This is a genomic window from Paenibacillus sp. FSL A5-0031, assembly GCF_001956295.1.
Classification (GTDB): Bacteria; Bacillota; Bacilli; order Paenibacillales; family Paenibacillaceae; genus Pristimantibacillus.
This window is the reverse complement of sequence record NZ_MRTD01000005.1, coordinates 346,028-403,698: the sequence shown is the minus strand read 5'-3', so window position 1 is coordinate 403,698 and position 57,671 is coordinate 346,028. Positions and strand designations below refer to the sequence as shown.

Annotated in this window: 43 protein-coding genes and 1 pseudogene (2 of these 44 running past the window's edge); 6 read left to right on the top strand and 38 right to left on the bottom strand. The window is 47.4% G+C overall.

The window, feature by feature from the left end; genetic code table 11:
* Positions 1 to 721: the 3' portion of a metallophosphoesterase family protein gene (locus tag BK120_RS12055; RefSeq protein ID WP_076267724.1), read on the top strand. The gene continues 248 nt to the left of window position 1, outside the view; only the last 721 of its 969 coding nucleotides appear in the window; the start codon falls outside the window, past its left edge; it ends in the stop codon at positions 719 to 721.
* 306 nt (positions 722 to 1,027) lie between these two features.
* Here BK120_RS12055 and BK120_RS12050 read toward each other — a convergent pair whose 3' ends face one another.
* From BK120_RS12050 to BK120_RS12025, 7 genes are all read right to left on the bottom strand, one after another.
* Positions 1,028 to 1,525, bottom strand: a complete 498-nt coding sequence (locus tag BK120_RS12050) for a DUF1854 domain-containing protein (protein ID WP_076267723.1) — start codon at positions 1,523 to 1,525, stop codon at positions 1,028 to 1,030.
* 1 nt (position 1,526) lies between these two features.
* Complete coding sequence (locus BK120_RS12045; protein ID WP_083681896.1) at positions 1,527 to 3,761, bottom strand: ABC transporter ATP-binding protein; 2,235 nt, start codon at positions 3,759 to 3,761, stop codon at positions 1,527 to 1,529.
* 37 nt (positions 3,762 to 3,798) lie between these two features.
* Positions 3,799 to 4,242: a S24/S26 family peptidase gene (locus tag BK120_RS12040; protein ID WP_076267722.1), complete on the bottom strand. Its 444-nt coding sequence runs from the start codon at positions 4,240 to 4,242 to the stop codon at positions 3,799 to 3,801.
* Positions 4,235 to 4,513: a PqqD family protein gene (locus tag BK120_RS12035; RefSeq protein ID WP_076267721.1), complete on the bottom strand. Its 279-nt coding sequence runs from the start codon at positions 4,511 to 4,513 to the stop codon at positions 4,235 to 4,237. Before BK120_RS12035 ends, BK120_RS12040 begins: the two co-directional genes overlap by 8 nt.
* Positions 4,510 to 5,304 (bottom strand): hypothetical protein, encoded by a 795-nt coding sequence (locus BK120_RS12030; protein ID WP_076267720.1) that lies wholly within the window; start codon positions 5,302 to 5,304, stop codon positions 4,510 to 4,512. The genes BK120_RS12035 and BK120_RS12030 overlap by 4 nt, the downstream gene beginning before the upstream one ends.
* A 101-nt stretch (positions 5,305 to 5,405) precedes the next feature.
* A complete protein-coding gene (locus tag BK120_RS35250) occupies positions 5,406 to 5,552 on the bottom strand; it encodes a hypothetical protein (protein ID WP_179089784.1) in 147 nt (48 codons plus the stop codon).
* 136 nt (positions 5,553 to 5,688) lie between these two features.
* Positions 5,689 to 6,846 carry a nucleotidyltransferase domain-containing protein gene (locus BK120_RS12025; RefSeq protein ID WP_076267719.1) on the bottom strand — a complete coding sequence of 386 codons (1,158 nt, stop codon included), beginning with the start codon at positions 6,844 to 6,846 and terminating at the stop codon, positions 5,689 to 5,691.
* 1,186 nt (positions 6,847 to 8,032) lie between these two features.
* Between BK120_RS12025 and BK120_RS12020 the strand changes: the two are divergent.
* A pseudogene (locus tag BK120_RS12020) lies at positions 8,033 to 8,588 on the top strand (SpoVR family protein); the annotation flags it as partial.
* Between the two features lie 88 nt (positions 8,589 to 8,676).
* Here the strand turns inward: BK120_RS12020 and rbsK are convergent.
* The 9 genes from rbsK to BK120_RS11975 all read right to left on the bottom strand — a co-directional run bounded on the left by rbsK (position 8,677) and on the right by BK120_RS11975 (position 19,358).
* On the bottom strand, positions 8,677 to 9,645 hold the full coding sequence (gene rbsK, locus BK120_RS12015; RefSeq protein ID WP_256710863.1) for a ribokinase: 969 nt from the start codon (positions 9,643 to 9,645) through the stop codon (positions 8,677 to 8,679).
* Positions 9,645 to 10,568, bottom strand: coding sequence for a nucleoside hydrolase (locus BK120_RS12010; RefSeq protein ID WP_076267717.1), 924 nt, complete (start codon positions 10,566 to 10,568; stop codon positions 9,645 to 9,647). Before BK120_RS12010 ends, rbsK begins: the two co-directional genes overlap by 1 nt.
* Before the next feature lie 36 nt (positions 10,569 to 10,604).
* Entirely contained in the window at positions 10,605 to 11,156 is a 552-nt protein-coding gene (locus BK120_RS12005; RefSeq protein WP_076267716.1) for a hypothetical protein, read from the bottom strand.
* Positions 11,157 to 11,168: 12 nt separating this feature from the next.
* A complete protein-coding gene (locus tag BK120_RS12000) occupies positions 11,169 to 12,185 on the bottom strand; it encodes a glycoside hydrolase family protein (RefSeq protein ID WP_076267715.1) in 1,017 nt (338 codons plus the stop codon).
* A gap of 26 nt (positions 12,186 to 12,211) precedes the next feature.
* Positions 12,212 to 13,084, bottom strand: a complete 873-nt coding sequence (locus BK120_RS11995; protein ID WP_076267714.1) for a carbohydrate ABC transporter permease — start codon at positions 13,082 to 13,084, stop codon at positions 12,212 to 12,214.
* Between the two features lie 11 nt (positions 13,085 to 13,095).
* Positions 13,096 to 14,055 (bottom strand): ABC transporter permease, encoded by a 960-nt coding sequence (locus tag BK120_RS11990; RefSeq protein ID WP_076267713.1) that lies wholly within the window; start codon positions 14,053 to 14,055, stop codon positions 13,096 to 13,098.
* A gap of 78 nt (positions 14,056 to 14,133) precedes the next feature.
* A complete protein-coding gene (locus BK120_RS11985) occupies positions 14,134 to 15,792 on the bottom strand; it encodes a type 2 periplasmic-binding domain-containing protein (RefSeq protein ID WP_076267712.1) in 1,659 nt (552 codons plus the stop codon).
* Positions 15,793 to 15,907: 115 nt separating this feature from the next.
* The gene (locus tag BK120_RS11980) at positions 15,908 to 17,578 is read right to left on the bottom strand and encodes a response regulator transcription factor (RefSeq protein WP_076267711.1); all 1,671 of its coding nucleotides are present in this window, start codon (positions 17,576 to 17,578) and stop codon (positions 15,908 to 15,910) included.
* 19 nt (positions 17,579 to 17,597) lie between these two features.
* Complete coding sequence (locus BK120_RS11975) at positions 17,598 to 19,358, bottom strand: sensor histidine kinase (RefSeq protein ID WP_144376738.1); 1,761 nt, start codon at positions 19,356 to 19,358, stop codon at positions 17,598 to 17,600.
* Between the two features lie 219 nt (positions 19,359 to 19,577).
* On the opposite strand from BK120_RS11975, the gene BK120_RS11970 reads away from it, so the two are divergent.
* Together BK120_RS11970 and BK120_RS34555 are read left to right on the top strand one after the other, a co-directional pair.
* Positions 19,578 to 20,993: a glycoside hydrolase family protein gene (locus tag BK120_RS11970; protein WP_076267709.1), complete on the top strand. Its 1,416-nt coding sequence runs from the start codon at positions 19,578 to 19,580 to the stop codon at positions 20,991 to 20,993.
* A gap of 84 nt (positions 20,994 to 21,077) precedes the next feature.
* Positions 21,078 to 21,296 carry a winged helix-turn-helix transcriptional regulator gene (locus BK120_RS34555; RefSeq protein ID WP_083681891.1) on the top strand — a complete coding sequence of 73 codons (219 nt, stop codon included), beginning with the start codon at positions 21,078 to 21,080 and terminating at the stop codon, positions 21,294 to 21,296.
* A gap of 247 nt (positions 21,297 to 21,543) precedes the next feature.
* Here BK120_RS34555 and BK120_RS11965 read toward each other — a convergent pair whose 3' ends face one another.
* The 16 genes from BK120_RS11965 to BK120_RS11890 form a co-directional block, all read right to left on the bottom strand.
* Complete coding sequence (locus BK120_RS11965) at positions 21,544 to 22,512, bottom strand: glycoside hydrolase family protein (RefSeq protein WP_256710862.1); 969 nt, start codon at positions 22,510 to 22,512, stop codon at positions 21,544 to 21,546.
* Positions 22,513 to 22,719: 207 nt separating this feature from the next.
* The gene (locus tag BK120_RS11960) at positions 22,720 to 25,014 is read right to left on the bottom strand and encodes a chondroitinase-B domain-containing protein (protein WP_144376737.1); all 2,295 of its coding nucleotides are present in this window, start codon (positions 25,012 to 25,014) and stop codon (positions 22,720 to 22,722) included.
* 138 nt (positions 25,015 to 25,152) lie between these two features.
* Positions 25,153 to 26,283, bottom strand: coding sequence for a glycoside hydrolase family 88 protein (locus tag BK120_RS11955; protein ID WP_076267708.1), 1,131 nt, complete (start codon positions 26,281 to 26,283; stop codon positions 25,153 to 25,155).
* Between the two features lie 21 nt (positions 26,284 to 26,304).
* The gene (locus tag BK120_RS11950; protein WP_076267707.1) at positions 26,305 to 27,180 is read right to left on the bottom strand and encodes a carbohydrate ABC transporter permease; all 876 of its coding nucleotides are present in this window, start codon (positions 27,178 to 27,180) and stop codon (positions 26,305 to 26,307) included.
* Positions 27,181 to 27,192: 12 nt separating this feature from the next.
* The gene (locus tag BK120_RS11945) at positions 27,193 to 28,146 is read right to left on the bottom strand and encodes an ABC transporter permease (RefSeq protein WP_076267706.1); all 954 of its coding nucleotides are present in this window, start codon (positions 28,144 to 28,146) and stop codon (positions 27,193 to 27,195) included.
* 102 nt (positions 28,147 to 28,248) lie between these two features.
* Positions 28,249 to 29,919 carry a type 2 periplasmic-binding domain-containing protein gene (locus tag BK120_RS11940; protein ID WP_256710861.1) on the bottom strand — a complete coding sequence of 557 codons (1,671 nt, stop codon included), beginning with the start codon at positions 29,917 to 29,919 and terminating at the stop codon, positions 28,249 to 28,251.
* A gap of 172 nt (positions 29,920 to 30,091) precedes the next feature.
* Entirely contained in the window at positions 30,092 to 32,446 is a 2,355-nt protein-coding gene (locus tag BK120_RS11935) for an AraC family transcriptional regulator (protein WP_083681887.1), read from the bottom strand.
* Positions 32,447 to 32,467: 21 nt separating this feature from the next.
* Positions 32,468 to 33,649 carry a polysaccharide lyase 6 family protein gene (locus BK120_RS11930; protein ID WP_076267705.1) on the bottom strand — a complete coding sequence of 394 codons (1,182 nt, stop codon included), beginning with the start codon at positions 33,647 to 33,649 and terminating at the stop codon, positions 32,468 to 32,470.
* A 281-nt stretch (positions 33,650 to 33,930) separates the two neighbouring features.
* Positions 33,931 to 34,641, bottom strand: a complete 711-nt coding sequence (locus tag BK120_RS11925; RefSeq protein ID WP_076267704.1) for a metallophosphoesterase family protein — start codon at positions 34,639 to 34,641, stop codon at positions 33,931 to 33,933.
* A 484-nt stretch (positions 34,642 to 35,125) separates the two neighbouring features.
* Positions 35,126 to 37,522: a glycoside hydrolase family 95 protein gene (locus BK120_RS11920; RefSeq protein WP_076267703.1), complete on the bottom strand. Its 2,397-nt coding sequence runs from the start codon at positions 37,520 to 37,522 to the stop codon at positions 35,126 to 35,128.
* Positions 37,519 to 38,304, bottom strand: a complete 786-nt coding sequence (locus BK120_RS11915) for a response regulator transcription factor (RefSeq protein WP_076267702.1) — start codon at positions 38,302 to 38,304, stop codon at positions 37,519 to 37,521. The genes BK120_RS11920 and BK120_RS11915 overlap by 4 nt, the downstream gene beginning before the upstream one ends.
* Positions 38,298 to 40,088 carry a sensor histidine kinase gene (locus BK120_RS11910; RefSeq protein WP_076267701.1) on the bottom strand — a complete coding sequence of 597 codons (1,791 nt, stop codon included), beginning with the start codon at positions 40,086 to 40,088 and terminating at the stop codon, positions 38,298 to 38,300. Before BK120_RS11910 ends, BK120_RS11915 begins: the two co-directional genes overlap by 7 nt.
* A 129-nt stretch (positions 40,089 to 40,217) precedes the next feature.
* Positions 40,218 to 41,798 carry an extracellular solute-binding protein gene (locus BK120_RS11905; protein ID WP_076267700.1) on the bottom strand — a complete coding sequence of 527 codons (1,581 nt, stop codon included), beginning with the start codon at positions 41,796 to 41,798 and terminating at the stop codon, positions 40,218 to 40,220.
* Between the two features lie 92 nt (positions 41,799 to 41,890).
* Entirely contained in the window at positions 41,891 to 42,772 is an 882-nt protein-coding gene (locus tag BK120_RS11900; RefSeq protein ID WP_076267699.1) for a carbohydrate ABC transporter permease, read from the bottom strand.
* Between the two features lie 34 nt (positions 42,773 to 42,806).
* On the bottom strand, positions 42,807 to 43,793 hold the full coding sequence (locus BK120_RS11895) for an ABC transporter permease (RefSeq protein ID WP_076267698.1): 987 nt from the start codon (positions 43,791 to 43,793) through the stop codon (positions 42,807 to 42,809).
* 313 nt (positions 43,794 to 44,106) lie between these two features.
* Positions 44,107 to 46,476 carry a beta-galactosidase gene (locus BK120_RS11890; protein WP_076267697.1) on the bottom strand — a complete coding sequence of 790 codons (2,370 nt, stop codon included), beginning with the start codon at positions 46,474 to 46,476 and terminating at the stop codon, positions 44,107 to 44,109.
* 379 nt (positions 46,477 to 46,855) lie between these two features.
* On the opposite strand from BK120_RS11890, the gene BK120_RS11885 reads away from it, so the two are divergent.
* Positions 46,856 to 47,161 (top strand): hypothetical protein, encoded by a 306-nt coding sequence (locus BK120_RS11885; protein WP_076267696.1) that lies wholly within the window; start codon positions 46,856 to 46,858, stop codon positions 47,159 to 47,161.
* A 140-nt stretch (positions 47,162 to 47,301) separates the two neighbouring features.
* Here the strand turns inward: BK120_RS11885 and BK120_RS11880 are convergent, their stop codons facing one another.
* The 6 genes from BK120_RS11880 to BK120_RS11855 all read right to left on the bottom strand — a co-directional run bounded on the left by BK120_RS11880 (position 47,302) and on the right by BK120_RS11855 (position 55,466).
* Positions 47,302 to 48,495 (bottom strand): Gfo/Idh/MocA family protein, encoded by a 1,194-nt coding sequence (locus BK120_RS11880; protein WP_076267695.1) that lies wholly within the window; start codon positions 48,493 to 48,495, stop codon positions 47,302 to 47,304.
* Positions 48,485 to 50,305 carry a right-handed parallel beta-helix repeat-containing protein gene (locus tag BK120_RS11875; RefSeq protein ID WP_076267694.1) on the bottom strand — a complete coding sequence of 607 codons (1,821 nt, stop codon included), beginning with the start codon at positions 50,303 to 50,305 and terminating at the stop codon, positions 48,485 to 48,487. Before BK120_RS11875 ends, BK120_RS11880 begins: the two co-directional genes overlap by 11 nt.
* A gap of 131 nt (positions 50,306 to 50,436) precedes the next feature.
* A complete protein-coding gene (locus tag BK120_RS11870) occupies positions 50,437 to 51,852 on the bottom strand; it encodes an endo-alpha-N-acetylgalactosaminidase family protein (protein ID WP_083681884.1) in 1,416 nt (471 codons plus the stop codon).
* 75 nt (positions 51,853 to 51,927) lie between these two features.
* A complete protein-coding gene (locus tag BK120_RS11865; RefSeq protein WP_076267693.1) occupies positions 51,928 to 53,559 on the bottom strand; it encodes an extracellular solute-binding protein in 1,632 nt (543 codons plus the stop codon).
* A 60-nt stretch (positions 53,560 to 53,619) separates the two neighbouring features.
* A complete protein-coding gene (locus BK120_RS11860) occupies positions 53,620 to 54,507 on the bottom strand; it encodes a carbohydrate ABC transporter permease (protein WP_083681883.1) in 888 nt (295 codons plus the stop codon).
* Positions 54,508 to 54,521: 14 nt separating this feature from the next.
* Positions 54,522 to 55,466, bottom strand: coding sequence for an ABC transporter permease (locus BK120_RS11855; RefSeq protein ID WP_256710860.1), 945 nt, complete (start codon positions 55,464 to 55,466; stop codon positions 54,522 to 54,524).
* A 391-nt stretch (positions 55,467 to 55,857) separates the two neighbouring features.
* Between BK120_RS11855 and BK120_RS11850 the strand changes: the two genes are divergently transcribed.
* Positions 55,858 to 57,671, top strand: partial view of a helix-turn-helix domain-containing protein gene (locus tag BK120_RS11850; RefSeq protein ID WP_076267692.1) — the 5' portion only. 358 nt of this gene lie beyond the right edge of the window; 1,814 of the gene's 2,172 nt are visible here — the first part of the coding sequence; the start codon lies at positions 55,858 to 55,860; its stop codon lies beyond the right edge, outside the window.

Genomic DNA, 57,671 nt, shown 5'->3' with positions numbered 1-57,671 from the left:
TGCTGTGTTCGGCAACCACGATACGGAAGGAACCGTCACGCGGGAGCAGCTTCATGCGCTGCAGCTAACCTACCCGCATAATTATGCTAAGCCTGACCCACCTGGCGTTCATGGCTCCGGTAATTATGTCCTTACTGTAGAAGGTAAAGAGCGCGAAACGGCCGCAGCCCTTTATTTTCTGGATTCAGGCAGCTACTCTCCGCTGGAATATAGCAGAATGGGCTATTATGATTGGATTCGCCGTGATCAGATTGATTGGTACACACGCGAGTCCTATCGCCTTACCGGAAGCAATGGCGGAACGCCACTGCCCTCCCTCGCCTTTTTTCACATACCGCTTCCTGAATATAACGATGTATGGGACTTCGGTGTCTGCTACGGAGAGCGTAATGCTCCCTTCTGCTGCGCGCCTTGGGTGAATTCCGGCTTCTTCGCAGCTATGATCGAGATGGGCGATGTCATGGGCACCTTCGCTGGCCATGACCACGGCCACGATTTCTGGGGCGATTGGCATGGCATCCGTCTTTGCTATGGCCGCACGACCCGAAACGCATACCTGGATCGGCCCTTTTTAACAGGAGCGAGGGTCATTTCCTTGAAAGAAGGAGAACGAAGCTTCGATACTTGGCTGCACTTAGAGGATGGAACGGTGCTGTCAGAGCAGCCTAAGCATGAGCCTGAGGGACGTACACCGGAGAATGTTGCTATTTACTTAACATAAGCAGCACCGATTCGAAAAGAAGCTACTTTATGTATTTATAATCATTAACGATAGTTGCAATTCATATAAAGAATGGCCGATTCAACTGTTCAAACCAATCGCTGCAGGAATTCCAAAGAAATACCTTCAGCATCCGACTGAACCCCACTCTTGCTCTGACAACTACGACCAATTCTCAAATCTAAAAGTATGTTTTTCATATTTATTGTTATTTGATAAGGTAGTTAACAAAAAAATCAGTGTTTTCATAAGCGGATGACCCTTTGTATTCCAAACGAATACCTCCTGACTTTTACAAACCGTTAATCAGATCAGCTTCTTCCAATATTCACGGCTTCGGGCATCCATCAGCTCCGGATCGGACAGCTCGAAGCGGCGTCCTTCATTGTCCGTTACCATCCAGCGGCTTTCCGTTACGGGTTGGATATTTTCATGAAGGTTATCCATGACCAATGCTGCCGGGCCATAATTCGTATCGACCTGCAAATACCACTCGCTGCCTCTTTTTCTAACGGTCAGGATTTGTGTAATGACAGGAATCATATAACTTCGGTCAAGCTCTTCTTGTACCGCCTGAAAGCTATCTTCCGCGAGAAGCTTCACATCCTGTATCATTGCAATTTCACGCCCTTCCGCCGAGCGAACCGAGATGAACCTGTCGGGCAGTGTATATGGAAAACTGCGAATAAGTGTTACGCGGGCAAAACCTTTACCTTCCTGCTCCAAATGCAAAATACCGTCAGAAGATCGGAACAAACGGATTTGACTCGGCTCAGAGCGGCTTAAAAAGAATAACGGGTTCATCTTATCCGACCTCCGATGGTATTTTCGCTGTTTGTTTTTGCGATTCGACCAAACGATAATAATGCATTTGTTTCGCGTAAAGCTCTTCATGCGTCCCCATTTCAATAATGCGGCCTTGGTCGAGGACTACAAGCCTGTCTGCATGACGTAAAGTGGATAAGCGATGGGCAATCGCGATGGTGGTTCTTCCCCGGATTAAGCGGCTTAACGCTTCTTGAATGAGCCGTTCCGTCTCCGTATCAACAGATGCCGTCGCTTCATCTAAGATCAAAATCTCCGGATCAAGCAGCAGCGCTCTCGCAATTGCGATACGCTGTTTCTCCCCGCCAGATAAGCGGTGTCCGCGTTCCCCGACGCGCGTATCGTAGCCTTCCGGCAGACGACAAATAAAATCATGGGCATTCGCGGCATGGGCAGCTGCGATAATGGTCTCCGGCGGACTATCCGGACGGCCGTAGGCTATGTTCTCAGCAATCGTACCATCGAACAAAAACGTTTCCTGAAGCACGACGCCAATATGCTTCCGGAGACTCTCCTGCCGGATATCTCTCAAGTCGTGCCCGTCAAGCGCAACGCTTCCGGCATTCGGGTCATAAAATCGACAAATCATGTTTATGAGAGTCGTTTTCCCTGCACCGGAGCGGCCAACCAGCCCGATCATTTCACCGGGACGTATGGTGAGGTTAATATCTTTTAGCACCGGTCGTTTTACTTCATACCCGTATCGTACACCATGAAAGCGGATCTCGCCAGAAACGGAAGAAAGCTCCACCGCATCCCGTTTATCAGGGACATCAACCTTGGCATCGATGATTTCGAGAATCCGTTCGGCCGAGCCAAGCGAGCGGTTAAGCCAGCTTAATAGCTGCCCGGAGGCTTGAACAGGCCCGAAGAACATGAGCAAATAGGTCGTAAAGGCGGTCAATGTTCCAATAGACATGGTGCCGGACATGACCGAACGTCCTCCCAAATACCAAACAGCGATGCCGAACACAGCCGTCAGTACCGTAAAAATCGGAGATACGCCAAGCCAAAGATTGCCTAAGGAAATCGTGCGATTGATCCATTGATTATTCACCTTGTCAAAACGGTTTTTCTCGGCATTTTCCTGCGCAAAGGCTTTAATGACTCGAATGCCTTGTAGCGCTTCGCCAATCACATTGTTGACATGCAAAGCGGATTGCCATTGCGAATACCAAAGTGAGCTCAGCCTCTTCCACAGCCAATAGAATCCGGCAAACAAGAATGGAGTCGGGATCAGAATCATCGCTGCCAGCTGCCAATTCAGATGGAATAGCATAAACAAGATGCCTACGGCCAGCAGCATCTGCGTGATTAGATACACCATGCCGTTCGTCAAAAACTCTTTTAATTCATCGGTATCATCCTGGATGCGGCCGATAAATTGAGAGACCTGGCGGTGATCGAAGAAGCGCATCGAAAGCTTCATCAAAGCGCCGAACATATCCCGGCGGATCTCCCCTACCAGTTTCCCGCCTATTCGAACGCCAAGGTAGCTTCGAATGACTTGCATCGCCGCAGATAACACCTGTACAAGGGCCAAACCGCTTGCCAAGGCAAAAAGCATATTCAAGCTTCCAGACGGTTTGGCCACTTCATCCACAATCATTTTGATCAAATAGGGTGGGATCACTTCAATAAATACGGATAAAACAAGCAGCAGCGCACTTACCAGCATGGGGCTTCGGTACGGGGTACAATAAGCCGCCAACCTGCGCAGCATGGACCATTTGCTGCTGCAATTTAAACACTTGCTTGTTCCGGGAGAGACGGTTTTGTCGCATTTTGAGCATCTATACGTTTCCGTACTTTCTTCTAGAGCTGGGAGGGTAAGACCTCCAGTTTCGTCCCCTTCCGCCAACCAGTTCCTTATCGCGGGAATAGCCTGTCGGAAAGGCTCGATGTACGGAAGTGAGAATCTCGCAGCTTCTATCTCGCCATCACCGGTTATAATAAAAAACGATGCTCCGCCGAAAGCCTCGCGAACGGATACATCGATCATGTTATTCTTATGGAAGGTCATGATGGTTTTCCCTTGCCCGTCCACCATTTCCATGGTTAAAGTCTTGAAAAAAACCTCGTAATGCCTAAATCGTCGTAGGGTGAAATCCACATCCGCCCTTAAACGGAGCCATGGATTCTCCGTATCCTGTTGTTCGACTGCGACGCCGTTAACAAGTTTACCAGCTTCCCGCTTCGCATTCTCCGTTTTCAATTTAAAATACTCCTTTGTCAATGCCACTCTCCGGCAGTTACATAGAACGCTCGTTTTTTACTGCGCACCATCGAATCACTTTGTGCCATTTAGGTACACGCAAAGCCAGTACAGCAAGCAGCATGGATCTCCAATGATTCGCAGCTTGAAAATGGTTGTTACGGCGAACGCCGGACCATCGTCCCAGAATGCTTGTGAACGGTACGGGATCATCCGGCTCATAGCATGTATCTCCCTTGAAGATAAATAATTCCTTTGAGCCGTCCTGCTTTACGGCGTACAGCCGGTGTCCGATCAACGCACCTTGGTCCGTAACAAATAAACATATATCGCCAAGTTTCAATTCTTCCCGTTGCATGGACAAGAAAGTGCTTACGTTTCCTTCCTTGATCAAGGGATACATGCTGATACCCGCAGAGGGCAGCTCGATCTTTCCGGTTCGCTGGATTACTGCTGACATAACTTGCGTCAAATCATGCATTTATTAGCAGTCCGGCCTCAATCAGCATTTCAACAAACGCCTGAACGTCATCGAGGACAACTTCCATCTCAACGCCGTATTCGGTATGTACTTTTTTGGCCAGCTCCGCGACAGTTGGAAATTCGGGAAGAATCGACCAAATATAACCTCCAAGCTCGTTCACTTTCGTGATGGCGTGGGTGTCGATGTTCAGCAGCAGCCACTCGCCATCCAGCTCAGCCGTCTCGATATTTTCCCGTCTCAGCAGTGTTTGGTCTGCCAGTATCGTCATGATATCACTCCCCAAAAGGTATCGTTTTTCTGAAAATATAGTTCATAAGCCGGTACGCCTTCTACCGCCTGCTTGCAAAGCGCAATCATCTTTGCCGTTTCCTGCTTGTTATGCTCCCAATAAAAAACCTTATCCAGAAGTGAAATCAGCGCGTCGCCTTTGCGGATACCTACCCGCCTTACATCCTGCGATTGGATCAGAAAATGAATGCCTGCCAAGGGACTGCTTGGTAGCTCGCATGCTTCTTCCATTTCACTCCGAAATGGGGAATCGTGGATTGTAATCGAACCATCCGGCTCAAACAATAGGAGCGTAGCCTCATCGGAAAGAATAGGACGGGGAACGGAAAGATCAGCTACCGTCGACTTGCCTGCTCCTGATGGCCCGGCGAACATCCAAGCGCGGTCATCCTCCACCACGCATGACGAATGGATGAGCAGCCCTGCACGCCGATGGATCAGCCAGGCGCTGTAGAGATTGATTAAGGCGTGCTTGAGTGCAAGGTCATCGTGAACATAAATTTTTGCCTGGCTGTAATCAGGTGTTGTCACCAGCTTATAGTCCGCACGGATATAGACATATTCGCCGCCGTTCTCTTGAATCTCGACAGGACCGTCGTCGAAAGGTTTCCCGTAAAAGTCATAGACCTCCACCTGAATGTCAGGCGCTTCAAGATTTCTGCTTGCTTCAAAGGAACGAAAACGCGCGGTCAATTCATCATATAAAAAGGTAGTTTGAATTTGAAAATCGATCGAACTCCTGCCGACCTGTGTATGCAATGTGTACGTCATTATGCACCGCCCGTTCTTCAGAAGTTATACCTGAGAATAAAAAGGGAGCAAACTCGATCGTTAGCTCCGCTTCTCAGATAAAATCTATCATTGCTTTCTAGTTAACCTCCGATAAAATGCCTGCAAAACATAGGTTTAAAATTACGTTTTTGGCACCATTCGTAGCCACCGACTTTATCGCTTGGTCTTGCTGTTCCAAATTCGACAGTATGCTGCGTAAGTACTTTAGGAGCTTCATATTTTTTCATTTCGTTCACCTCCTTTCAAGGAATTTATGTCATATTATAGTTATAGTCAATGATATTTATGAAATTTAGTAAAATAATACTACGATAAAATGTATTAATACCTGCTTTTTGTATATATAAAACGAGAATATTTGATTTAATTCTTCTTTTGTTTGGCACGAATGGTTCGAATCCAAAAATGTAGTCTTCTCTTATAGATTTTGGCATAGATTTTGCCCATCGGCGCATTCGAATCCGGGACATCTGATCTATTGGCATACTTTAATAGGTCCAAGGCATAATCTCTTGGCGGCAGCAGTAAATAACGCAGATGCGCCCACTGTTGTTTAACCGAATCATAGGCGACGAAGGCAGAAAACAGATGGAAGCCATAAAATCGCCAGTTTCTGATCCCGAATTGGGCATTTCGCATCAGTTCGATATTCCAAAGCGGCCAGCGTCTCCGTACGTTTAGCGGTTTGATTTCATCCAGCTCGGGAAACAAGTCATAGACAATTGTCAGCGCAATTAGTACTTTGGCATAGTTCCCATCGCTCTTTGCCTGTGCAAAGAGCTGGCCGTAGTCTATTTCTGCGCTGCAGCATCTCAGGACGTGCAAAATATCGATAACATACTTCAGTGATAACATATTATGGTTATAGCCATGAAGGCATAGGTAGTAAAAGGTGTCCTTGGCCGAAAGCTCCTTCACCAATTGATAGGGAGAAATCGGTTCTGCATCCATCCAAAAGCAGCTCATATCCGTATCCGAGACATGTTCGCGCAAAATATTCCAATGCAGCTCCACCCCGAGCAGCGGGAAATCCTCATTCGCATAAAATTTATTCAACAGCATATGGAAATGATCCGCATCGTCTTCTATATACCGGATAAACTCATAGCGCTCCAATAGGGCAACCGCCTTATCCAAATCTTCTGGACGCACAAGTAGATCGATATCGGATGTTCCCCTGCCCGAAAAATGTCCAAAAAACCGTTCAGACAACCGAATGCCTTTCAGCACGATCACTTGAATTCCTGAACGCTCAAACGCATCAAGAAGCTTGTACATCTCGGAGCGGATCAGCATGTTTTGAAACAAAACAGCATCCACTCCCGATTTAAGCCTGCTTCGGTGCTCGGAAGGCACGGCTTCTAATAAGCCGCTGCTCTTCAATAAATAATAAACTTGGGGAGCGACTTGGAAAATATCGATATCGTCAATTGCTGCTTTAGCCGTCTCCTCGGAATCAAATAACGGATGTTGGTTTTGGTAGATTCGGCTTATAAGCGTTACCGCTTTCGAGTGTTTCATGAGCCGCTCCCTTCACTTTCGTTAATAAACTAGTTTCGGATTTATAATGTCGTTTGTGGGGGTATGCGTATGAAGCCAATTGAGAAATTTTTCTAATCTTCGAAGATAAATCGGTTATCCGGTGCAAAGATAAAGCGCCTGTCTTCAACGCGCAGTAATAGCATTTCACCACCTATAAAACGAAAAGACCATCCAAAAAAGGCAATCAGCCTTTCTAGACAGTCTTCTAATTCCGATCACCTGTTTTTTGCTCTATACGCCACGTAGTTCCATTATCTTTAGACAAAAGGATAAAAGATAAATCATAATGGCTTCCCTCCCATATTTCACGAACATAAATTATTTTTTTAACTCTTCTGAATTAATCTCATCTTCTACTTCTGATATTCGATACCATAGAAATCATTATCTTTTTTGTTACGATATTTCTCATTATTTAGTTGGTTTTGGTATATTTCTAGGGAATTCGTCAAGTCACTACTAAAGAGTTGTATATATCGCTCTGCAATCTGCCTAATTTAAGACGAGCCTATACTATAAATCCAAAAGCGTTTGAAGGAGACTGTTAAGTCACTCTATAAATTTTATATGGCAAAAAAAAGAACAAGCGCGAAATCCCTGCTTATTCAGTATTTTTGTCAAGATAATGCTTCTGTTAGATGTAGTTCTGCTGTATCTTAAAGAGACTATTTCCAACAATTTCTTTAAGAAGTTAAGCTAAGAGGATTAATATTATCTTCTTTCGCTTAAATATTTGTCTCCATTTCATAGAATAAAGATAGAAGAGCCTTTATGTATCAAGGTTTTTTCTGCCATCTGACTGTTCCTTTATTAACTTCTCAATTACGTTATAACCCTAGTTAATAGGATGATACGCCCAACTCATGTTCACTCCGAATTACATATCCATTTGATGTAAGAAAGATAAATAAAAAAAACAAAAAGGCTCAAGCATTATACATGCTTGAGCCTTTCATCATCAATCATCAATCCCTCTTATAAAAAGCCACTTTCTTAAACTCAGCATAATCCTATTATCATTGTTAAAGTTCGATTCTTGTTCAGATGACCATGATCAAATTCTCGTTAGGGGTGAATACCATCACTTATTAATGGTTATATTTTTTCATATTTATTGTTATTTGATAAAACCTTCAACAAAATGAAGCTCTAATACGACTTCGGCTTGAGTAAAATTTAACTCCAATCCCTGCTACGCTTTCCTGCTTGAAGGCAATTCTTTAATTCAAAATAAGCTCATCGTCGCCCATGTGCTCGCTCACTGCGATTTTTTCAAAAACAATGCTCGCTTTGGCGATACCAATCGCAATATGGTCGAGAGCATGTCCGCGACAGCCGACCGCATTCATCAATATGAAATGGATCATGGCACAGAGGCGGTCGAGAAGTTTATTGATGCCATTCTTGCTATTCAAGAGCATGTCGATCCGACGCTCATTAAGCCCTATCAATTGGATAAGAAACGTTATATCGAAATGGTGCAAAAGGACAGCGAGCGCTCGGAGTGGAAAATCCCTACCTCCTCTTACGATGACCTGTGGAATCTGGACCCGGATCGGACGGCTGCCGCCGCATCAGCCGCTCAATCGCAGGCCGCTGACGCAAAGCGGTTCCCGCCTCGCCCAGAAAAAGTTGTCATCTGGTTCATAGAAGAATACTCCCCGACCCTACAGGATTGGCAGCGTGATATTCTGTCTATGCTTCGTGATGAGTTGCTCTTTCAGGAAATGCACCTTAACCGTTAGTAATATTAAACGCATAGCTAGGGGCGGAGAATCAGGAACTGCCTGACTCCCCGCCCCTATAGACTTACAACAATGAAGTGATGCTGCTCTCCCCTTCATCCACTGCGCTTTCGATCTCGGACATGGTCGGCATGCCTGCTTGAGCGCCGAATCGCCTTACCGAAATCGATGCTGCTTTTACCGCTAGGCGAAGAGACTTTACAGTATCCCACCCAGAAGCCAAGCCAAAGCCAAATGCCGCATTCAAGCAGTCTCCCGCTCCAGTTGTGTCTACCACCTCGACGAGCGGAGCCTGCACGGTATGCAATTGCCCATTTAGCATAATAGCAGCCCCCTGCTTGCCTCGCGTCAAAACAACCTTTTGGGCAAACGTCTTCTCCCAGGCCGCTAATGCTGCGATCCAGACATTCTCCCCAGCTGCTTCCGCATACTCCGCCAGCTGAGCAAATTCCGTTTCATTCGGTGTAATATAATCGGCCAGCTGCAATATAGCGGTTGGCAGCTGCTGCGCAGGCGCCGGATTGAGAACCGTCGCCACTCCTGCTTCCCGCGCCAATTGCAGCGCCTCCTTCACAGCATCGAGCGGAATCTCCAGCTGTACTAAAAGCAGGTCCGCCTGTTCAATCACAGACCAGTACTGCCTCACCCGTTCCGCGGTCAGCTCGGCATTTGCCCCAGGCACAATAATGATCGAGTTATCGTCTAACGTCCGGGTAATCGCGGCGATTCCAGTCGCCTTATCGTCCAGTATGGCAATGGCATCGGTGTTTACGCCGCTTTGCCTCATTTCACTAAGAATACGCTGCCCGAAAACATCATTACCGACAGCTCCAACCATCTGCACATCCGCTCCGAGTCTAGCGCAGCCAACCGCCTGATTAGCTCCTTTTCCCCCGGCAACATAATGGATGGAGCTTCCGGGTATCGTCTCTCCTATTCGAGGCATTCGCTCTGCGCTCACGACCAGATCCATATTCAGGCTGCCGACAATGACGATACGCGGCGCCCTTCTCAGGCTTATCTGCTCCATCATTAACGGGCACTTTCCTGAATTTTACAGAACAGATCCCGGAATACGTCATCCCTCCGGATAAAATGGACGCAGCGGATAAAGTGGCGGTTCGTATCCACGCTCCAGCGGAAATCATCGGATAAGCGCGGGCTGTGAACCAGTGTGCTCCAACACCATTCGGGGTTGTTCAGCCAAGCGATGACCGCGATATCCCAAATGACTCTCGAATAGCCAAAATGATCGGAGGAGCAATTCTCGTACGTCTCATACAGATAGTCGCCGATCTCACCTTGCCCCTTCACGTAATCCCGAAGCTCGGAGAGCGAGGTTTGCAGATGCGTGGCTACGCCAAGACACGGCATTAAGATGAGCGGCACACCGCAATCGAACATCAGACGCGAGGCATGAATGTCCTGCTGCAGATTAAATTCTCTTGTATCGGGCCAGTGCAGCGCATTGCCCCCAAGCCATACGACGACAATGCGTTCGATAATGGCCGGCTCTAGGAGCAGGGCCGCCGCGACATTCGTAATCGCTGCAATGCCGACCACGTACAGCGGATCGGAAGGATCGCTCGCCATCGCCCGCTTCACCAAATCCCATGCCGCTTCGCTGTCGACAGGCACATCGGCAGCGGGCTGAAAGGAGGTCGCGCCGCGAAACACCGGTACATCCTCTCTTCCCAATATGCGCCTGATTTTCAGAATCTCTTGATAGCTCTTCTCCATGCCATCGGCTGGACCGGTAGACAGCTCATTAAAAAATGGCGCAGCATAAAAGGCTTCCACGATCATATTGTCAGCGGACAGCAGCCCATACGTAACGGCGAATTGATCATCTATTTCATTAAAGGTGTCCGTATCCAGCACCATTCTTATTTGTCTACCGGGATGCGCCAGGCGCTTAACCATCTCTTCGGGCGAAATTACCGGAAATGTTGTCATGTAGAATCCTCCTAAATCTCATCATTATTCTGCTATTTATCCGTAAGCAACTTCATCATACCAAGGCAGCTCCCTCGATAATGCCGCCCTCCGATAAAATGCCTCGGCCTGTTTCTCATCCAAACCGTTCATCAGCGCCAAAGCAAACGCTCCGGCCAGTGCCTCCGCATGCTCATGCTCACCAAACGTAATGACCCGATTAGCCGCCATATTTTCATTGCTCTCCGGTACGATAAGAATGTCCGCTTGCGAACTGACTATAGCATATTTATTCAGGTCAGGCCTCATGTATACGAGCACAGTTGTCGCGCCGGCTTCCTTGGCATAGCTTAGCGCCTTTATCAGTAACGGCTCCGGCAGGTTTGTTTCCATAAACAACGAATCTCTTGGCATCAGCCGGTGATATAAGCGCTGCAGCCTGCGTTCCGTTATCGGGCCTTGCTCCCATGCCTCGCAAAGAAACACATGATTATGCGCAAGCTCGCTTACCAGCTCCTGGTCAGCGATGCCGATATAATTGACATCCGCCTTCATTCTTGCCGCAGCTATCGCGATTCCCGGCGATTGAAGCACATAGGTTCTAGACATGGCCGTTCCTCCTCATGACTGTTCCTCTACTTGAATCTCCGTATAATAGATTCTATACGTCCATAAAAAGCCTTGATCCATGAGTTCGGAGACAGTGACTGCCGCTTGAGGCTTTCTGCCCTGCGGCTGCCAGCCGAATGCGTCTTTGATTAAACCTGCATTATGATTGCGAGGAAAACCCGTATCTCCTTGATCAATGTTGTACAGAACCTGCCAGCCGCCTTCATTCCGCTCAAAGCTTTGTCTGGAAATTACACAAACCTGAGAATAGGAGGAGATAAAGCCAGGAACGCGCTCGCGGTCGAAGGGCGTACCTTCCCTCGTCAAATAGTACAGATCCTGCTGCCGGTCCCACATGAGCGACGGGTTAAATACGGCTACCGCACCTTCCTTATCCTTGTTCGTTATCCCTCCCTCATGCATCGCTACTTCCTCCGTTATGATCGGATGGTCCGCATCCGAGAGGTCAAAGTCTCGCCAAAAAGTTCTCGTTCCGGTCAGGCGCCTCTCGTACTCATGTACGGATTGCGTATACAGCATGCGGAATTTCCCTTTGCCATCCAGCGATATTACGCAGGGCTGCCCCGCACCCCAATGAAATACCTCTTCATAGTTCACGATGGGGTTGCCATCATATTTGACATAAGGCCCTTCGATCTCCTTGGCAAAAGCGATCCCGATTTGGTTATGGTAGCTGTAATGGATATCGCAGCCTAAGAAAACCATCATCCATGGGTAGGTTTCACCCTGATACCGAAATTCCCCTTGGATGACATCGGGATCGCATACATGGATGTTATCCCATCCCAGCCGAGAAGGCTCAAGCACGCGGAACTTGTCCCCGAATTGCCACGTACCGTCCACAAGCTTGCCTTTTCGCGCATAAATATCATCGATAACAAGGCCTGGCCACGTATTGGCACAAAAGAAAATATACATCGTTTCCTCATCGGTACACACAGGCGAAGGGCAATAATTATATATCCCCTCCACCTCATCGAACATTTGATATACCCCAGCTTTAGGCATCGATTTCCCTCCATTGTTCCAAGTGGCTATCCTTTAAGAGACCCGACCATAAAGCCCGTAACGAAATACCGCTGCAAAAAAGGATAGACGCATAAAATCGGTACGGTGCTCACCATGATGGCTGCCATCCGAATCGTCTGTACGCTGATCTTGCGCTGTACCTGCGGCGGGATATATTGGCTGTTCGATATGACGTCCGCTTCCCGGATCATTTTCATCAGCAAAAGCTGCAGCGGCATTAAATCTCTTTTGGTCGTAAAAATCATTGCATCAAAGAACGAGTTCCAATGGTACACCGCATTCCACAGCCCGACAGTGGCCAGCACGGGCACGGAAAGCGGAATAAACATAGACAGAAAAATGCGAAACTCATTGGCCCCGTCAACGGTTGCCGACTCATGCAGCTCCTCCGGGATCTCTCGGAAAAACGAGTTGAAAATAATCATGTTAAACACAGAAAACATAGACGGAATAATATACACCCAAAAGGAGTTAATCAGCGCCAGGTTTTTTAATACGAGAAAATAAGGAATGAGTCCCCCGCCAAAAAACAAGGTGATCAGATGGAGCCAATAATAAGGGCTGCGCCAAATTAAATTTTTCCGTGACATGGCATAGGACACCATCGCGGTAAATAGGATACTCGTTAAGGTGCCGATGACGGTGCGAAGGATGCTGACCTTAAGCCCCACGTACAACCGTTCGTCCTGTAGCACAACGCCGTAGTTAGCAAGGCTGAATTCCCTCGGAAACAAAAATACCCCGCCCCGCATATAGTCGCTTCCTTCGTTAAAAGATCCGATAAGCACAAAATAAATCGGATAAATGGTAATGACGCAAAAGAGTGCCAGAAAGGTGTAATTCAACACAATAAACAAGTCGAACCGTTTGGTAACCATTTGTTCCCCTCCTAAAAAATACCGCGCCCGGCAATGCGTTTGCTAAGAAGATGTCCGGCCACCAGCAGCACCAGCGCTACCAGAGACTTGAACAGCCCTACCGCTGTCGTGTAGGAATAACGCATCTGGGTGATCCCCATTTTGTACACAAAGGTGTCTATAACCTCGCTTCGTTCCAGATTCAACGGATTTTGGAATACCCATATATGATCGAAGGACGAATTAAGCAGATTGCTGACGGACAGCAGGAAAAAAACGATGATGGTTCCCGATATGGATGGAAGCGTAATATGCCAAATCCGTCTAAACCTTCCCGCTCCGTCAATCGTTGCTGCCTCATACAAAGTAGGATCTATGGAAGTAATCGCCGCCAAATAGATGATCGAGCCCCATCCCAGCCCCTTAATGATAGAGGTGATGATGATTAACCCCCAGAAGGCCGCGGCCTCTCCCAGTATCGCGACTGGCTCATCAATGAAACCGAGCTTCATCAGAATCGGAACGACAACGCCCGACTCTACGGACAGCATATTAATGACGATTCCGCCAAAGACGATCCAGGAAATAAAATGCGGAAAATAGGTGATCGATTGCACGAATTTTTTGTAGCGCTTGTGAACGATCTCGCTAATCAAAATGGCAAAAATGATCGGTGCCGGAAAATTGATCAAAAGCTGCAGCAAATTCAGTCCAATCGTATTAAACAAAATATCTCTAAATTGATAATCGTTAATAAATTCCTTGAAATAAGCGAATCCCACCCAAGGCGCCTCCACTACGCTCTTCATGAGATTGACCGAGTAATCCGCTTTCTTAAACGCAATGACAATGCCAAACATCGGCAAATAATTAAAGATGAGTATAAAAACAATGCCGCAAAGCGCCATGAACTGGATTTGCCACTGCTTCCATAATCGTCTAGGCAGACTGGGCTGCGGTCGAAGCTTGGTCAAAGCGGTTTCTTGCTGCATCAGATGTGCCTCCTCCTGTCCCCATTAGCAGCCCGTGCGCCTAAATACGGCAGACGCACAGGCCTATGTTATCGGTTGTTATTTGTATAGCGGCCAGGAGTGCTTGATACCGAGTGCTTCTTTTGCATTTTGGAACAGCTCATTCGTGTACGCATCATATTCGGACCTGCCCATTTCGTCGAGCTTCGCAAGCGTGTCCTCGTAAATGCTGCGTGCCTTCTCCTCCGATTCAGCCATGATGATACGAGGCAGCTCTCTGCCCCAAAATAAGGAGAGGCGATTGCCCGTTTCCAGCATCTTGTCGCGGTTTGGATGATCCGGAATCGGTTTGCCGCCGGAAGCGCTCGTATTATAGCTGTATGGAATTAACGGTTTCTTCATATTAGACTCCGCCAGATAGCTGTCCACGGGTTTATCCGGCTGAGGGAACAAATCTCTTACCGAATACCAGTCCATCAGCAGGTTGAAGCCCATTCCCCATTTTTTCTCCGACCCGTCACCCTTGGCGAGCGTCTCCTTATACTCCTCTGTCCATGCGATCGTGCCATCCGCATTATACGTATACGTTTCGCCCTCCCAGCCAAAATGGACGATATGCTGGCCTTCCTTGCTGCTCAAAAACTGCATAAGCTTAATAATCCGTTCATGCGCCTTGGATTCCTTGCCCACCATCGTAACGAGCCAGCCGAATCCGCGGATGTCCGTCAATACCGGATCCTCGCCTGCATAATTTCGCAAAGCAAATGCTTCATATTGCGCGGCGTCGTCATTGTTATACAGCGTACGCATGGAATCGGTAAAATCCTGGGGCGCAGTCAAGCTCGAAAACACTCTGCCGCTCGCGATTTTCTCATTAATTTGATCCCGTTTATCCGTAAAATTATCTTTGGAAATGAGTCCTCTGTTATAAGCATCATTTAAGAAGCGCAGCGTGTCCCAATACTTTGCGTCATACCTGCGGTTATTGTAGGTTCCGTCTTGCTTCTCATAAGGAATCGCAAAATTTTCGACCAGCCAGTCGAGCGAGCTATTCCCGTTTGAAGTAAACTCATAGAGCTGAAGCGGAATTACCGGCTTTCCGTCATACGTTTTCACTTCATTTTTCACTCGTTCCAATACATCCAGAAACTTGTCTGCTGTTGAAATATCCGGACGCCCTAGCTGCTCGTAAATATCGCTTCTCAGCGTAAAAGCGCTGTTTGATTCAAGCTGCTCGCCGGGCTTTAGCGCATAGCTGGAATAGGCAAAGTTAGGCAGGACGTACGTATTGCCGTCTGATTCCTTGTACCAATTGAAAATATCCTCATAAGGCTTAAAGTCTGGAGCATATTTCTCAATCAGCTCGTTTAAAGAGATGAGATAACCGCCCTTCGCAAGGCTTGTTTTGTAATCCATCCAAGACTCCACCGTGATGATATCCGGAATTTGCCCGGTAGCGATCATGGCTGACATCTGCTCCGAGCCATCTCCGGCTGGCGTAATGAAGTTAATATTAAGACCGAATTTGTCGCGAATCAGCTGCGAGAATTTATCCTTGCCATAGTCGCCGCTATATTTCCACCAAGACAAATTCACGTACCAATCAATATCCAATACTTCCTGTGCTGGCGGATTCGTTTCGTTCGTGTTTCCTTGTTGCTGTTCCTCGTTGCGATCGTTTCCGGTGCAAGCCGGCAAAACCGTCATGGCCGCGAATAGGAATAGAAGCATGGTCAACATCCATTTCTTGCTTCTCATTGCGTAACCCCCTAATATGCTCATTGCTGTTTTTGATTGGCTAGGCCTATAACCGTAGCTCCATTGTATGGGGAAACCCAAAGAGCCATCTACTTTGATATTGTTACCTGATTGACTATCTTTCGTTTACCTGCAGCTGTTCGCGGTACTCCTGCGGGGTCATCTGAGTAGCCTTCTTGAAGAAGCGGTAAAAATAATGCTCGGACAAAAAACCGACCGCTTTGGAGACATCGCCAATTCGGTACTGCGGCTCCGCGAGCAATTCCTTGGCTCTTGCAAGCTTCATCTCGTTAATCGTCTCCGATAATGCCTTTCCTGCCTTTTGCTTGTACAAGCGTGACAAATAGGAAGGGTTATGACCAATGGCAAAGGCCATGGTCTTCAGTGATAAATCGCCGCCTAAATGACTAATCAGGTAAGCATGAATGCTTTGTACGACACGGTTTTCTTCATTTTCTTCCGCAGGCAGGCACTGCTCCAAGATATACTTTGCCAATCGCTGCAGCTGCTCCATCTGCCAATCCCAGTTATTCGATAGGCCAGATTCAATGCTGGCTTGCAGCTCCGAAATCCATTTCGGCATTTCTGTAAGGTTAAGCTTCTCCAAATAGGCAAGCAGCAGAGCATAGATCGAGCTGGAAATTTGCATACAGACGATCGTATGCCGACCATAGAAGGCTTGCTCCCCAATTCGAAGCAAGAGCTCCAATACCCGATTGAACTCCTCTTTGTTTTTGTGCTCCAGACAATAGGCTAAATGCTCATAATGCTTAAAGATCTCTAAGCGGACCGGAAAGCTATTGCTCTCCTTCTCTTGACCCGAACGCTGCTGCTCATCTAGCAGAAGCTGCTGCTTCTTAATCGAAGAGGTCATATTATTTTTTAATTGGTCGAGATGCTCGCCTAGCTGCGACCATCCAAACGGATGGCCGCCAATGGCAAACGACATCGACAGATTAAGCAAATCCCGGCAAGAGGATTGAATGCCTTCGAAGGTGCCATAGACAAAATGGGAGGTCATATTCATCGTGCTGGCAATTTGCATATGATCGATCCACGGCTCGGCTTTGGATTGCATCAGCCATATGATTTTCGAACGGTCGTAAATAAAGGAGTAATGAATCATCGATAATGATAAATATTCGTTGGCAATGTTTTGTACCGCGTAGAGCAGCAAGGAGCGATCATACTGCGAATAGGGCTGCTCCCATTCATCCACTTTAGCGATTACCGCAAACAATTGCTTCTCTGGCAGCAAAGGGATCTGCAGCTCTTCAAGCTGCTGAGGCAAGGACTTATAGGCTGCTTTATCACCAAGGAGCAGACTTTCAAAAAACTCCCTTTGCAGCGCCCCAAGCGCCTGCTTCACTTGTTTTTTCGCGTCTTCTAGCAAGGTTTTGGCTTCCTGCTCCCCTTGAACAAGCTTAATCGCGGCATAAACCGCCGCTATAATGACCTCATCTTCTTCCGTCTTCAAAATATAATTAACGGAGCCCTGCCGAATGGCCTCCTGAGCATAGTTAAAATCGTCGTAGCCCGATAGAAAAATAACCTTGCAATACGGCCATCGGGCGACAATAATTTTCTGCAATTCCAATCCGTTCATGCCTGGCATCCGTATATCGGTAATCACAATATCCATCTGGGTCGTCATGAGCACATTCAAGGCTTCAGCTGCTGAATAAGCGCCTGCGACCTCAATTTCCGGGTGCCGGGTGGGACTAAACAGCTCCACCAGACCATTCACGACATATTCTTCGTTGTCTACAATCAATAACCGGTACATGTTCGGCTTCCTCCTCAAATTAGCTGGAATGAATCGGCAATCGCAGCATGACATGCAGTCCGCCGTCCTTGCTGCGACCAATCGTCAGTCCATAGGATTGTCCAAACTTCAACTGGACTCTCCGATGGATATTCAAAATGCCTGTGGTCTCAATGTCTCTACTCTGAGACAATAACAGCTGCTGCAAGCTCTCAACCGTCGCTTCTGTCAGGCCGATGCCATTATCCTCGATGTGAATGAGCAGCTCTTCCTCCGCCAGCTCAAACCAAATACGCAAAATTCCCTGCTCGTGATGATCCTCTAGCCCGTATTCAAAAGCGTTTTCTACGATTGGCTGCAGAATAAGCCTCGGCACGATAAGCTGTTCTACTGCTGCCGGAAGCGGCTCGATTTGAACGGCCAGCTTGCTTCCGAAGCGCAGGCTCTGAATGCCAATGTAAGCTTCAATATGCGACATTTCTTCTTTGAGCAGAGCCTCATCTTCCTTGTTGCGCGTAATAAACCGGAAAAATTGGCCTAAATATTTGGTCAGCCGCTTGGCGTTTTCGATATCATCAAGCTGGATGATCCGATTCAGCAGAAAAAAGATGTTATATAGGAAATGCGGGTTAATTTGAGCCTGCAGCTGCTTTAATTCGGCCCGGTTCAGCCTCAGCTCATGCTCATATACGTCATTGATCAATCCTTCCAATCTGCCGGACATTTTATTGAACTGCTGATATAAATAGTTGAATTCATCCTTGCGGTCCGATTCGAGCAGCGTATTGAATACCCCCTTCTCCAATCGCCGGAAAGCTCCTGTCAGCCGAATCATCGGCTTATGAATGAGGCTGTAAATCCAGGTGGAGAAGAAAATAATAACCAATAGCGATGTCGCCGCCAAAATGAAATAAATCCTTTTGTACCATTTGATAGGGCCTAGAAAGCTATTCTCCGGTACGTAAGCGACAAGCGTTGCATCCAGCAAGGAGGACGATTCATAAGCAAAGACGAAAGCGCTGCCATCAATCATAAACCTTCCGATTCCGCTAGCGTCTTCCTCTGCTTTGCCCAGCTGTAGCAGTCTAAGCAGCTCCTCATTATTCATTCCTTCTTGCGGCAGCGAGCCGAGCAGCCATTTGCCCTCATGATCAACAATTAACGCTTCGCCTCCATTATAGGTCGCGACTTCCCGCAAGGATCGTTCCATATTTGTTTTGGACAAAATGATCTCCATCCATATTTTCGGAGTACCCTCCTGCATCTCTTTTTTGGGATAATGCTCGCCCATGATGAGCTCGCCTTGATCGGAGCCAATGTGCTTACGCGAAAGGTAAAGCCTCTGCAGAGCCTCGACATCCGCTTCCTCTACCTGCTGCACAATGAGATCATTATGGATCGTCGTCTCCAAATCCGTCAGCATCAGCTTGATCTTATGGACAAACAAGCTGGAATCCTTGAACTGCTGCAGTCTTCGCTCAATATCCTGTTTGGCATAGATCACATCGCTGTCTGAATAAATGGTGTGGTACCTCATTAAATTTTGTACAGAGCTGTCCAGAATGTACTTCTGCTTCATCCGGATCAATCTTTCCATTTCCAGCTCGAATGTATTTAAATAAAAATGGGCATTCGATTTCAGCGAATTCGTTATCTCGCCTGAAATCGCTGCTTCACCTGAACGGTTAATAAGCGCGCTAACAATAAATACAGGGATAATCGCTATCAAAAAAACAAGAATCAGCTTCTGGAACAGATTGATGCCTGTGGTCGGGATTTTTTTGAAAAAACGTAATCTCATCGCTGCCAACTCGCTTCCCTTTGCCCTATCGATTAGGGTCTCCTTTACTTATTCTGTAGCATGAAGACTACTCCTCTGTCTTCTGTTTACCTCTTCCTTCCCTAGCAAGTAAACAAAAGACAGTCAAGATATCGAAGTAGCTAACTTTTCGGTGAAATGGCTATGATTAAACAGACCTAAGCTAGGGTCACAGTACACACTTGTCAGGGGGAAAATAGTATGGGGAAGCTCAAAGCATTAGGTTTGCTGGCTCTTGTTCTTATTTTCGCAGTATTGCCGCTTCAGTCCGCTAAGGCAGCCGTCTTGTGGAACTCACCAACGTTAACAGAGGTATACAATCCCACCGGCAACACCTACGCATATGCGCCGACGGTTATCCGCGACGGCAGTACGGAGCATATGTGGACTTGCCATAATGCGCAAGATGGGGTTATTAAGGACCATATTTTTTATACCAAAATCGTAAACGGCAGCGTGGTCGAATCCAAATCCGTGCTTGAGGCTGGGCCAGAAGGCGCTTGGGACAGCTATCATGTGTGCGATCCCGCTATCGTTGCAGGCCAATTTTATTATTCAGGGGTAATGTACGATTATGCGTTGTTTTATTTGGGGAATGACGTGAATGCCAGCTACCATAACCAGATTGGCGTCGCTTTCTCGAATGACTTATCAGGCGAATGGGTGAAATATCCCTCGCCAATTATAGAGTACCCTAATGATGGCTATTGGGGAGTCGGACAGCCTTCTGCCACAAGCATTGACGGCCAAGGCGGGCTATTGCTGTTTTATACGAAAGGAGATCCGAGCGCCACGGCAGGCTACCGCGTCCAATTGAACTTAAGCGACATGAGCGCGCCTGTGATTGGCACTCCGCTGCAATTGACGAATAGCGGATTAACCGACAGCAACGGCAATCCCGACTGGCTAAACAACTTTGACATGGTCTATGATCCGACGCGGGATCGCTTCTTCGCCGTACGCGATCAACGCCCATTCCCGAGCGATAATCCGGCTTACATCAGTGCCAGCCTGCAGGTCGTTAGCATGGAGGGAAGCTTTGTTTGGGGCGGCGGCGGCTCATGGAAGGTCGAAGGTGCGCTGAGCAGCGCCATCTCTGGGAAACCGCGCAACCATAATGCGGCGCTCCTTCGAACGCCTTATGGCACGCTTCCTAATCCAGCAAAAACGGAGGTTTATTTTACGGTTAGCCTTGCGGGTACAGCTTTAAGCACGATTCCTGAATATACGTATGACATCTGGCGGGTGGAAGGTGAATTAACGGATGGGGATAGTTTATTGGAAAAACCGCTAACCCATTTTAGCAGCAAGCTGTTCTCGGTTGACCGCTTGACTCACAACTTGAATACGAATGTGTTCGAGATCCACGGCAGCTCCAAGAAGAAAGTAAACCAAGCTTGGGTAGGCTATCAAATGTTTGACACGAGGGGTTATTTGATTGAGGCCGGGACAGCTTATCCGAATGCCATTAACGAAGAAGGAAAATTCACGATCCCCATCCTAAAGCCTGCCGGTATCGACAGCCAAACCATTAGGCTTGAGGTCTACTTCTTGTCAGCCAAAGGACAAAAGCTGAGCTCCAAATCAGCAAATTTATCTTTTTCCTTTCTTCCCTAACCGATAAAACAGGATTGGCCGACATGATGTAACGTTGAAGCGTTTTGGGCTTGGGGATGCATCTCTTGCAAAATACCATATGGAATGAACGAGGCAGCCCTCTTCGGAGGGCTCTTCTCTTTTTTATGTAGACATAGTTTCTGGCATCATTGCGAGTTGGAGAGAGACGGAGTGGTCCAGCTCGAGGTGGATCATGAAGTTATAACAAGGGTTGATTATTCACGGACAAACCTGGGTGAAACACTTCTCCCTATCACTCAATTCATGCGGTATTTTGTTTTCCTTAATCTGCTATACAGCTGAATAGTTGTATCTGCCAGCCTCTCCACAAGCAGAAAATATACCCTTTTCAACTGTGCATGGTAGGATCCGCCATTTTTATTTGTCGATTAAAACCTGCTGGGGTGTCACATACTAGATTCCGTATTGGTTGTAGTGGTTGTAGGGTTTGGTGTATTCATAACACATTTTTCCACGATCCAGCAAGGATACTCTGCCGTAGTTGTAATGACTTCTCCGTTAACTGAGATATTATTAAAGCCCCCATGTATCATTGCTTTAAAGGTATAACCATGTTCCATGTATCGGAAGCGTCCATAAAACCGTCATTGCCGTCCGAAACGGCCGCGAACAAATGAGTCGGCTTGCCGTTCTGGAAAAGCAGGAACGGCCGCTCCAAATTACCCAGCGTCTGCACCGTGCCGTCATCCCAGCGCACCGTCCGGGAATAGCTTTGCGGCTGTCCATGCATGCTCCATTTCAGGCCGTCTGGAGACCCGGCGTAGATGCCGCCGTATTTTTCACCACATAGACGCCCTTCCATATCTTTGGCGATCAAATGGTATCCTTTCGCTGTTTGCCAGATGAACGGATCTTCGATATGGAACGACTCCGGGGGAAACACTGGCTCACCGCTCAGCACCCGGTATGGTCCCTCGTAGTGATCCGCATACGCGACGCCAATAGTCATGCCGCCATGCAGGTTGCCTTCGTAGCTTCGTGCCTTGTAGATCAGCAGCACGGAACCGTCCTCCCGGACACACGGAGCCGGATTGGATGTCAGAAAGCTATCGAATCGGCCGGGACGTGTTGGCAATATCGGTTCATCTGCTCTGCGCCAAGGGCCGAATACGCTGTCCGCGATAGCCAGGCCTACCCGTTTGTTCGCCCGCGCCACGATGCATTGCGGATCGGTTAACCCGAAATTTTCGGGCGGATCCGGATCGCCCAGCGGATGGGTCGAGCCCGTATAATAAAGTAAATATTTGTTGTTGTGCTTAACGATATGGGGGTTGTGCGTGCAGCGTCCGTCCCAATATTGCGCTCCCCTCGCCGGGAGCGCCACCTCGCGGAATTGGTATGGTCCCTCGGGCGTATCCGAGTCCGCCCTGACAATCTCCGAAGCCGTCATCCAGCCAGGATGCATCGGCAGAGTCTTCGGCCAGCGCGAGGCAAACATATGGAATTTGCCGTCCTCGCCCTGCACGACTGAACCACACCAAATCCAATAACCTTCCATTCGGAAGCCGCCGCCACGCGGAGCCGGCAGCATTATGTTAGTATGCATGTAGTGTCACCTCGCCTTTTCCCACTGCTCTATAATTGCTACGAACCATGGTCTCCCATCCTTTCGAATGAAGTGTATAACCGGCATTCTTCACACAGCTATGGATCGACATAGCCATGCCGGCGGACCGACCGCCGGCATGCTTGCTCATCTATTACCCTAAGGCGTATTCAGCCCCACATCGCTTGCCGCTAGCGGGCGATTCAGCAGAGGCGCGCTGGAATATTCATCCGCCCCTACATCCGTTGTCACCCGCATTTGGCCGTCCATATCCGCCTGCACGAACGCGTATGTCCCTACAGCGGCGTCAATCGCCGGGCTGCTCGCGGTCAGCTTCTGGATGCCGCTCACCGTGGTGAGCAGCGGATTGATATTTCGGATCTGCCCCGAGCTGCGCGATATGTTGCTAATGGTGCTGCCATACCCGATATTGCCCTGAAACAGCGTATTCGTTGTCGCCGCCTCGTAATAAAGCGTGCCGGTGCTGTTGCGCACGATATTGTTCGCCACGACGGAATCCTGCGGTGCATACGCTTTGCCCGATCCAATGACGATGCCGGTTGTGCTGTTTACAATCGTATTGTTGACAATAAGCGCTCGGTAAACTTTCCATTGTTTGCGCAATTGTTCGACCGTCGGGCTTGGAGGAGAGCCTCCAGTACCTCCGTCGAAATCGCCGTTAGGCAAATAGATTGCTTCACCTGTCAAATTCTCAAAGTAGTTGTTATAAATCTTATGGTCATTGCCGAACATCCGGATGCCTTCCTGATCCGACTCGACGCCGTCCCCGAGGAAGAAGTTGCTATATACGCTGTTGTTATGGCCGTGCCGCAGCGTCAGGCTGCCCTTGGACGTGAGGAATGTATTGAAGCGCACCGTATTGCTGCTGCTCTTGACCGAAACAATTTCCGGCTCGCCGTCGCAATTCTGAAATACATTATATTGTATCGTATTATAGCCGTGGGAGAGCGTTAGACCGGACAAGCCGAGACGGATGGTTTCTTTGCCGTTGGCTACCCATGGGCCTACATCGTGGAAATAGTTGTATTCAATAATATCGTATTGCGAAATTTGACCTGAGCCATCCTGTCCTTCGTAAGCGATCAGCGGTTCGGTGTCGCTCTTCATTCCGAAGTCGTTCCGGTCGATACGGTTATGATGGCTGTTCGTGCCCCGCACTTGCAGCCACATCAGGCCACCGCCTGAGCTTGGCAGCGCAAACGTATTACGGGTCAGTCGCACATGGTGCGAGCCTTCAAGCACCACTGCGCTATTGCTTGTGTTCGTAAACTTTAATCCGTCCAGCACCACATGCGAGGAGTTCTCGACGCGGAAGCCCGACGCTCCCGAGATGATAGCTTGGCCGCGGTTTTTCGCCTTAATAACGATTGGCGCATTGGCCGTGCCGTTTTTGTTCTGAACAGCAAACGGGCTTGTACGCGAATACGTGCCGTTTGCCAGCACAATCGTTTTACCCGCCGTAGCGGTTGCAAGCTCGGCAGTGAGCTGCGTGGAAGTGCTAACTTCGACGACCGTCCCTTCGCTGCCGCTGCCGCTTGATTCGCTGCCATAAATTTCGACCTCTGCGAAGCTGTTCCATGCGTTCACCGAGTTGCCGTGGCCAACAATACGAACGTAGCGGACAGGGGCAACATCGGCAAAATCAAACGTCTGCAAGCTGTTGCTCAGACTGCTGACCGCTCCCGAAAGCGCTGTGCTGAAGTTGTAGCCATCATAGGAAGTCTGGATATCAAAGCTGAAAGTTCGCTCCGCCCCGTTGGTGAAGGCGATCTTCACGTATTCCACCCGTTTGCTCGATCCAAGGCCGTATTGAACCCACTCCCCGTCGCCACTCGCTGCCCAGCGCGTGCCGAGATCGCCGTCGATCGTATTCGCGACGATATTGCCGTCATCTCCACTAGCCATAAGCTGCGGTACGGTAACCGCCAGCTTGCTTGCACCCGGCGAAGGGCCGCTCGCGGTGCCGTACAGTTCAACTTCGGTATAGCTGTTCCACAGGTTAGTGGAATTGCCGTGCCCAACGACCCGCACATAGCGGGCTGGATCGACATCCGGGAAATCGAATGTTTGCAGGCCTTCCACAAGGCTGCTCACAAGTCCGCTGCTGACGGTCGTGAAGGCGGAACCATCCGTAGACGTTAAAATATCAAAAGTAGAGGTGCGGCTTGCCCCATTCAAAAAAGCAATTTTGATGGAAGACACTTTGCGGTTTACGCCCAAATCGTACTGAATCCATTGCCCGTCGCCATTCGCTGACCAACGTGTGGCGAAATCGTCGTCCACCGTGTTGGCCGGAACATTGCCGTCATTTCCACTCGCCGTCACACTGGAGCTGCTAATTGTGAACTTCGCATCGGCCGCCCTCGCCGCTCCTGGCATTAACGCAACTAGCATACAGAGCAAAATCAAACATGTCATACTTTTGGTTCCCATAATTCTTCATCCTTTCCGTTATGAATTGATGGTTATTGAATCATTCCCTTCGTTCCGTCCGCACCTCCTCTCAAGAATACGGAAGCCGAGAGGTGCTTCCTGTCCTCCCGGCTTCGTGAATACGGCCCATGATCCCGCTCAAAAAATATGCTGGCTCCAGCCTTTGCTCTTCGCCAAAGCTTCAATATAATAGTAATCGCCGTAAATCAGCGATACGTTGATGTTGCTATTGACTGGCTTATGCCCGGTTGCACCGAGCAGAATGCCTTCATACTCCGGCTGGTCGAACGTACTGTAGTTGTTCGACAACGAGCGCAGAATGCGCATGGCCGCGCGCTGATATAAAGCGGCTTCCTCAGGAGGCACCTGCGACGCGATATCGATCAGTCCAGATGCCGCGCAGCTTGCCGCCGAGGTGTCGCGCGGCTCGTCCGTCAAGTCGGCCGCCGCACGGAAATCCCAATGCGGCACATCGTCTTCCGCCAAGGCGCTGATGAAATAATGCGCCACCCGCTTCGCCGCATTCAAGTAACGCGCTTCACCCGTATAGCGGTATGCGCAGCTCATCCCGTAGAGCGCCCAAGCTTGGCCACGCGACCAGGACGATTGCGGCGCGAAGCCCTGTCCGCCGTCATAACGCTCTACTTCGCCCGTCTCCGGATCGAAGATTACGATATGATGCACCGAGCCATCGTCTCGGATAAACGAGCGAAGCACCATATCTGCATGAGCAACCGCAATATGCTTGAAGCGCGGATCATCGCTTTCTTCGCTCGCCCAGAACAGAAGCGGCAAATTCATCATCGAATCGATGATCGACCATCCCGTCTGGTTGCGAGGCCACGCTCTAATAAACTGCCCGACCGGGTTGTACCGGCCTGCCAAATAGTTGGCGGCGAACAGCCCGCGCCGCCGTGCGTCCTGGTCGCCGGTCAGCTTGTAGCGGATAACCGATGTCGGCAGAAACTGAAAGCCAACATCGTGGTGGAAATGGTTGTCCCGCAAGTAACATTGCTCCATGCGTTCATCCCAAGGCTCTGCTTCCTCCCGATAACGCCGCTCTCCGGTCATATCGTACAGAATCCACAGAATGCCCGGCCAAAAGCCCGAAATCCACTGATCCACTTTGATCTGGTCATATTGGCCCGCTGCCGAAACATGCGGCGCTTCTGTCCAGCCCGCTTCGATCATATGATCAACTTTAATCTTCACTTTATCCCACCAATCCGACAGCTCGGATGGTTTCAGCTTCACATTTTCATTGCTCATTTCAAAATTCCACTCCTTATCCTAACCTTTGATGGCACCGATCAAGGCGCCTTTCACGAAATATTTTTGCAATAACGGGTATACCAGAAAAATCGGAAGGGTAGCTACCATAATCGTGGCGTATTTCAATGTCTCGCCGAGTATGATGATCTCATCCTGGGATGCTCCCTCCGCCATGGAGCTCGCCTCGCCGATAATCAATATTTCTCGCAGGATTAACTGCAACGGATACATCGACCGATCCTGAAGGAAGATCATGGCATTAAACCACGAGTTCCAGTGGCTTACTCCGTAATACAGGCCCACCACTGCAAGCACGGGCTTGCATAACGGCAGGAAGATGCGGAACAGAATGACAAAGTCGTTGGCGCCATCGATCTTGGCCGACTCTTCCAGCGCATCCGGCACCGCCTCGAACGAAGTCCGCATAATAATGAGGTTAAACGCGCTTATTGCGGTAGGCAGGATCAGCGCCCACAGTGAGTTCGTAATGCCTAGCCCTCTAACCAGCAAGTAGAACGGAATTAACCCACCGCTGAAAAACATCGTAAACACGATAAAGAGCGTAAGCTGCTTGCGATATTGCAGCGTTTTTCTGGACAAGGCGTATGCCGCGAAGGAAGTGAGCAGCAAATTGAGAGCCACGCCTACAATGACAATAAATAACGTGTTGCGATAGCCGAGCAGGATCATCGGGTTACTGAATACCGCCCCGTATGTTTCAAGCGAGAAGCCCAGCGGCTTCCAAAGAATACCCTTATGCGCCATCATCAGCGCAGGTTCGCTGAACGAAGCAAATGCTACGTACAGAATGGGGTACATTGTTGCAATCATGAGCACGGACAAAAACAGCGTATTGCAAACCCGAAATAGATGTTCACCCAAGCTTACTCGCATGCGAACCCTCCTCTACCACAAGCCCGTATTGTTCAACTTCCGGCTTATCCAGTTGGAGCCGATAACGAGCGCGAAGTTAATCACGGAGTTGAACAGTCCGACTGCTGAGCTGAAACTGAATTGAAAATCTTGAAGCCCGACTCGGTACACATACGAGGAAATGACGTCCGCTGTCACATAAGTGGTCGGGTTGTACAGCAGAATAACTTTCTCGAAGCCAACGCTCATAATTCGGCCAATGTCCAGGATGAGCAATATAACGAAGACGGGCAGCAACCCCGGTAGAGTAACATTAAGCATCTGCTTCCAGCGTCCACCGCCGTCGATCTTGCAAGCTTCATATTGCTCGGGATCAATCGCAGACAGCGCGGCCAAATAAATAATTGTACCCCAGCCTACATGCTGCCAAATATTCGACGAAACGAAGATCGTCCGGAAAAAAGACGGCTCCAGCAGCATCGTGATCCGCTCGCCGCCGAAAAATGCGATAATATCGTTAATGACGCCGTCACTGCTCGTAAAATCCTTGATCATGCCGCAAATAATGACAAGCGAAATAAAATGCGGCAAATAAGTGATCGTCTGAACCGAACGCTTGAACAGCGCATTTTTCACCTCATTAAGCAGCAAGGCGAGAATAAGCGGAGCGGGAAAACCAAAAACGAGATCGTACAAGCTTATCATCAGAGTGTTTTTAAACACCCGCCAAAAATACATTCCGCCAAAAAAGTCTCTGAAATGCTCAAGCCCAGCCCACGCGCTGCCCCCAATTCCAAGCCTGGGATTAAAATCCTTGAACGCAATAATCGCACCGTACATCGGGAAATATTGAAAAATAATGAAATATGCCAAAACAGGAGTAAGCATGATGTACAAATACTTGTTCTTAACTATGTCTTTCGCGATATTAAGCGGCAGACGCCCGGCATGCGCGACTTTGCTGCGTCCCAGCTTCAACTGAGCCATCTATACTCCTCCTGTCCACATGCAGCATCATCGGCAGGGGATGGTTGCACCACCCCCTGTCCCCACGGCGGCCTGCAGCCTGCCGCAAGACGATACATGGAGTTATCTTTTGTTGTAGCGTTCCAAGGCACCTTGATAGATGTCGATTACATCGCGAATGCCCATATCTTCCAGCTGCTTCACGAAGCTGTCGAACTTGTCGAGCGGTTCGTTGCCCATTAAAAATTTGATGAACATTTCTTCCAAATACGTGTTGATTGCCGTCATCGTCTGCGCTACCTTCTTGCTCTCATCTACAGTAGGCGTAATAAACGCGGGCAAAATATGTTTCTCCGCGTCGGTCTCCGACCAAACCTTGACCGCCTCGTCCTGTTGCGGAAACGTGTTGGTCGTTTTTTGCTCATGCATCGGGAACGGGCCATTCGGAACTGTATATTGCGCCAGCATCTGCTGCGAAGTGTACTTTTCGTTTTTCACGATCATATCGGTAAATTTCGGGACGCCGTTGTCCATCGTGTAGCTTTCGCCTTCAACGCCGAAGTTGTACATTAAGGTTCCTTGCTCGCTAAATGCGAAATCCAGCCATTTTACGATCGTTTCCAGGTCTTTCGCTGATGTCGTCACGGCCGCGCTTGCTTTCGGGTTATATTTGAAATCGCGCTGTCCGGTGAATGGTTTTTCGCCTGCTTTCAATACCGGATAAGGAGCCGCTGCTAGATTAAAATCCGGATTTTGTGCTTTGCCGGACTCCAGCCATTTGCCCATGCCGCCGCCCAGCAGGTAAACCGTTGCGCCGGACTCGCCGTTCAGAAACCGCTTATCCAGCGTGTTGCGCTCGACGATTGGAAAGTCTTTATCAATCAGACCTTCGGAATACCACTGGCGGAACAACGTCAAAACATCTTTGTACTGCGGATCTAACGGACCGTATTTCACTTTGCCCTGATCGTCAATATAGAAGCCGTGCGACGTTTTGTATGCGCCGAAAAACGCATCCTGTAAATTCATTTTGTTCGCGTATAGTGCCGTCAGCGGTGCTGCGGCGCCCTTTTTCTCTTTGAACGCCGTCAGGACCTTATGCCAATCATCTATCGTGACAGGCAATTGCAGCCCCAGCTCATCCAGCCAGTCTTTGCGCAGCATTGGTCCGCGGAAGACTACGCCTTCCGAGTTGCGTACCATCGGGAAGGCGTAATATTGGCCGCTGTCGGTTTTCACCATTTTATCCAGATCCGGATCAGCTTCCAGCATCTTCTTTAGATTAGGCGCATATTTATCGATCAAATCGTTGAGCGGTACGATAACCCCGTCTGCAATTGCCTTTTCTGGTCCACCTGGATAGATGCTCCAGTCGTACTCCAGCACATCCGGCAGCTTGCTGGAAGCGAGCAACAAATTAAACTGCTCTTCCGCTTGACCGTCGGTCGGGTGGATGTAGGTTACTTTCACGCCGGTAGCTTCTGCAATCGCCTTCCCGATTGGCGCTTCCGCCAGATTCGTTGTAAAAGTAATCAGGTTTCCGTTGATTGGAGCCCAGTACGAGAACGTATCTTTGGTATCCAGCGGATAAACCGGCTTATTCGCTCCCTCGTTGCCTTTGCTTTCGTCATTGCCGCCCGTATTGCTGACGGCGCTTTGAGCTCGCTCTGTCTTGTCCTTGTTGCCGGAGCCCCCATTACTCGTGCATGCGGTTAACAACAATGAAAGTACCATTGTGATCCCCAATGTAAGCTGCAGCCCTTTGTGCATCTTGCCGTTACGATTTTTCGCCATTGTGCCCCTCCGTTCTTTTCGTATCGAATATGTTGGTGTGAATACGCTTTCATCGTAACGCTAATCCAGTGCTACAAACCATTGTCAAAACCTCAAATATACTGCAATTTCTCAAAAATGAAGGTAGCAAAACCGCAAGTTAACCGCTTTTTCTTGAAAAAAAGCCCGAGAGCTACTTAACTTCCCTGTAGCGCCCGGGCGTAATGCCTTCGAATTTTTTGAATATCCGGTGAAAGGTATTCACATCGTTGTAACCGACCATCAGCGATATTTCGCTGACATTATATTTCTCACTGGTAAGCAGCAATTTGGCCTGCGCCAGCCGCGTCTTGTTAATATAGTCGAGCAAAGATTCGCCCGCAAGATCCTTAAACAGTTTGGAAACATACGACGGCGTCATGGAGAAGGCTTCCCCAATCATCGAAATGTTCAGGTTCTCGTCTTGGTAATACTCATTAACATATTTCATGACCTTATCGATTAGCGGATTGCTGCAGTATTCGCGGTTATTATTAACGTAGCCGCACAAAAGCTCCAGCATATCGTATAACTGGCTGCGCATCTCCCCAACCGTCTGGCATTGCATCAGGCGTTCGATGGCGCGCACTCCGTCAGGCATATCCGGCTTGCCCGCGATACGGATTTCTCCGATTACTTTTTGCAGCGTAGCCATCAGATCGAACATGAGACATTTCGCTGTATGGAAAGGATACGGCTCTGTCGTAACATTTTTCTGAACAATCTCCCCGACAAACGTTTTCGCCTTGTCGAGCTGGCCTTCGCGAACCATAACGATCAATTGCTGCTCGGCCTTGAGAGGATAAAAATAACCACCCGGAGCAGCCCCCTGGTTGTCGCTGCCGCTCAGGTCCGCATAATGAATAATGCCCCCGCTGCCTGCAATGATACGGTATTCCATCGCCTCGACCGCTTCCTGAAACGCCTGGAAGATGCCATATTCGCCCTCCTGCTGCGCACTGATGGCAGCGGTCAACTGGACATCGGCATGACTTGCGATGAACGACATCGTTTCTTCCGCGATGTGCTCCAGCTCCCCCCGCTGCTCCTCCGGCGATGATAGCTGATGGTTGACGATGCAGGCGAGCAGCTCCTGGTCCAGCTCTACCGCATAGGCGTTAACGGACTTACGCGCAACCTCCTCGACCACATTGGCGATCAAGAAGTGCAGCAACCGCTTGTTATGTACCTGATCCTCATCCTTCCGATGGAACTTGCCGAAATGCTCAATGCGCAGCAAGATAACAGAAAACCCGCCCAGCGGGAAGCGCAGGTCATAGGCTGAGAACGACTCGTGCAGCGGGATATGACTGTCAAGCTGCCCTTTCAGCAACCGCTGCAGGAAATGCGATCTGAGTGTATTGTTATGCTGATTCAGCTTGTTATGAAGCTCCTCCTTCTCATGGAAGGTGCTGCTCAGCGCCTGCTCCAGAAAGGAGTATTCATTAGAGCCGCGATCGAATGTCACACCAGCCTTGAACGACAAGCTCTGAATGAGCGCATGAATCGGCAGGTAGTTCCGCTTGAGCAGCCAATACGTCACGCCTCCGCCAATAATGAGGCAAAGCAAGATGCTTGCGATCGTCAATTGCTCTACTACGTTCATCTTCTGGTGGTATACGCCCGCCGGAAGCGTCATCACATATTTCCATCCCGTAATGGAGGAGGTTGTATAGGATGCAACAAGCTTGCTGCCGGAAGTTTCGATCTCCAGTTGCCCTGATTCTTCCGGCATATCGCTGTAGTGTAGAGCAGGTTCCGCCAGCGACTCGCCTGTAGACGCAATGAATCGGTTGTCTTCATCTAGAATAAAGATTGTGCCTTCCTCAGGCACCGACGCTTGCTCCAGCAGCTTGCTCCGGTCAATCATAAATAGCAAGACAGCTCCCGGCTGATTCATGATCGTTGATGTCGCATTTTGGGCATACATGACCGTAGGCCTCCACTCATTCTCTTCAGACACAACAACCGAGTGGTAGCCTTTAATGTACCATTGGTCAAAATATTTTTGAAACGACTGGAACGGCATTTGCTCTTCAAGGCGGATATGGTCGTATAACGCTTCGATGTTCATACGGTTGTTGCGGGCGATGACCGTATCGCTATTTTTGTAGTAAATATAAATGCCTTCAAGAAAATCGTTAGCGATTTCATATACGCGCAAATCATTGGCGATTTGGTATATTTCGTAGTGATCTGAATCAGACAAAATGGGATCGGCAGAAATAAATGATGCGATTCGCCTGTTGAGGCTTACCTCGAGGCTTAGGCTCTCGATTCCTTTGAACTGGCTATCTATGGCTTGCTCCATCTGAACAAGAATGGATTGGTTGGCGCGGTTGATTTCGGCCTTTACAACGTTCAGCGTCGCGCCGTATATAACGCCGCTGATCAGAATGGGCACGAGCAGCACCGAGATGTATGAAAGCATCCAGGTCAGAAATACGCTGCGGTTTTTGTGCCGGAGCTGCTTCAGATAGATCGTCCACCGGTTTCGAGTTTGGGCCATAGGTTCTCCTCCATGTTAGCTTTAGTCGGAGTCGGGACCGACGTCAATTCTTGTTAGAATGGCCGGACAACGAATATCCTCGACATCCGCTTTCTGATTGTTTATACATACCGCCGGAGACGGCCGGTATTCATATATGGCCTGTTGCTCCTTGCCGCATACACGGTTGTAAGCGATTACACAATTCTCAGGCGCATAAGGAATCCGCTTGCCGAGCGTAACGCCATGACGACAATTCACAATCGTATTATTCACGACATGCGCGCGATAGACGCGCCAATGTTTCCTCAGTTCCTGCTGCGTCGGCGCCTCCGGATAGCCATCCGGACCCCCATCGTAGTTACCGCCGTCAATGAGCAGCGCATCCAACGTTAAGTTTTCCATATAATTATCAAAAATGTAATGGTCGTTGCCGTAAATGCGAAACCCGCCCATCTCTTCCTTCATGCCATCACCGATAAACACATTGTTATGAAAACGGTTTCCATGTCCGTGCCGCGCTGTCACTTGGCCGGCGGAGTTTTGGAATGTGTTGTACCGAATTGTATTATAGCAGCTTTTTACCGAAATAATCTCGGGCTCTCCGTCGCAATTTTCAAACAGATTGTGTTGAATCGTAATATAACCGTTCGAGAGAGAGATTCCGGACAAGCCAAGCCGGATCGCTTCGAGCCCGTTGACGACTCGTGGGCCTATATGATGAAAATAATTATATTCGATAACATCATGCTGCGAAATTTGTTCCCCATCGCCATCAAATATGACGAGCGGTCCAAGGTCGGCCTTTGGCCCGAACTCGTTGCGTTCGATCCGGTTCCAGCCGCTGCCGCTTCCCACCACAGACAGCAGGCTATACTCCGCCCCAACCTGTCGCGGCTCAAATCTATTCCGCGCAATCCTCACATGCCGCGAACCATCCAGTATGATAGATTCGCGCTGCTCGACCTGGAAAAGCAGTCCCCATACCTCTACATAAGCAGAGTTCAAGATGCGTATACTTGATTCGCCAGCTATCGTCGCTTTTCCTTTATTGACAGCGCGAATGCTTAATATGGCGGTGTCCGATCCCACTTTGCCTTCAACGATATAGTCTTCATTCCGCTCGTAAACGCCGTCTGCGAGCAAGATCGTGGAACCAGGTTCTGCCCGGCCCATGGCTGCCGCCAACTCGTCGCTGCTCGACACCCAATAAATAGTAGTCATCTTCCCACCTGCTTCCTATTAAATAGGCTGATATGATCCGCAGCCTCTGCAGGATCATATCAGCAACTTCACAACTTCTATTATGAAAGATACGTTTCCCATGCCATAGTGTAAAAAAATGAAACAATCATAAAAAAGTAAACTGAGGCTCAAAAATAGCTAAAATAATCGCCTTGCAACCTGTAAATCGCAACCTGCCGGTGGACAAAACATAAGAAAGGACGTATCCGATATCAAATCGTGGATACGTCCCCTTTGCAGTTGCCTGTTTACCAGCCCGCTTAACCGAAAAAAAAGTATGCAACCTTCATCTCTTCTTCCTTCAACAGCAACTTTTGTGATGCTTCAAGCAGGGGTGTGCGGTCATAGACAAGACTTTTCATTGCAATTTTGCCATCTGTAATCGTAAAATAGTGCGCTTCTTTCGACGGATCGTCGCGACGGCGGTAGGACACGCTTCCCGGATTCAGCCACAAACTGGAATCGCTCAAATAATGAATGCATCTGCGATGCGTATGTCCGAATATCATGCGGCGATCTCCTGTGGCCTCTGTTGTCTCGCCGTAGCGTTCCGCCCAGAAGGCGTCGTACTTGGGCAAGCTGTCAATCGTCAAATAGTTGTCGTACAGATGCTGCATCGTGTAACGATAGCCGTCCATTTCGAATGTGCGGGTGACTGGTATGCTTTCTAGGAAGGAAATTTCCGCTTCACCGAGCAGCCTTGTATTGCAATGTGCCCACTTGATCCCATCCTCCGCCACATCATGACCTCTATTGCCGTTTCGGTATAGGTCGATAATAATGTCGTCGTGGTTGCCGCGAACGCAAATCGCTTCGTTCTTATGCACCCATTCGATAACTTCCCGCGGGAAAGGCCCGTAGTCTACGAGATCTCCCGCGCAATAAATCAGGTCACAGCCTTGTTCTGCCTTGAGGATCGATTCCAATGCATAGACGTTGCTGTGAATATCCGAAATAATTAAAGCTTTCATAATGAGTTCAACTCCCAAAAGTTCAATATTCCCAGCAGTAAAGTCACCACTCTAAGTGTTCTCCCATTTGCCTAGCACACTCTCCCTCCTTTATATAAAAAGATAGAACTTTGATAAATCGTCAAAAGCTAAAACCGCACTCATATATTTCTACTTCCTATCTGCAATTTCTGGAATGGACATCAAATGTTAAAAAAGTCACTCATGAGATCGTACATTTTTGAGAAAAAAGGCACGTACGCGCTGCCTCATACTAGCTTCCGTTAGCTCAATAAATAGAGCAGGTTACCGTAGCACCTGCTCATCAATGTCTTTTATTCAAATCGTGACTCGTTTGTGCTCGGCAACCCTCAAATGCAAGGGGGACGGGATTTTTTTCATCCTATTTAGAAGTTTAAATGATTAACTTGCTGTTCCTATCCATTTTGTTGCGAAATCCTTATACATAAAAAGTCCGGAAATTGTCTGATCATTAAGCTTGATATCACAAAGCAGAAATTGGTCTAATTATATACTGTTCACCTGCAACTGTAGGAAAAGAAATTTCCTTAATATGCTGCTCCGACTTAGCTATAACTACTCCATTATTGATAGCTTCAACTTCTACTTCAGCATCTATCGTACAATTTCGTCCTAGCTTTGAAACAAGCTTGGCCTGCGAAAGCCTGCCGCTTGCCCATTCGATCCCTATCTCGAATCCGCCGCGCGCACGCAAGCCCGTTACGCTTCCCGTCTGCCAAGTATCCGGCAAAGCCGGCAGCAGTTGCAGCTTCCCTGCATGTGACTGCAGCAGCATTTCAGCAATGCCAGCTGTTACCCCAAAGTTTCCATCAATCTGAAATGGAGGGTGAGCATCGAAAAGATTCGGGTAAACTCCTCCAGTATGCCCTCTATCTGGGTCCCTCTCATCAACAATTCGCAGCAAATGACTAATTAATTTACGAGAACGGTTGCCTTCGCCAAAGCGTGCCCATAGTCCAACTTTCCATGCGAGACTCCAGCCTGTTCCTTCATCGCCCCGAATTTCTAAAGAACGGCGCGCTGCCTTGAACAAGTCACTATCGTGATCTTTCGTAAATTGACTGCCCGGATAAACGCCATATAAATGAGAAACATGGCGGTGATGGGGATCCTCTTCATCGAAATCAACAGACCATTCTTGGAGTCTGCCTCCTCTTCCGATTCGAAGCGGAGCTAACTTATCTCTCTTGCTGAGCAGCTCCTTCTGCCACTCCTCATCCACCTGCAGCACTTCTGCAGCTTCAACGCAGTTTGTAAACAGCTCCCAAATAAGTTCCATATCCATAGCGCTTGCCGTCGACACACCAACCAAGCTGCCATTCGCAGGATTTTTGAATTTATGCTCAGGAGAAGTGGAAGGCGATGTGACTAACGAGCCTTGATGATCCTCCGTTAAATAATCACTTATGAACAGAGCCGCCTGCTTCATAATCGGATATGCGCGCTCTTTAAGAAATAGGAGACTACCGCCAAATAAATAATGCTCCCATAAATGACTGCATAGCCATGCTCCCGCCATCGGCCATAGTGCCCAGACTGGATCGCCATGCCCATAGTCTCCTACAGGCGCTGTTTGTGCCCAAATATCAGTATTTTGATGAGCTGTCCAGCCTCTGATGCCATAATGCACCTTGGCTGTCTCACTTCCTTTAATTTTCAAACTGTCAATCAAATCGAATAATGGGTCGTGACAATCGGGCAATCCGCAGGTCTCTGCAAGCCAATAATTCATTTGCGCATTAATATTCAGCGTCCAATTGCTGCTCCACGGCGCCCTCGTTTCTCGGTTCCATATCCCTTGAAGATTAGCCGGCTGACTTCCTTTCCGAGAGCTGGCAATAAGCAAATATCGTCCATATTGGAACAGTAGCTCTATGAGTCCATGATCATCAGCCCCGTGCATCCTAATCCGTTTATTAATTGGTAACTCTGATTCATGTTCCGACGAAGCCGAATCTAGTTGCAATTGGACACGATCAAACAAAGGCTTGTAGTCGGCAAGATGTTTATCCTTCAGCACATCGTAGGACTGTGCTGCCGCTAGCGATAATCGTCTCGCAACCTCCTCGGACGGATTCTTCCCCTCATGAGTAGGCGACTTATCATAACCGTTAAAGCTAGATGCAGCAGTCCATATAAGCATAACCGAAGAGGCTTTACTGACATGCAGACCGCTATCATCCAGCTCTATCATTCCACCATCCGCTGTTGCGGTTAGCCCCGCTTCAAAGCGAATAGCCTCACTTTCCACTTCTTCTTTATATACGATTGGGTTATCGGTACAATAATAGCTTGGATCCACATGATCCGGACAGCGGCCATTCATGACGAGACTATCATCACGCACAGACATTCGATATTTTAGCGGACTCTGCATCCTAGCAGAGAAGTTAAGCGACGAAGCTTCGCTGGCAGTTAATCTCATTACAAGTATCTTATCTGGGTAAGAACAGAACGTCTCACGAATGATCCGGTTATTTCCCACCTTAAACTCAACACGGGCAATAGCAGTCGCCAAATCAAGGCTTCGTTTGTATTCGGTAGCTAGATCGCCATGATAAAAATCGAGTATGAGATCTCCTAATGGCAAGTAGGATTGTGTATAGGGACCCAACATAGACTTCGCTAACTCGTCTGCGTCTTCATATCGCTCTTCTTGCAGCAGCTTCCTAACTTCGGGCAACACCGCTAATGCATTCGGATTATTATCTCCCTTAGGGGGACCAGACCAAAGCGTATCCTCATTTAGTTGTAATCGTTCTCTTTCCACACCGCCGAAAATCATCGCCCCTAGATGCCCATTCCCAACAGGCAGCGCCTCTGTCCATACATCTGCCGGCTTGTCAAAATACATATTCATTCACATTCACTCCTTTTCGCTGTTTCTCGGTAACTGCCAGGGGTAACGCCAACATATTGTTTAAATACTTTATAAAAATGACGAGGATTATCATAGCCTACACCCTTCGCAATCTGCTCCATCGAGAAATCAGATTCTTTACTCAGCAATGCTTTCGCTTTATCGATACGTATAGAACGCAAATAGGAGACGAATGTCATTCCGGTTTCCCTCTTTAGCAGATTGCATACATAATTAGGGTGTAACATAAGATGATCAGCCACTTCTTCAAGTGATACGTCACGCATAAAATGGTCCTGTAAAAAATCCTTGAATTTACGAATGTTCATATTATTATCTCCAGGCGAGCGCTGATCGTCCTCGTCAGTATTATCATCTCCCCGTGCAAAGCCTTCTTCCCGCTGCTTTTCTTCCATTATTTCCAGTGTGACACGTCCCAATATAAGTGAAAGCTCCTTCTGATGAATCGGCTTTAGCAAATAATCAGTTACTTGTAGACGAATGGCCTTCTGAGCGTACTCGAAGTAATCATATCCAGACAAAACGACGAATCGCTTCACATGCATTCTTTGCGCTTCGCGAATCAGCTCTAAGCCGTCCATCTCCGGCATTTGAATATCGGTTATCATAAGATCTGGTCGGAATTGTTCCATCAGCTTCATTGCTTCGATTCCGTCTGAAGCGACTACGATATTGGTAAATAAAGTGTTCTCGCTTGTAACCATAAACTGCAAACCGTTTCGTATAACAGGCTCGTCATCGACAATCATCAGCTTTAGCATGATGAATCCTCACTCCTTTTCTCGAGTGTTAATTCAAATGTCGTCCATTTCCTCTCTTCAATTCTAACTTTAATACCTGAACTGCCTCCGAAAAAAGCTTTAATCCGCTCATTCACGTTAAATAATCCAATACCGCCCGTAAACGGAATTTTGTCCATCGGAATTTCACCTGAAAGGACTGCTTGTATAATACTCAAGCGGTCTGGTTTAATTCCCGCCCCGTTATCAGATATTCGGATTACAACCTCACCAGGCCTGTCTTCAATTTTAAAAACTATCGTTCCGTTACCGCGCATCTTTCCAAGCCCATGCAAAATACTATTTTCTATAATCGGCTGCAATATAAATCTTGGACAACGGAAATTGGTAATATTGCCCTCGATAGTCTCCTCGAAATGTAAGCGCTCCCCTATTCGAACGCGGTGGATGGAAATATAGTTGCGTACATTCTCGAGTTCTTCAAGTAGAGTTGCCTCGTCATTATCCTTAGATAGGCTGTAGCGCAATAAATTGCCTAACGTAAAGGCGATTTCCGCGATTTCTGTTTCATTCTTCATTAAGGCCATCATACGCATCGTTTCAAGTGTATTGTAAAGGAAATGCGGTTTTATTTGTGCTTGAAGCATCTTAATTTCCGCTTCCTTCTTCATTAACTCCGTTCGATGGACTTTATGTCCAAGCTCATCCATTCTTGTGATCATCTTATTATAAGCACCGATAAGGAATCCAACCTCATCCGTTCCGCTTTGACCTGGATAAAAAGCTAGCTTCGGATCCTCAACACTCCTCATATGCCGCGAAAGACGAATGATCCGCGATGTAATGGACGATGCAATCCCGAAATAAAACACTGAAAGTACAGCTAGAAGCAATACTCCGACAGTGATCGTCCAACGCTGCTTTGTCTTCAAATCCAGCATAGGACCTACTTTGCTAATCTCAATTAATGTCATATTTATTTTTTTCAATTGAACGGCATTTACTAAATAGCTGTGCTGGTCAATATAATAGCTTCGCACACCGTTCTTCGGCATTCCAGCTATTGCTTTCGTTATTCGATTCGAATTCCAATTTAATATTTCTTCAGCAAAAATCAGCTTCCCATCCGTGTCGACGACCATTTTCCACGAAGTTTCACCGTTCTTAAGCATTTGAAAAAAACTGTTTAATAACCCGTCATTCGCTACAATTCTAAGCAATCCTATTTCTTTTGTGTAGGATTCATTATAAAGCTTCTGAGTGTAATGAATAACTGGATACTCGTTCAGTCCCTTCTCTTGGTAAGCCCACAATCCCCGGTCAGGGGAGAGCGCACTTAGCGATTCCTTATTGGAAGGATCAGAGAAGTCAGTCTTGTTCATAATATCTGGCGGTAATTTCAAGACCGCATCATTGTCTTTATAGATGGTAATGGCATTAATGATTGGATTGCCAGAGTACATGAATGTGAAGGCAGGCCCAATCTCCTTGCGATAGTTATAAATCATCTCCCACTCGTTCACAAATGTCCCTGACAAATAATCGGTTAGGTTCGTATTGTTTTGAAATAGCGGATAGGCGGACTCGATTTTAGATAATTCCAGTTCAAAATTCCCATAGGCTTGTTCCAATAACTGCTGCTTACTGGCTAAATATTGATCCAACAAATTGTCCGACATCTGCTGGTAGAAAATATATCCAAATACAACAAACGGAACACAAATAAGCATCACATAACCTATGATAAGTTTTGGAACGATGCGCATATGGCGAATTTTATCCAGTTGTTTGCTTATAACTCGCATAGTACTCCGCTCCATTGTCACAGGTTAGATTTTATTCCGTCCATTATAAAATGCCACTCAATAGATAGGAGCGGCTTGAGCTTCCACCCCGCCGCTTTCCTAAACATAAGTCACTATGCATAAATCATTCTATTTGTTGAAGTTTGCTTTTACCTCTTCATATTTGGTATTCGCCCATTGCTCCAGCTTATCCATACCCATTTTATCGGCTTGCTTCACCATATTTTCAAATGCTTTCTTAGCCGCTTCCTCCGAAGTTGCCATGTAAATTTTGGCTTCCTCGTTATCAATCATGTTCGTGATATTGTTCGTCGTTACCTGCTCCTGCGAATCGGCCGCAGGCTGCACGAGACCAATCTCAGGCATGAAGGTTGTTAACGCGCTAAGTTCTTGGTTCGCTTTTGTAGTCTCTGTACCAGGCACATAAGTACCGAGTGCTTCATTAACTGCATTGCCAGCTAATAGACCCCACCAGTATACTCCCATGCTATTTTTCACTTCGTCGCTTGCACGGTCATAAGTAAAGATAGGATACCCTCCGTCTTCACTCATATTATAATCTGTTCCTTCAATACCCCACAGCGCCAAGCGCTGTCCTTCATCAGAAAGTAGAAATTGCATCAATTTAATCGCAGCTTCAGGGTTCTTATTTTTCTTCGTAATGAAAACGCCCTGCCATCCACTTCCATAATGCTCACTTTTAAAGCTTTCACTGATTTTGGCCGGCAGCTGCATCCATTTGTAATTCGTATCCTTTGTTTCTGCACCAATTCTGCTTGCGCCGCTTGTCGTCCATGCATAAGCGAAACCTTTACCGCTTGTCATAATTTGCTTAGCTTGATCTTCATTTTTGTAAGCAAAGTTTTCCGCTTTAATATATCCGTTGCGGTACAATTCGTTCATGTACAAATACATTTGTTCAAGCTCCGGCGTCCGAAGCGCATGAACCAGCTTGCCATCTTTCTCCACCATTCCATCTTTCATTGCACCGAATTGCATGCCGATATAGCCTTTCGCCCATGCTGGGTTTGGGTTGAGTACCAGCGGGATCATATCTGGATATTTAGTCTTCACCATGCCTAATAACGTATTAAAATCTTCCATTGTTTTAATTTCGGGGTTTCCAATCGCTTCCATAATGTCGGAACGTACGGTTATACCAGCTCCGTCGGTAAGTGCATATTTTTCGTTTGCTTTCCACTCAGCTGCTGTGGAGAAATTATTACGGATCGTATAATACTTACCGTCTTCCTCTGTGTTCACCGCGATATATTCCGGATCAATTTTGAAGTCCGTCGCATATTGATCAATTAGCTCCTGCCAGCTATAGGACATTTTTGGATCGGACAAACGTTTGATTTGCGCGCCGGTTCCTGTTGCAACGAGATCGGGAAGATCGCCTGACGCGATCATGAGCGGAAGCTGCTTCTCATCGGTTGCAACCGTAATATTTAATTTCACTCCCGTTTTAAGCGTAATTTGCTCTGGAATCTTGCCCTTGAAATCTTTAAGCGGCCACCAGGTTTGATCAACAAACAAATCAAGCGTAACAACCTCTTTGGATGTATTGCCGTTATTGTCCTTAACATTAGTACCTGTACTCGTGTTTCCTTGATTTCCATTGTTGCTGCCACATGCGGCAAGCAATCCAGCAAACAATGTAACCGCAACCATTATAGCAAGTGGTTTTTTTGACACTTTCTTTTTCATTTCCGTTCATCCCCTTATGCTTATTATACTGTATATGGAATAGACAGCGTATCGCAACTCATACGAAGCGTCGCTGCCCTTGCTCCAAATTTTTAACCTTTTACGGATCCCAACATCATGCCTTGCACAAAATATTTTTGTAAAAATGGATAGACGCACATAATCGGGAATATCGAAATGACCATCGCCGTCACCTGTACGGAAAACTGCGTCACAGAAAGCTGTGCCGTATATTGCGCCGCATTCGCGTCACCGGGAAGCATCGTTTGATTAATAACCTCCATCATCCGATACGTAATCGTTCGCAGCGTATCCTTCTGAACGAAATAGGCAGAATCGAGCCAAGAGTTCCACTGCTGAGAGCCAAGAAACAAGCCCATCGTTGCCATCAAAGGAAGCGATACTGGCAGTACTATGTTAAGGAATACTCGAAGCTCGCTTGCGCCATCAATTCGCGCCGATTCCCCAAGCTCCAACGGTATTTCCTGAAAAAACGATACGGCTATCATAAGGAAAAAGATACTGAGCATAGTTGGGATTACGTAAACGCCAAACGTATTGAGCAAACCTATACTTTTCAGCACAACATAATAAGCAATTAAGCCGCCTGTGACATTCATTGCCACGATTACTATTAAGTAATAGCCCTTGCGAAAAATAAGGTCCTTCTTAGCCAAGCCGTATGCTACCATGCTAGTAAATAAGACACTTAATAGAGTACCGATTAAGGTACGCAGAACGGTAACCCCAAACGCGCGAATCCACTTCGGTTCTTGAAAGAAATAGGTGTAATTATCAAAGGTAAATTGCCTAGGCAGAAAGTAGAGCCCGCCTCTAGCTGTGTCTTCGCCAACATTAAACGAGGCAATCAGAACGTAATAGAATGGATACAATGTCAGAATAGCAATGATACCAAGCAACACATAATTTACTGTGTCTACAACTCTGTCCTCCGTCGTTCTATTCATTCTCATGGGCATCTCCCCCTTTCATGTCATTTTAAACGGTCTAATAGAGGCTAGAGCCTGAGAAGCGTTTCGCTATCGCATTACTGGTGACGATCAACACTACAGAAATAATGGATTGTATAAGATCAATAGCAGTTGCAAAAGCAAAGCGTCCTTGCGAGAGCCCGGTATTAAAGGCATATGATTGAATAATTTGTGATTTTTCATTATTAAGCACATTGCCAAACAGCATGACCTGCTCGAAGTTAGAGCCTACCAAGCCGCCGCCTAAAATACTGCCAATGGATAAAATCAATACGATTACAATGGAGCCCTTCATATTCGGAAGTGTCACATACCAAATGCGTTTCAACCTGCCAGCTCCATCTATTTCAGCAGCTTCATATTGTCCAGGATCAATTCCGGCAATCGCGGCAAGGAAGATGATCGTCCACCAGCCGGCTTCCTTCCAAATGGCCGTGCTCACCGCCAGCCCCCAGAATGAATCCGGGTTCGTCAATATGTCGAGCGGCTTGTCAATGAGACCAAGCGACATCAGCCCTTCATTGATCAGTCCCGTCTCGGAGGAGAAGAATGCAAAAGCGATACCAGATACGACTACCCATGAAATAAAATGCGGCAGGTAACTGGCCGTTTGTACGAATCTTTTTACGAACGATCCTCGAACCTCTGTTAGCATGATGGCAAGCAGGATCGGAACCGGGAACGAGAAAATCAATTTAAGGATGCTGATCGAGAGTGTGTTGCGTACCAAGCTTGGGAAGTTGTAATCATTAACTAGTTCTTCGAAATAACGCAATCCCACCCATTCGCTTGTAAAAATGCCTGCAATGCCTGATGAAATGCTGTAATCCTTGAAAGCCATCAATATTCCAAACATTGGGATATAAGAGAACACTAACAAGAACGCTAGTCCTAGCCACACAAATATTTGAAACGTGATCTGCTTTCTGAAACGTCTGCTGAATGTGTCTGGTAAAGGACTAGTCAGAGAGGTTTTTGTAACAGGTTGTGAATTCGTTTTCATGTTTGCCTCCTTTCTATAGGCTTAATTATAAAAACGTTTTCATTCAATGAATACGGATCATTTATAAGCACTTAGGTATCCGATATTAAGGTGCTGTACATAAAACATAAAAATCCCAAACCCCTAAGTGATTAGGGGTTTGGGAATTTGCCTCTGTTGGGCTATTCGTTTGGTTCTCCGTATCGGCCAAGCAGCATCCCATGTTCAAAGTTTTACTTATTAGACTGAGCTTGCATAACTTAACGAAACGTTTGGAGCTAAGTTATCTGCACATTCTTTAAAAGCTGACCCACATTCGTATCATTCAGATGCTTTAAACCCTCCGATTGTCATGGTCTATGCTAATCGTATACTCCGCTTCCGCAGAAAGCGCCAAAATCTCTGGCTGGCGATCTTCCAGTGGTCTGGATGGCATGTAGATGTCTCTATCCTTTAATAGAGGAGAAATCTTCAGAACAATCGAATGGCTCGCCAATTGATCACGAAATCTCTTTAAGCCTATTTTCCAAGGGACGCCGTTATAGAACTGATCTGCGACGCATTGTCCGGCAATATAGGCTTGTGCTACGTCTCCTGCGAAATCGACGCTCAACGTGATTTCGCTCGCTTCACCGAATGCCGAAGCATCTATGCGAATCTCCCATTCAGGTGCTGTTCCTTCTTGTCCCTTATCTTCGAATAAATATTGGAAAAAGTGCCCGTTTAGCGAAGAATCGCGGATCCGCTTCCATGAGAATTCGACTTCACGAGTTTGCAGGATTGGCTTGAACGCCTGGAATATCCCCTCTTTGTTTGGTGAAGACTTCAACGAAACGCCCTGACAAGTGATGCTATGTTCAACTGGAGGATAAACAGCAAATGCCATCCGTTCGGCTACAGTACCGCTAATGCGCAATCCTTTCTCCTTAAACACGACGTTTCCTTCGCATAGAATTAACCGTTCACCTCCAAATGCACGGCCCTTCCACAGATACAGCGACTGCTCTTCGGTTATTGTCAGCACCTTAACGACATGACGGGCAACAGAGCGAACAGCGAATTCGCAGCCAGATCCCGGCTTCAGATCGGAAATGGCGAGCGTACCCTTCTCCCGTACCAAAGTTCCCTCTTTCAATTCGACATCGGAAACGGTATCCGATTCGAAGGAGAATTCGGGCCGAACGCCAGAAACCTCGAAGAATACATACAGCGTCTCCCCATCTCCACGAAGCATGCATAACAGCTGTGCAGTCGCATATTTCAAACGTACACCGTCCATATCCATATGGAATGGCCAGAAGAAGTAACCGTCCTTCTTAAGCGTAAATCCAGTTGCAGGAACGTTCAGCTCGCCTCCGGGTAACCGCAATTCAACCTGTACGTCATCCTTGTCTTTCATCTCCGTCAGTCTCTGGTAGTTGTTGAAGAACAGGAAGCCGCTATCTCCTTGCGCTCTCGCAACGACGCGTACCGTCTCGTTATCCTCCAAGGATGAAGGCCGAACTTGCGGAAAAACCACAGCCATGGGCGCCAGCTTATCTCCGAAATCGTGCAGAAATAAATGAAGCCGCTTTAGTTTTCTATAAGAATTCCTGATTCCGCCGAACTCTCCGAGCGGCGCCTGGAAATCGTAGCTCCGTACGGGCAACTGATTGCCTTGGGGATTGGATTCTTGCATCGTTGAAAGTTCTCCAAGAGGCTGGGTTCCTCCATGATACATATAATAGCCCAGCAGATTGCACCCGTTAGCAATCTTAATCATCGCCATCGCGCCAACGTCGTCCGCCTGTATGATGGGGCGCCGATGATAGGTAATTTGCACGCCGCCCCCAAGCTCGCAAGAGCCATCGGGATAACGTTCGATGTCTTCCAAATCTTTAATATCGACGGCTTTTTCGCCAAACAGATCGCTGCCGATGCTCGGATCGTTGCGTACCGAATGGAAGAAATAATGCGGTCCGGGAGGCAGTTGGTTTGTATGCTTATCCCAAGGATGATCCGGATAACCTCCGAATAGTGGCAGCATTTCGTCCTTCGGAATTCGTGCTCCACCAGGACCTCCCCAACCTGTAACCGTATATAAAGGAGCTTTCATGCCCAATTCTCGCGCGATACTCTTTAAGGTTCGCAAATGCTCGGGGTTATTCGTCAACTCGTTGTCGAATTGCATGCCGACGATCGAGCCGCCATCTTGGAAGGACAACCCTTCGATCTGTTTGGCAATTTCCCCGTAAAACCTTCTAACATACCGCAAATAGTCATCATCGTTTGTCCGTAATGCGCATCTTCCATAGATCCAATCCGGAAAACCTCCATTACGGCATTCGCCATGCGCCCATGGGCCTATGCGAACAAGGACCTCCAATTCGTTCTTCTGACAGAACTGCACGAATTTCCTAAGATCCTTGTCCCCCGACCAATCGAAGCGACCCTCTGTTTCTTCATGATAGATCCAGAATATATAAGTAGCGACGATCTGGATGCCACCCGCTTTCATCTTAAGTAGCTCTTCCTCCCACTGTCCATGAGGAAACCTGGAGAAATGAAACTCCCCCATCACCGGCAGCCACGGCTTTCCTCCGCGGGTGAGATGCAAGCTATTCACATTGATTTCCTCTCCCGCCGGATTGGTGCCTCCCATTTTTAGATGACCTTCGATCAATACTGGTTTTCGTTGATTGCCGACATCAAGTAAGTATTTCATTGTTTCACTCCCCGAGTATGCGTCCTTCCAACCCATCCGAGCTGCAGCACTGGATTCGAGCGCTTGAACTAAATTTCACTTCCATCATAATTTCGAAATAATACCTGAACAACGGGCATTTTTTAAGATCATTGTCCAAATCCGTCGAATTGCCCTCTTCAAATATTAATCTCGTAGTCAGATATTTAGATAACTGTCTGATCTTATGATTGAACAAGCGGAACGGTCTAGTTCAATACGGAGAGATATAGTTAGATTTTTAGGTCATTCTCATTTCTTAATATTCGAAGCAATGATGGATATAATCGTTTGACAATGCCTGTTGTTCCGAATATGATAATACTGACTAGTCAGTACAAATTAAAAGGAGTTGATATTCATGCATGAAATGTACGAATTGAAAGCTATCTTTACGCCGAATGAAGGAAAACGCGGAGATTGGGCAAAACTGAAAGTGGAGTACGGCAATCTCGGGGATAGCGTCGAGATCGACAAATCGATCGTAAGAATTTCGGATTATGGGATTTACGATGCAATGAAACGCGAAGAAGATGGATCGTTCACATGGTCTTATCCAATTCCGTATGAGGCACCGATCCAACCCTACGAGATCGAAGTGTATGCGATAGACAAGATAGGAAACAAGGGACCTAAGCAAACGGTTATCTTCACTGTTATCAGCTAAAAATTCCCTTGCACATGAAACCGACGGCAGCTCGAATGTCTGCCGTCGGTTGTTCCTCCTAATCTACCTTTTGTTCTCTTCGGTTAATATCTTCATCCAGCGGTGCATTGTCATGAAAGGGATAGTCTATCGAGAACTTGTCACTTGCCGATCCATTTCCCGTTCGTGAAGTCGGGGATCGCTACTGGCTGCCCGCCCATGGCAATCGAATCCTCGGTTAATGAGGATATACTCATCCACGAAGCCATGTCATATACATCAATCGGCGTTTGCGCCTTGTTCCTGAAACTCTCGATGAAATCCCGGAAGACAAGCCAATCCATCCCGTCATGGCCTCCTTTAACTCCTTCCTGCAAATAGCTCTCCCACAGCGGATGTTCATAATGCTCGCGAAGGTGCTCGACGTTCCCCCATTGCGTCTTCCAGTTCGATTCATACTGGTTATGCTGTCCATCAATGAATAGAGAGTGGTTCTCCTCCATATACATGCCTTTTGTTCCCCTTACCGTAAAACCTCTTGAATAATATCTAGGCAATGTAGTATCCAATGTTAGTGTAATCGTTTCTCCGCGAGCGCACTGGATGATAGTCGTTACGATATCGCCTTGCTTAAACCGAGTACGAGCAAGCTCGCTATCCTTCCTCTTGCTTGTGATGTACTCCTGCATGCCTTCTGCCTTTGAGGCGAGAGAAACTAGCGATACCATGCGATTTCCTCTATTGATATCTAGTATTCTGGCGATGGGACCTAGCTCGTGAGTGGGATAATTATCACAGTTTCTATGAATATATTCGTTCAGTCGATAATGACGGTTTTCTTTGCCATTAGCGATTTCATATCGCAGGTCGTGAAGATAACCTCCTGAGCAATGGACGATTTCCCCGAGAATACCTCGCTTTACCATATTTAATACCATAAGCTCATCGCGGCCATAGCAGCAATTCTCCAGCATCATGCATGGAACTCTCGTTCGCTCATAAGCTTCTACCAGCTTCCAGCATTCCTGCATGGAATAAGCTCCTCCGACCTCGCAAGCGACATACTTCCCTTTCTCCATCGCTTCGATTGCGATAGGGATATGAGTGGACCAAGGTGTGCAGATCATGATGACGTCAACAGCCTCTCTATCCAGAACTTCCTTATAGTCAGCAGTTTCAAAAGGTCGACCGCAGCCTGCCTTCTCAATCATATTAGCTGCCTGTTCGCGACGATCCTCGTGCAAGTCACAGACGGCAACGACTTCCACGTCCTCCATTTTCAGCAATATGATTTCCAAAAGCCCCGTTCCCCGCCCACTAAGCCCGATTAAGCCGATTTTCACTTTAGATTTCATCCTCGTGATCCCTCCGAATAATAGCTGCTTGCCCCTTATCGATCGCAAGGTGCTCTGCCTTCATTAATATCGTCTTTACGATTGCGACTGCCTTGTCTCCCATTGTATTCCCGCGAATCTCAACTCCGCTGCATGCCCGTAAGCGAATGATTTCTTGCGAATCAGCGTATTCTCCGCCCATATCGCCGTTCCTTGAGATCTGGTTATCCGCAACAATTAAGTCGTTTGTGCTCTTCACATCCAATAATGGGGAACCGTCCAATTCAAAGAGGTTATTCCTAATCACAACGTTGCTGTGCACGGGAGCATCCACTGATACAACCGTGTTCTCCGGTTGAATCAGAATGACCGGCTGATTACCGTTACCACAAGCAACAAACCGATTTCCACTTATCTGGACATCGCGAACCATCCCCGATTCATACCAGCTTACCGCATCGTTGGCGATGAGAATCGCGCTCATATTCAGCTTCTCGAACAAATTATTCTCGATGGTCACTTTACGGCGCGTTGTCACTAAAATTCCACGAGTCGGTATTCTCTTGAAGACATTTCCGCATATGGATACTTCGGGCGTCCATGTAACATTCTCGATAACATCCTCGTCCCCGATTATTCTCGGTACCGGTGCATCCAGCGTCAGTTCGGCTTCACGCAGACTACGCTGCTTGATGTCGACGACATGACGGGTAGCATAAGGTATCAACGAGCTAGCGGAAATAAAATCAATCTCATCGCCCAGATGGAAGGCGCTGAATCCGTAGCTTTGCGGATGCATAAACCGCACGCGAATGCGTCTCTCGTCCTCGGCTCCAATGATTCTTAGATGAGTACCGTGAATATTGATGGCATCATCGTGCGCACCCTCGAATAAGCAATCGTTGATCGATATTTTTCCTTTCATCCCGGAAAGATGAACAAAATCGGCGAACGCCGCCGCTGTTCGTCCATGGGAAGGATCCGGTGCCAATCGCAAGCCCTCGAAAGTCAAGTTTTCGCTGAATTGCCCGACGATCCCAAGCCCATGCATATATTGCATCCAGACATGACGCAAGGTAATATTCCGGCAGCCAACAATCAGAGCACCAACCTGATCACGAATACCGTCGCGCATTTGAAACACATGACCAACCCTCGTGATCGGAACAGGCGATATAAACCAAATCCGAAGCTTACCGAGCTCCATCTGTTCGACATGGCTGGCCAACGTGATCGGATTGGGAACTCTCCAGGTCCGGTTGCTCACCGGGTCAAATTCCTGGGCAGGGCCCCCGCGGTAAGACCAATCCTCACCGGTCCAAAAAAGCTTATCGTCCATCAACAAATAATATGAATCCGGATGAACCTCCACCTCCCAATAGCTTTCGCAGATCGCGACGATTCGCATTTCGGATATAGTCGGCCGGACGAAATCGATCGTCAGGTTCCGTATTTCCACGACGACGCAGCTGTCCATAACGATCGGCGTCATCTTCCCATGAAACAGCAGTCGCGAGCCGTTCCCTTCCACATGAATTCGTTTTGCCCCTTTGAACCAAAGGCCTATCGTTTTGATCGGATGGGGATGCTCCTTTTCGCTAGACGTATTCGATACGTAGTAAGGCTCTTTGCTAGCGTTATTGGCATACAAATCATATCGTCCTGGCGGTAATTCGATCACCGTCGGCCCATCCTCGGCCGAAGCGGCATCGATCGCAGCTTGTATGGCCCTAGTCGCATCCTCGCCAGAATCCGGGATCGCTCCGTAATCAGTTACCCGAAACAGACGGGGCGCTGGATCGTTTCCTATCTCATTTGCTTGACCTCGCATGCTTCATCTCCCAGTATGATCGACTTTTCACTACACCCATTTCCTACGACAAACTGCGCTTGAACGCTATTGAATCAATTGTTGAAGCTGCAATGTGTGACCCTTGTCTCCTTCGTCCGCTCATTCTCTATTTATTGTTGCGATGGAATAATTGATATCGCCATTCCCGGCGCTAGAGAAAGCTCCAGCAACCCTCCCACAATACGTTGACCAAGCTGCGCTTCCGATAATCCTTCAGCTGTAATCCGGTAGATATCAATGGCAGCTACTTCGTTCCAGTCCGGCGGAAGCGACCAAGCCTTCTTCGAGTAACCACTCTTGCTGAATGCGATTAATTCCGGCCGCTCTTGCCATAAAGCAGGGAACAGCACGTCGTCTCCTACGCGCAGCGGCTTGCTGTCTCGACGAACGGAGTGATCCGCTAGATGAACGGAATGCCCTCCCGAATAATGAACAACCCTGTTATCGCCCTCGCCCTCTATCCGAATGCGATCAAGCGAGTTCAAATACTGGTATTGAAGCATTCTTGTGCATATCTGCTCCAAGAAGATATCGTGCCAATCCTCGCGTGAAACTTCGTTGTCAAGATCCCAGAATACATCCTCACCATGCACGCCCGCGCCGAACAAGAACTCCAGATCATGTCTGCGCGGAATGCCCGGTATAGAGTAATCTCGAATAGCAGCTCCGCTCAGCAGCTTGGCGGGTCTCTCCAAAAAATGCTTCTCCTGGTTCTGATCAAACCACCAGCACCACGGCTGCAATCCGATGAATGGATCGTTGCGATGATGGGCGAAGTTTTCGCTTGTCACATCAATCCCGCGGCTTCGGAAATAGCGGATCGTCCTGCGCATGTAGGAGGACTCCTCCTCCTGGGAGACGCCTCGGAAAACATTCGCTCTAGGAAAATAGGCGTCCAGATGTACCGTGCCGCCCTTATCAAGCTCCAGCAGCGAGATCAACTTCTCGATTCGCTGGACGATAATCCCGCTCTCCCATTCCTTCTTATAGAAAATTTGATAGGCAGCCATATTGTTATAGCTACCGATTTGCAGCAAAGAACCATCTTCGTTACGCGAGATCAGATCATGCTCCATGTAAAGATCCCAATGCGGACTATTATCGTAGGCGTCCGTCATATTGACATGAACGCTGACTGTTGTGTTATAACGTTTGGCTGCATCCGCCAACCACAAATAGCTGTCCCTCGCAGTCAAATCCTGCGGCCTCTTCAAATGGACATTCACTTCATCCCAGGCGGGGTATCTGTCATCGTGACCATTATACTGCCATCCGACCAAGTATATGATTTTCGGAATGCCTCTGGTAAGCCGATCGATGTCCACAATATATCGAAGCGCCTGTTCAAACGTACAAAACACCTTCGACCCGCCTTTACCGTCCGGAATCGCCATACCTAGCTTCATCGTCAGCGTCTGACTATAATCGAAATTGTAAGGGCTCTCCGGCTGCATCGTTGCTTGCCAATCGTAATAATCTCCCGGAATGGATCTCCACGCTTCATTAGTATCTATTGAGTTAGTCATCCTGGCCTCTTCCTTTCTTTAATGAAGAAACCTGACAGCGCCACACATCGACGCTGTCAGGCTTCGCATTTCTTTTTACTTGGATACTTGAGCGTTCATCATATCCACGATCGATTGATAATCGCCGATATCCGAAAGCTCCTTCTTAAATGCATCCCATTCGGAGAGATCTCTCTCGCCAAGCAGGAATTTATAAATATTTTCGTCCAAATACGTTTGCACCGCGGTCATGATTTGCGCTTTCTTCGCTTCATCATCTTTGCTCAGACGAACGACCGGTGCTTGTTCATACGGAGCAATAGACGTTTCCGAACTTGTGAATTTACCCATTCCCTCTTGAGGACGCATCTCCTCGAATTGGCCCTTGGCGAAAAATTGCACTTTTTTGTATTTAATGTAGTCCGTCGAATAGTTTTGCGGCGCGTACACGAAGCCTTGACGCGTCCAAGGATTTCCGAGACCAAAATCGGAGTTTTCTTTCCAATCTCCGTTTTTATTGATGAATTCCCTTTTGCCGTCGATCACTTCAAAGGTTTTGCCTTCTACACCCCAATGCATCAAATCAATCATTTCAGGTGAATACTGGTAATCGAGCAATTTGATGATAAGCTCAGGATTTTTTGTGTTTTTGGAAATCATGATGCCGTAGTTCGGATAGATGGTTTTACCCAAGAGAGCCGGCCCCAACACCCACTGATCGCCGTACTTTTCGTTTTTCGGATTGACCGCTGCGCCCCACGAGACGCCTTGGTCCGGAACGGAATATTGCTCCCACCAACCTCCCCACGCCAACGGAAGCATAAAGGACTTGCCTGTAGTTACTTTCGCCTTCAACTGGTCTTGCGACTGGCTTAGGAATTCGGGATCGAGCAACTTCTCGTCGTACAGTTTGCGAATATAGATTAAACCTTCTTTGAATGACTCCTCAGTTGGACCATATACGTATTTCTCGCCGTTCCAGTAAATATCGCTTTTTGTATGGTTCGAGAGAGCTAACGCGTCTGTGAACTTTGGCCATTCCTGCGAATTGACCGGATAGGAATCGGGATACAGCTCTTTCAGCTTAACGGCCGCATTATAGAATTCGTCCCAGTTTTCCGGAACTTTGATATTATGTTTTTGGAAAACGTCGAACCGGTATAATGCCGGATAAGCAGAACCCGCCAAACCTGTATCATTCTGGAATCCATCCCCGAAGAAGAACATTTTGCCTTCAGGCGTGTACATACTCTTGTCCGCAAACTTTGTAGACTCTAAATATGCTTTATAGTTTGGAGCATATTCGTCCAAGTAAGGAGCAATATCCAAGAGGGATCCTTGGTTGCCGAATTGGAACATGACCTCGGCGTCCTTCACGCCCGACATAATGTCCGGAGTATCGCCGCTTGCCAGCGTCAACTTTACCTTCTCCGGGTAATCGTCGCTATTTACGTAGTTCCATTTAATATCGAGCTTCTTGCCAATATAAGCTTCCATCTTTTCTTTCCAGAGCTTATAGAGCTCGGTATCCTTTGGATCGTCCCCGAAGCTGGACATGTAAGCATTAATCTTGATCGTTTCCTCGGCCGGTTCGGATGCCTTGGAAGTCTCACCGGAATTGCTGTTGTTTACTTGTTCTGACGGCTTGTTGTTGTCCTTGCTGCAACCAACGAAAACAATTGTCGCTACGAGCAGAAAACTAAGCACTAGAACCATTTTTTTCTTCAAAGCGTAACCCCTCCATGAATAGTATTTGTTAATCTATGTTTAATTTCAGATCAACCCTTGTTACCCTTTCACCGAACCGATCATCATACCTGACACAAAATGTCTCTGCAATAGCGGGTAAACGAACAGAATCGGTAAAATTGTGACCATGATGGCTGCCATCCTAATGTTTTTGGGATTTAAATTGTAAGTGTCAATGAATCTCTGCAGCCCGCCAACATCTGTATAATCCTTTAATTCGATCGTCATCCTGCGCAAGAGCAACTGGATGGGATGGCTACTTTCGTCGTTGAGGAAAATCATCGGTTCAAACCACATATTCCAGAACATGACGGCGCCGAATAGCGCGAATGTCGCCAGAAGCGGCTTAGACAACGGCACATAAATGCGAAACAAAATGCCGAAATCATTCGCTCCGTCTAGGTATGCGGATTCCCGCAATTCCTTCGGGACATCTTGGAAAAACGTGCGGAAAATGATGATATTGAATGCGGTCATCGCGACCGGCAGCACGACTGCCCATATCGTGTTGAACAAATGCAGATCCCTTATGAGAAGGAAGTGCGGAATAAGACCGCCTTGAAATACCATCATAATGACTACAAAAATGGCCAATGGTTTGCGGAATACGAATTCGCTGATCGCTAACGGATAAGAGAACAAGGAGGTCAACAGCAGCTGTAGAAAAGTGCCGACGACCAAAAAAACAAGCGTGTTCTTATAAGCATTCAAAATATTTTTATCTTGAAAAATGTATTGGTAACTGTGAAAGTCGAAACCTTGCGGGTAAAATGTAATCTTGCCTTGACCAACCAAAGTCGAATCGCTGATCGAAACAGCAAACGTATTTAACAGCGGATAAAGCATAACAATACATAGCAAGATCATAATCGTGTAATTAATAATATCGAAAACTTTGGACCCAAGCCCTTCATTATATACCTTCAACTTTTATCAACTCCTTACCATAAGCTGTTGTCGGATACTTTCTTGGAAAAGTAATTCGCAAATATAATCAAAATGAAGCTGATCACAGAAAGCATCAAACCTACCGCGGCGCCATATTCAAATTGCCCGCCTTGCACGCCAACCCGATAGACGTAGGTTTCGATAACGTCCGCCGTTTCGTAAATTTTCGGATTGTACATGAGAAGCACCTTTTGGTAATCCGTGCTTAGAATCGTTCCAAGTTTCAAGATGAGCATTACCGCTGTCGCCGGTATGATCGCAGGCCAAGTGACGTATCTCAGCCTCTGCCAACGATTCGCGCCGTCTATGACCGCTGCTTCGTGTTGCGCCGGATCGACACCGGTCAGCGCTGCCAAATAGATGATGGCTCCGTAGCCCAATTCCTGCCATATACCCGCACTAATGTAAATCGGCCGGAAAGCTTTCGATATATACAGCAGCGTCTTTGGTTCCGCCCCAAACCACGACATAATATTGTTGATGATACCCTCTACCGATGTGAATTCATGAATAAAACCGACGACGATTACCGCGGATAGAAAATGCGGGAAATAAGTAATCGTTTGCACAGCCCGCTTAAAAAATTTGTTGCGAAGCTCATTCAATAATAAAGCGAATAGGATTGGAGCCGGAAAACCGAAAATCAAAGAATAAAAAGCAAGCAATAGCGAGTTTTTAGTAATCCTCCAACTCATTGGACTATCAAAAAACGCCTTAAAATGGTCGAAGCCGACCCAAGGGCTTCTCAAAAAGCCCAACGATGCGTCATAACTTTTGAAGGCGATTGTAATACCATACATGGGTAAATATTTGAAAACTAGAATAACCAGAAATCCAGGCAGCACCATTAGGATCAAGTAGCGCTGCTTCCAACATTTTCGCAGAAAGCTTTGTTTTTTTGTGAGTTGTAGATTGTGCGCAAACTGTTGATTCTGCAAATTTCACCCCTCCAGTACACATATACATAATGTCAATAAAATGTAAGCCCTTTCGAAATGCAGCTGATCATCTCACCAAGCCCACATCGTTCTTGGTGACCTCAGCATACGGGAGATGATGAATTTTAAGCAATTATCAACTATTAATATCGTTTGAATAATTTCATTTCGATCGAAAATTGATTGTATGTGAAAGAACGAAAATCGCTCCTGGTTACGAAATATGGGAATGTCATTTATTAATGTGCTGTTCAAAATTTCAGCTGCGCATGACAGCCAAGAATTATCCCCTTATAATGATGGAAAGCGCAACCCGCTTTATGCAAGCGGTTACAAATTAAAGACTAGAAAGCGATCTACCTTATAGAAAGAAAAAAGGGAGGTTCCAAACTTGAACAGATTATTCCGAACTGTTTCCACTCGATATCACAGAAGCAGCGTTCTGTTTAAGCTGCTCATCGTCAACATGATTTTTATCATTCTGCTCACCACTCTGCTCGGGTTCAACTACTCGTATTTGAAAACAAACGTCAAGGAACAAGTTCTGCGGACGAATGAAGGTTTCCTGAAGCAATTGTCCGGGGACTTGTCTGGTGAATGGTTGGAGATTCGCAACATGATTTACAATTTCAGCGTTAGCTTGGATACGAAACTCCTGTCCAACAATCCCAAAAATTCGCGTTCTTATTACCCCACGTTAATGGCATACAAAAACAAAATAACGCAATCGAATCTGCAGCTTCCGTTCCGGGCGCAGATCTCCACTTACTTCCCGAATCAGGACTTGGTGATCAGCAGTGACGGAACCCGTAGTTTGAGCGTCTTCTATAAGAATCTGGATGTTAAAAACGGTGGTGAAACCTGCCGTTGTCTGCTGCAAGACGAATTGGAGCATCTGTATAATTTCCGCAATACTATCGTGTTCTCATACCGGCTATTCCCAGAAGGCTATATATTCGTACAAATCGCCAAGGCCGAGCTGCTCGCTTATCTAAACAATCAGACTATGTTGCTTGATAACGTTATCGTGATAAGCGATAGGGAAAATCAACTTTTTGTAAGTACAGCGACACTTGATCCAGCAATCGCCGAGCAACGGCTTCCTGAGTTTAAAGGTCCGCTCATCATTAATGGAAATAAATATACGCCTATTTCTCAAACAGACCCATTGTTCACATACACCGTTTTGTTCTCGGAAAGCCAGATGCAGGAAAAGCTTAAAAAGGCCAACGGATACACCTTCGTCTTGTTTGCCCTTTTCTTCGCCGTTAATTTGGGATTTCTGTTCGTCAACTGGTCCATGTTCAGGCCGCTAAGGCTCATGGCAAGAACATTCAATCAATGGACGACGGGCCCTGCTACGAAAAATGAATTCGCGATTCTCTCGGATACGTTCAAAGAACTAAATTCCGCCACCGTCTCCATGAAACAGGAGATCACGGAGCAAGCCGACATCTTGGAGCATAACGCGCTGCTTCGGCTGTCAACGGACGAAAATTATACGATGAAGCCCCACATAAACCGGATGCTGTCCGTGAAGTATGATTCCTATGCCATACTCACCGTCATTGAAGAAAGCAGCCAAGGCCAATCCGTTACCTTGTATGCTCCATTACTGGAAGCGGCGTTAAGTCAATCTCGACCGTACATTCGACTGCATGCCCATAGCGATAAATCTATATTTATTACAAGCTGCTCAGACACGAACGCACTGGAAGCTCTGGTTTCCCGCGTCTTTGACAGCTGTCCCGATCCGGTAGACAATATGCTTGTCTTCTGCGGTATCAGCTCCATTCATACGCGACTAGAGGACATCGGCAAAGCGCTTCGTGAATCGACTGACGCGATTGACAAGCATGTCCCCAATCTAACCCATTTAAAGAGCGTCATTCTCTATCAAGATCGGAACAGTGATCAAGCGGCGGTCATTCACTTATCCATCGATAAGGAGCAAGAACTTGTCAACTATACCCTCAAAGGAAATACGGAAACGCTACAGCAATTTTTCGATAAAACGATACAAAAGACGTTCAAGAATCTAACCTTTGAACAGTTCCGGAACATGCTTCGTTACCTCCACGACCTGCTGCTTGTCATCATGAACAGTAAGAAGATCAGCGTCGAAGAGGTGTGGGACGTTCCGCCGGCATTTTCGCATACGTACCATCTCCAGTATTTATTCCGGCAAATCCAAGAGGGATATTT

What these genes read in the sequence shown, in the direction of transcription:
- BK120_RS12050 (WP_076267723.1), bottom strand. Translation starts at nt 1,525, where the DNA reads ATGAACCCGTTATTCTTTTTAAGCCGCTCTGAGCCGAGTCAAATCCGT.
- BK120_RS12040 (WP_076267722.1), bottom strand. Translation starts at nt 4,242, where the DNA reads ATGCATGATTTGACGCAAGTTATGTCAGCAGTAATCCAGCGAACCGGA.
- BK120_RS12035 (WP_076267721.1), bottom strand. Translation starts at nt 4,513, where the DNA reads ATGACGATACTGGCAGACCAAACACTGCTGAGACGGGAAAATATCGAG.
- BK120_RS12030 (WP_076267720.1), bottom strand. Translation starts at nt 5,304, where the DNA reads ATGACGTACACATTGCATACACAGGTCGGCAGGAGTTCGATCGATTTT.
- BK120_RS35250 (WP_179089784.1), bottom strand. Translation starts at nt 5,552, where the DNA reads ATGAAAAAATATGAAGCTCCTAAAGTACTTACGCAGCATACTGTCGAA.
- BK120_RS12025 (WP_076267719.1), bottom strand. Translation starts at nt 6,846, where the DNA reads ATGAAACACTCGAAAGCGGTAACGCTTATAAGCCGAATCTACCAAAAC.
- rbsK (WP_256710863.1), bottom strand. Translation starts at nt 9,645, where the DNA reads ATGATGGAGCAGATAAGCCTGAGAAGGGCGCCGCGTATCGTCATTGTC.
- BK120_RS12010 (WP_076267717.1), bottom strand. Translation starts at nt 10,568, where the DNA reads ATGACAACATTTCCGGTAATTTCGCCCGAAGAGATGGTTAAGCGCCTG.
- BK120_RS12005 (WP_076267716.1), bottom strand. Translation starts at nt 11,156, where the DNA reads ATGTCTAGAACCTATGTGCTTCAATCGCCGGGAATCGCGATAGCTGCG.
- BK120_RS12000 (WP_076267715.1), bottom strand. Translation starts at nt 12,185, where the DNA reads ATGCCTAAAGCTGGGGTATATCAAATGTTCGATGAGGTGGAGGGGATA.
- BK120_RS11995 (WP_076267714.1), bottom strand. Translation starts at nt 13,084, where the DNA reads ATGGTTACCAAACGGTTCGACTTGTTTATTGTGTTGAATTACACCTTT.
- BK120_RS11990 (WP_076267713.1), bottom strand. Translation starts at nt 14,055, where the DNA reads ATGCAGCAAGAAACCGCTTTGACCAAGCTTCGACCGCAGCCCAGTCTG.
- BK120_RS11985 (WP_076267712.1), bottom strand. Translation starts at nt 15,792, where the DNA reads ATGAGAAGCAAGAAATGGATGTTGACCATGCTTCTATTCCTATTCGCG.
- BK120_RS11980 (WP_076267711.1), bottom strand. Translation starts at nt 17,578, where the DNA reads ATGTACCGGTTATTGATTGTAGACAACGAAGAATATGTCGTGAATGGT.
- BK120_RS11975 (WP_144376738.1), bottom strand. Translation starts at nt 19,358, where the DNA reads ATGAGATTACGTTTTTTCAAAAAAATCCCGACCACAGGCATCAATCTG.
- BK120_RS11970 (WP_076267709.1), top strand. Translation starts at nt 19,578, where the DNA reads ATGGGGAAGCTCAAAGCATTAGGTTTGCTGGCTCTTGTTCTTATTTTC.
- BK120_RS34555 (WP_083681891.1), top strand. Translation starts at nt 21,078, where the DNA reads ATGAACGAGGCAGCCCTCTTCGGAGGGCTCTTCTCTTTTTTATGTAGA.
- BK120_RS11965 (WP_256710862.1), bottom strand. Translation starts at nt 22,512, where the DNA reads ATGGAAGGTTATTGGATTTGGTGTGGTTCAGTCGTGCAGGGCGAGGAC.
- BK120_RS11960 (WP_144376737.1), bottom strand. Translation starts at nt 25,014, where the DNA reads ATGGGAACCAAAAGTATGACATGTTTGATTTTGCTCTGTATGCTAGTT.
- BK120_RS11955 (WP_076267708.1), bottom strand. Translation starts at nt 26,283, where the DNA reads ATGAGCAATGAAAATGTGAAGCTGAAACCATCCGAGCTGTCGGATTGG.
- BK120_RS11950 (WP_076267707.1), bottom strand. Translation starts at nt 27,180, where the DNA reads ATGCGAGTAAGCTTGGGTGAACATCTATTTCGGGTTTGCAATACGCTG.
- BK120_RS11945 (WP_076267706.1), bottom strand. Translation starts at nt 28,146, where the DNA reads ATGGCTCAGTTGAAGCTGGGACGCAGCAAAGTCGCGCATGCCGGGCGT.
- BK120_RS11940 (WP_256710861.1), bottom strand. Translation starts at nt 29,919, where the DNA reads ATGGCGAAAAATCGTAACGGCAAGATGCACAAAGGGCTGCAGCTTACA.
- BK120_RS11935 (WP_083681887.1), bottom strand. Translation starts at nt 32,446, where the DNA reads ATGGCCCAAACTCGAAACCGGTGGACGATCTATCTGAAGCAGCTCCGG.
- BK120_RS11930 (WP_076267705.1), bottom strand. Translation starts at nt 33,649, where the DNA reads ATGACTACTATTTATTGGGTGTCGAGCAGCGACGAGTTGGCGGCAGCC.
- BK120_RS11925 (WP_076267704.1), bottom strand. Translation starts at nt 34,641, where the DNA reads ATGAAAGCTTTAATTATTTCGGATATTCACAGCAACGTCTATGCATTG.
- BK120_RS11920 (WP_076267703.1), bottom strand. Translation starts at nt 37,522, where the DNA reads ATGAATATGTATTTTGACAAGCCGGCAGATGTATGGACAGAGGCGCTG.
- BK120_RS11915 (WP_076267702.1), bottom strand. Translation starts at nt 38,304, where the DNA reads ATGCTAAAGCTGATGATTGTCGATGACGAGCCTGTTATACGAAACGGT.
- BK120_RS11910 (WP_076267701.1), bottom strand. Translation starts at nt 40,088, where the DNA reads ATGCGAGTTATAAGCAAACAACTGGATAAAATTCGCCATATGCGCATC.
- BK120_RS11905 (WP_076267700.1), bottom strand. Translation starts at nt 41,798, where the DNA reads ATGAAAAAGAAAGTGTCAAAAAAACCACTTGCTATAATGGTTGCGGTT.
- BK120_RS11900 (WP_076267699.1), bottom strand. Translation starts at nt 42,772, where the DNA reads ATGAGAATGAATAGAACGACGGAGGACAGAGTTGTAGACACAGTAAAT.
- BK120_RS11895 (WP_076267698.1), bottom strand. Translation starts at nt 43,793, where the DNA reads ATGAAAACGAATTCACAACCTGTTACAAAAACCTCTCTGACTAGTCCT.
- BK120_RS11890 (WP_076267697.1), bottom strand. Translation starts at nt 46,476, where the DNA reads ATGAAATACTTACTTGATGTCGGCAATCAACGAAAACCAGTATTGATC.
- BK120_RS11885 (WP_076267696.1), top strand. Translation starts at nt 46,856, where the DNA reads ATGCATGAAATGTACGAATTGAAAGCTATCTTTACGCCGAATGAAGGA.
- BK120_RS11880 (WP_076267695.1), bottom strand. Translation starts at nt 48,495, where the DNA reads ATGAAATCTAAAGTGAAAATCGGCTTAATCGGGCTTAGTGGGCGGGGA.
- BK120_RS11875 (WP_076267694.1), bottom strand. Translation starts at nt 50,305, where the DNA reads ATGCGAGGTCAAGCAAATGAGATAGGAAACGATCCAGCGCCCCGTCTG.
- BK120_RS11870 (WP_083681884.1), bottom strand. Translation starts at nt 51,852, where the DNA reads ATGACTAACTCAATAGATACTAATGAAGCGTGGAGATCCATTCCGGGA.